At 73.7% G+C, this 57,031-nt stretch carries 50 protein-coding genes, 1 tRNA gene and 1 other RNA gene (2 of these 52 only partly in view); 21 read left to right on the top strand and 31 right to left on the bottom strand.

The window, feature by feature from the left end:
• The 4 genes from CCE02nite_RS07890 to CCE02nite_RS07875 form a co-directional block, all read right to left on the bottom strand.
• On the bottom strand, window positions 1-399 hold the 5' end (the start) of the coding sequence (locus CCE02nite_RS07890) for an ABC transporter ATP-binding protein (RefSeq protein WP_141389099.1). Its footprint begins 657 nt before the window's first position; 399 of the gene's 1,056 nt are visible here — the first part of the coding sequence; the start codon lies at window positions 397-399; its stop codon lies off the left edge, out of view.
• Between the two features lie 87 nt (window positions 400-486).
• Window positions 487-1,278 carry a hypothetical protein gene (locus tag CCE02nite_RS07885; RefSeq protein WP_141389098.1) on the bottom strand — a complete coding sequence of 264 codons (792 nt, stop codon included), beginning with the start codon at window positions 1,276-1,278 and terminating at the stop codon, window positions 487-489.
• Complete coding sequence (locus tag CCE02nite_RS07880) at window positions 1,275-2,273, bottom strand: ATP-binding cassette domain-containing protein (protein ID WP_255318710.1); 999 nt, start codon at window positions 2,271-2,273, stop codon at window positions 1,275-1,277. The genes CCE02nite_RS07885 and CCE02nite_RS07880 overlap by 4 nt, the downstream gene beginning before the upstream one ends.
• A 5-nt stretch (window positions 2,274-2,278) precedes the next feature.
• Window positions 2,279-2,698 (bottom strand): GntR family transcriptional regulator, encoded by a 420-nt coding sequence (locus CCE02nite_RS07875; protein WP_141389097.1) that lies wholly within the window; start codon window positions 2,696-2,698, stop codon window positions 2,279-2,281.
• A 202-nt stretch (window positions 2,699-2,900) separates the two neighbouring features.
• On the opposite strand from CCE02nite_RS07875, the gene CCE02nite_RS07870 reads away from it, so the two are divergent.
• From CCE02nite_RS07870 to CCE02nite_RS07860, 3 genes are all read left to right on the top strand, one after another.
• On the top strand, window positions 2,901-3,578 hold the full coding sequence (locus CCE02nite_RS07870; protein WP_141389096.1) for a hypothetical protein: 678 nt from the start codon (window positions 2,901-2,903) through the stop codon (window positions 3,576-3,578).
• A 126-nt stretch (window positions 3,579-3,704) separates the two neighbouring features.
• Entirely contained in the window at window positions 3,705-4,112 is a 408-nt protein-coding gene (locus CCE02nite_RS07865) for a VOC family protein (RefSeq protein WP_141389095.1), read from the top strand.
• Between the two features lie 217 nt (window positions 4,113-4,329).
• Entirely contained in the window at window positions 4,330-5,529 is a 1,200-nt protein-coding gene (locus tag CCE02nite_RS07860; RefSeq protein ID WP_174774900.1) for a Fic family protein, read from the top strand.
• A gap of 143 nt (window positions 5,530-5,672) precedes the next feature.
• Here the strand turns inward: CCE02nite_RS07860 and CCE02nite_RS07855 are convergent, their stop codons facing one another.
• The 4 genes from CCE02nite_RS07855 to CCE02nite_RS07840 form a co-directional block, all read right to left on the bottom strand.
• On the bottom strand, window positions 5,673-6,791 hold the full coding sequence (locus CCE02nite_RS07855; RefSeq protein ID WP_141389093.1) for an aspartate-semialdehyde dehydrogenase: 1,119 nt from the start codon (window positions 6,789-6,791) through the stop codon (window positions 5,673-5,675).
• Between the two features lie 14 nt (window positions 6,792-6,805).
• On the bottom strand, window positions 6,806-8,125 hold the full coding sequence (locus CCE02nite_RS07850; protein ID WP_141389092.1) for an aspartate kinase: 1,320 nt from the start codon (window positions 8,123-8,125) through the stop codon (window positions 6,806-6,808).
• Window positions 8,126-8,258: 133 nt separating this feature from the next.
• Entirely contained in the window at window positions 8,259-9,146 is an 888-nt protein-coding gene (locus tag CCE02nite_RS07845) for a formate/nitrite transporter family protein (RefSeq protein ID WP_141389091.1), read from the bottom strand.
• A gap of 99 nt (window positions 9,147-9,245) precedes the next feature.
• Window positions 9,246-9,962 (bottom strand): TetR/AcrR family transcriptional regulator, encoded by a 717-nt coding sequence (locus tag CCE02nite_RS07840; protein WP_141389090.1) that lies wholly within the window; start codon window positions 9,960-9,962, stop codon window positions 9,246-9,248.
• 259 nt (window positions 9,963-10,221) lie between these two features.
• Between CCE02nite_RS07840 and CCE02nite_RS07835 the strand changes: the two genes are divergently transcribed.
• From CCE02nite_RS07835 to CCE02nite_RS07810, 6 genes are all read left to right on the top strand, one after another.
• Window positions 10,222-12,747 carry a beta-glucosidase family protein gene (locus CCE02nite_RS07835; protein WP_218027058.1) on the top strand — a complete coding sequence of 842 codons (2,526 nt, stop codon included), beginning with the start codon at window positions 10,222-10,224 and terminating at the stop codon, window positions 12,745-12,747.
• Window positions 12,748-12,865: 118 nt separating this feature from the next.
• Window positions 12,866-14,536, top strand: coding sequence for an ABC transporter substrate-binding protein (locus tag CCE02nite_RS07830; RefSeq protein ID WP_141389089.1), 1,671 nt, complete (start codon window positions 12,866-12,868; stop codon window positions 14,534-14,536).
• A 77-nt stretch (window positions 14,537-14,613) separates the two neighbouring features.
• Window positions 14,614-15,516, top strand: a complete 903-nt coding sequence (locus CCE02nite_RS07825; RefSeq protein ID WP_141389088.1) for an ABC transporter ATP-binding protein — start codon at window positions 14,614-14,616, stop codon at window positions 15,514-15,516.
• Window positions 15,516-16,319, top strand: a complete 804-nt coding sequence (locus tag CCE02nite_RS07820; protein ID WP_141389087.1) for an ABC transporter ATP-binding protein — start codon at window positions 15,516-15,518, stop codon at window positions 16,317-16,319. Before CCE02nite_RS07825 ends, CCE02nite_RS07820 begins: the two co-directional genes overlap by 1 nt.
• A 5-nt stretch (window positions 16,320-16,324) precedes the next feature.
• On the top strand, window positions 16,325-17,308 hold the full coding sequence (locus tag CCE02nite_RS07815; RefSeq protein WP_141389086.1) for an ABC transporter permease: 984 nt from the start codon (window positions 16,325-16,327) through the stop codon (window positions 17,306-17,308).
• 3 nt (window positions 17,309-17,311) lie between these two features.
• Window positions 17,312-18,484 carry an ABC transporter permease gene (locus CCE02nite_RS07810; protein ID WP_255318709.1) on the top strand — a complete coding sequence of 391 codons (1,173 nt, stop codon included), beginning with the start codon at window positions 17,312-17,314 and terminating at the stop codon, window positions 18,482-18,484.
• Between the two features lie 138 nt (window positions 18,485-18,622).
• Here CCE02nite_RS07810 and CCE02nite_RS07805 read toward each other — a convergent pair whose 3' ends face one another.
• The 5 genes from CCE02nite_RS07805 to CCE02nite_RS07785 all read right to left on the bottom strand — a co-directional run bounded on the left by CCE02nite_RS07805 (window position 18,623) and on the right by CCE02nite_RS07785 (window position 22,632).
• Window positions 18,623-19,387, bottom strand: a complete 765-nt coding sequence (locus CCE02nite_RS07805) for an ABC transporter permease (RefSeq protein ID WP_141389085.1) — start codon at window positions 19,385-19,387, stop codon at window positions 18,623-18,625.
• A complete protein-coding gene (locus CCE02nite_RS07800; protein WP_141389084.1) occupies window positions 19,384-20,214 on the bottom strand; it encodes an ABC transporter ATP-binding protein in 831 nt (276 codons plus the stop codon). Before CCE02nite_RS07800 ends, CCE02nite_RS07805 begins: the two co-directional genes overlap by 4 nt.
• A gap of 29 nt (window positions 20,215-20,243) precedes the next feature.
• The gene (locus CCE02nite_RS07795) at window positions 20,244-21,086 is read right to left on the bottom strand and encodes a DUF4097 family beta strand repeat-containing protein (protein WP_141389083.1); all 843 of its coding nucleotides are present in this window, start codon (window positions 21,084-21,086) and stop codon (window positions 20,244-20,246) included.
• 75 nt (window positions 21,087-21,161) lie between these two features.
• Complete coding sequence (locus CCE02nite_RS07790) at window positions 21,162-21,713, bottom strand: histidine kinase (protein WP_141389082.1); 552 nt, start codon at window positions 21,711-21,713, stop codon at window positions 21,162-21,164.
• 103 nt (window positions 21,714-21,816) lie between these two features.
• On the bottom strand, window positions 21,817-22,632 hold the full coding sequence (locus CCE02nite_RS07785; RefSeq protein WP_231581763.1) for a TSUP family transporter: 816 nt from the start codon (window positions 22,630-22,632) through the stop codon (window positions 21,817-21,819).
• A gap of 128 nt (window positions 22,633-22,760) precedes the next feature.
• On the opposite strand from CCE02nite_RS07785, the gene CCE02nite_RS07780 reads away from it, so the two are divergent.
• Together CCE02nite_RS07780 and CCE02nite_RS07775 are read left to right on the top strand one after the other, a co-directional pair.
• Window positions 22,761-23,621, top strand: a complete 861-nt coding sequence (locus tag CCE02nite_RS07780) for a diiron oxygenase (RefSeq protein WP_141389081.1) — start codon at window positions 22,761-22,763, stop codon at window positions 23,619-23,621.
• On the top strand, window positions 23,621-24,145 hold the full coding sequence (locus CCE02nite_RS07775; protein WP_141389080.1) for an SRPBCC family protein: 525 nt from the start codon (window positions 23,621-23,623) through the stop codon (window positions 24,143-24,145). Before CCE02nite_RS07780 ends, CCE02nite_RS07775 begins: the two co-directional genes overlap by 1 nt.
• Before the next feature lie 29 nt (window positions 24,146-24,174).
• On the opposite strand, the gene CCE02nite_RS07770 is transcribed toward CCE02nite_RS07775, so the two are convergent.
• The 7 genes from CCE02nite_RS07770 to ffs form a co-directional block, all read right to left on the bottom strand.
• A complete protein-coding gene (locus CCE02nite_RS07770; protein ID WP_141389079.1) occupies window positions 24,175-24,744 on the bottom strand; it encodes a DUF5063 domain-containing protein in 570 nt (189 codons plus the stop codon).
• A gap of 15 nt (window positions 24,745-24,759) precedes the next feature.
• Window positions 24,760-25,359, bottom strand: coding sequence for a recombination mediator RecR (recR, locus tag CCE02nite_RS07765; RefSeq protein WP_024841680.1), 600 nt, complete (start codon window positions 25,357-25,359; stop codon window positions 24,760-24,762).
• 80 nt (window positions 25,360-25,439) lie between these two features.
• On the bottom strand, window positions 25,440-28,328 hold the full coding sequence (locus CCE02nite_RS07760) for a DNA polymerase III subunit gamma and tau (RefSeq protein ID WP_141389078.1): 2,889 nt from the start codon (window positions 28,326-28,328) through the stop codon (window positions 25,440-25,442).
• 45 nt (window positions 28,329-28,373) lie between these two features.
• Window positions 28,374-29,036, bottom strand: coding sequence for a methionine ABC transporter permease (locus CCE02nite_RS07755; protein ID WP_141389077.1), 663 nt, complete (start codon window positions 29,034-29,036; stop codon window positions 28,374-28,376).
• Window positions 29,033-30,244 carry a methionine ABC transporter ATP-binding protein gene (locus CCE02nite_RS07750; RefSeq protein WP_170227252.1) on the bottom strand — a complete coding sequence of 404 codons (1,212 nt, stop codon included), beginning with the start codon at window positions 30,242-30,244 and terminating at the stop codon, window positions 29,033-29,035. The genes CCE02nite_RS07755 and CCE02nite_RS07750 overlap by 4 nt, the downstream gene beginning before the upstream one ends.
• A gap of 182 nt (window positions 30,245-30,426) precedes the next feature.
• Entirely contained in the window at window positions 30,427-31,329 is a 903-nt protein-coding gene (locus CCE02nite_RS07745; protein ID WP_141389076.1) for a MetQ/NlpA family ABC transporter substrate-binding protein, read from the bottom strand.
• Window positions 31,330-31,835: 506 nt separating this feature from the next.
• Window positions 31,836-31,932, bottom strand: an RNA gene (ffs, locus tag CCE02nite_RS07740) — signal recognition particle sRNA small type.
• 132 nt (window positions 31,933-32,064) lie between these two features.
• Here ffs and CCE02nite_RS07735 point away from each other — a divergent pair.
• Window positions 32,065-32,150, top strand: a tRNA-Ser gene (locus tag CCE02nite_RS07735).
• Between the two features lie 267 nt (window positions 32,151-32,417).
• Here the strand turns inward: CCE02nite_RS07735 and CCE02nite_RS07730 are convergent.
• Complete coding sequence (locus CCE02nite_RS07730; protein WP_170227251.1) at window positions 32,418-34,025, bottom strand: glycoside hydrolase family 6 protein; 1,608 nt, start codon at window positions 34,023-34,025, stop codon at window positions 32,418-32,420.
• Between the two features lie 167 nt (window positions 34,026-34,192).
• Here CCE02nite_RS07730 and CCE02nite_RS07725 point away from each other — a divergent pair, with 167 nt between their 5' ends.
• The 4 genes from CCE02nite_RS07725 to CCE02nite_RS07710 all read left to right on the top strand — a co-directional run bounded on the left by CCE02nite_RS07725 (window position 34,193) and on the right by CCE02nite_RS07710 (window position 38,403).
• Complete coding sequence (locus CCE02nite_RS07725) at window positions 34,193-34,888, top strand: TetR/AcrR family transcriptional regulator (RefSeq protein ID WP_141389075.1); 696 nt, start codon at window positions 34,193-34,195, stop codon at window positions 34,886-34,888.
• Window positions 34,885-35,820, top strand: a complete 936-nt coding sequence (locus tag CCE02nite_RS07720) for an ABC transporter ATP-binding protein (RefSeq protein ID WP_141389074.1) — start codon at window positions 34,885-34,887, stop codon at window positions 35,818-35,820. Before CCE02nite_RS07725 ends, CCE02nite_RS07720 begins: the two co-directional genes overlap by 4 nt.
• A complete protein-coding gene (locus tag CCE02nite_RS07715; protein ID WP_218027057.1) occupies window positions 35,817-37,496 on the top strand; it encodes an ABC transporter permease in 1,680 nt (559 codons plus the stop codon). Before CCE02nite_RS07720 ends, CCE02nite_RS07715 begins: the two co-directional genes overlap by 4 nt.
• A gap of 64 nt (window positions 37,497-37,560) precedes the next feature.
• The gene (locus CCE02nite_RS07710) at window positions 37,561-38,403 is read left to right on the top strand and encodes a TetR/AcrR family transcriptional regulator (protein WP_141389073.1); all 843 of its coding nucleotides are present in this window, start codon (window positions 37,561-37,563) and stop codon (window positions 38,401-38,403) included.
• Here the strand turns inward: CCE02nite_RS07710 and CCE02nite_RS07705 are convergent.
• From CCE02nite_RS07705 to CCE02nite_RS07680, 6 genes are read right to left on the bottom strand one after another with little or no spacing between them, the layout of a single operon-like run.
• A complete protein-coding gene (locus tag CCE02nite_RS07705; protein ID WP_170227257.1) occupies window positions 38,385-39,071 on the bottom strand; it encodes a response regulator in 687 nt (228 codons plus the stop codon). The genes CCE02nite_RS07710 and CCE02nite_RS07705 overlap by 19 nt on opposite strands.
• Window positions 39,072-39,079: 8 nt before the next feature.
• Window positions 39,080-41,680, bottom strand: a complete 2,601-nt coding sequence (locus CCE02nite_RS07700) for a DUF4118 domain-containing protein (protein WP_141389071.1) — start codon at window positions 41,678-41,680, stop codon at window positions 39,080-39,082.
• A 24-nt stretch (window positions 41,681-41,704) separates the two neighbouring features.
• Complete coding sequence (gene kdpC, locus CCE02nite_RS07695; protein ID WP_141389070.1) at window positions 41,705-42,412, bottom strand: potassium-transporting ATPase subunit KdpC; 708 nt, start codon at window positions 42,410-42,412, stop codon at window positions 41,705-41,707.
• A 23-nt stretch (window positions 42,413-42,435) separates the two neighbouring features.
• Entirely contained in the window at window positions 42,436-44,637 is a 2,202-nt protein-coding gene (gene kdpB, locus CCE02nite_RS07690) for a potassium-transporting ATPase subunit KdpB (protein ID WP_141389069.1), read from the bottom strand.
• Entirely contained in the window at window positions 44,634-46,316 is a 1,683-nt protein-coding gene (kdpA, locus tag CCE02nite_RS07685; protein ID WP_141389149.1) for a potassium-transporting ATPase subunit KdpA, read from the bottom strand. The genes kdpB and kdpA overlap by 4 nt, the downstream gene beginning before the upstream one ends.
• Before the next feature lie 5 nt (window positions 46,317-46,321).
• On the bottom strand, window positions 46,322-46,411 hold the full coding sequence (locus tag CCE02nite_RS07680) for a potassium-transporting ATPase subunit F (protein ID WP_141389068.1): 90 nt from the start codon (window positions 46,409-46,411) through the stop codon (window positions 46,322-46,324).
• A 407-nt stretch (window positions 46,412-46,818) separates the two neighbouring features.
• On the opposite strand from CCE02nite_RS07680, the gene CCE02nite_RS07675 reads away from it, so the two are divergent.
• The 4 genes from CCE02nite_RS07675 (at window position 46,819) to CCE02nite_RS07660 (ending at window position 49,654) form a co-directional block, all read left to right on the top strand.
• Window positions 46,819-47,115, top strand: coding sequence for a type II toxin-antitoxin system VapB family antitoxin (locus CCE02nite_RS07675; RefSeq protein ID WP_024841670.1), 297 nt, complete (start codon window positions 46,819-46,821; stop codon window positions 47,113-47,115).
• A 25-nt stretch (window positions 47,116-47,140) separates the two neighbouring features.
• Window positions 47,141-47,791 (top strand): LytR C-terminal domain-containing protein, encoded by a 651-nt coding sequence (locus tag CCE02nite_RS07670; protein WP_255318708.1) that lies wholly within the window; start codon window positions 47,141-47,143, stop codon window positions 47,789-47,791.
• 53 nt (window positions 47,792-47,844) lie between these two features.
• On the top strand, window positions 47,845-48,453 hold the full coding sequence (locus CCE02nite_RS07665) for a GNAT family N-acetyltransferase (RefSeq protein ID WP_141389067.1): 609 nt from the start codon (window positions 47,845-47,847) through the stop codon (window positions 48,451-48,453).
• A 241-nt stretch (window positions 48,454-48,694) separates the two neighbouring features.
• Entirely contained in the window at window positions 48,695-49,654 is a 960-nt protein-coding gene (locus CCE02nite_RS07660; protein ID WP_141389066.1) for a type IV toxin-antitoxin system AbiEi family antitoxin domain-containing protein, read from the top strand.
• Window positions 49,655-49,823: 169 nt separating this feature from the next.
• Here the strand turns inward: CCE02nite_RS07660 and CCE02nite_RS07655 are convergent, their stop codons facing one another.
• From CCE02nite_RS07655 to CCE02nite_RS07640, 4 genes are all read right to left on the bottom strand, one after another.
• Window positions 49,824-51,158, bottom strand: a complete 1,335-nt coding sequence (locus tag CCE02nite_RS07655; RefSeq protein ID WP_141389065.1) for a uracil-xanthine permease family protein — start codon at window positions 51,156-51,158, stop codon at window positions 49,824-49,826.
• 124 nt (window positions 51,159-51,282) lie between these two features.
• Window positions 51,283-53,379, bottom strand: coding sequence for a glycosyl hydrolase (locus CCE02nite_RS07650; RefSeq protein ID WP_141389064.1), 2,097 nt, complete (start codon window positions 53,377-53,379; stop codon window positions 51,283-51,285).
• An 83-nt stretch (window positions 53,380-53,462) separates the two neighbouring features.
• Entirely contained in the window at window positions 53,463-54,194 is a 732-nt protein-coding gene (locus CCE02nite_RS07645) for an efflux RND transporter periplasmic adaptor subunit (protein WP_141389063.1), read from the bottom strand.
• Window positions 54,191-56,014, bottom strand: coding sequence for a glycosyltransferase (locus CCE02nite_RS07640; RefSeq protein WP_141389062.1), 1,824 nt, complete (start codon window positions 56,012-56,014; stop codon window positions 54,191-54,193). Before CCE02nite_RS07640 ends, CCE02nite_RS07645 begins: the two co-directional genes overlap by 4 nt.
• A gap of 677 nt (window positions 56,015-56,691) precedes the next feature.
• Between CCE02nite_RS07640 and CCE02nite_RS07635 the strand changes: the two genes are divergently transcribed.
• Window positions 56,692-57,031 carry the 5' portion of an RNA polymerase sigma factor gene (locus CCE02nite_RS07635; protein ID WP_141389061.1) on the top strand. The gene runs 305 nt beyond the window's last position, so only the first 340 of its 645 coding nucleotides appear in the window; it begins with the start codon at window positions 56,692-56,694; the stop codon falls past the right edge of the window.

The following is a 57,031-nucleotide window of genomic DNA, read 5'->3' as shown; positions in this document are numbered from 1 at the left end:
GAAGAGCCGCAACGCCTCCTCGACCGTGATCTTCTCGTGGAGCGCGGCCTCCTGGAGCTGGACGCCGACGGCGTCGCGCACCGCGGCCGGGTCGGCCTGCGGGTCGACCCCCAGCACACGGATCACGCCGCCGTCCGCCTCGCGCAGGCCGGCGAGGCACTCGACCGTCGTGGTCTTGCCCGCACCGTTCGGGCCGAGGACGCCGAAGATCTCGCCCGGCGCGACGGTGAGGCTCACGTCCTCGACGGCGACCTTGCGGGCGTCGGAGCCACGGGGCCCCGGGTAGGTCTTGCGCAGGTTCCGGACCTCGACGACCGGCGCGGTCTGGGCCTGCGCGACGGCGGTCGGGGCGGGCGACGCGGAGGTCGCGGCGCCGGTGGGCGGTGGAGCGGTGCTCATGGTGGCCTCCTGGAGGGTGTGCGCCACCCACGGACGGCGCGGCGCGCCGCCCGGGAGGGCTTCGGTGTGGGAGGTGCTGCGGGCCGGTCAGGCGCTCGCGCTGGCGGCGAACTCGACCGGTTGGATCGCGACGCCCCGCAGGACGAGGCGGAGGAGCAGGGCGGCGAGCACGACCCCGACGACCCCGCCGAGGACGGCGAGCGCGACGGGGGTGCCGTCGAGACCGACGACGCGCGCGAGCGCGTGGCCGAAGAAGCCGGACCGCAGGAAGATCTCGCTGACCACCACGGGCACGAGCGACGCGAGCACGAGGAGCACCCCGCGCAGGAACCCGAACCCGTAGAAGCCGGCGGCGACGACCATCCCGGCGAGGTAGTACACGACGCAGAAGAGCCCCTCGACGAGCAGCACGAGGCCGACCTGCGAGCCGTCGCCGTAGAGCTGCCCGAGCTGGGGCTCGGCCGGCCACCCTGCGCGGCGGAACAGCGCCCACTCGCCCCACTTCACGAGCGCCGTCGCGACGCCGAACGTCATGCCCGACACGGCCGCCCCGATCCACAGCCCGTGCGTGTAGGAGCGGCGCGTGCCGCCCGACGCGACGTGCACGGCGATCGTCATGAGGGGCAGGATGATGCCCATCACGAAGAGGAAGAACTTCGCCGAGCCCGCGACGCCGCCCACGGCCTCGATGTTCACCTCGTCGTTGCGCATCATGATCCAGAGGATCAGCGCTCCGACGGCGAGCGCGATGGCCCAGAACCAGACCCCGACGTACCAGGTCCCGACGATGAAGTACCAGGCGACGGCGTTGACGCCGCGCCGGTGGGCGGCGGACTCGAGGGCGCGGCGCTCGGCGGGGCGCGCGGTCGCGGCGGTCATCGCGCCTCCTGCGTCTCGGCCTCGGAACCCGCGCGCCCGTTGCGCGTCAGGTGGACGAACAGGTCTTGCACGGGCACGGCGCCGACCTCGAGCCCGGCCTCCACCGCGGCAGCACGCTCGTCGTCCGCGAACGTGCCGAAGAGCGTCACCTGCGCCGTGCCGCCGAGCCGTTGTCGCGCGAGCACCTCGCGACCGGTCGCGTGCCGCTCGACCACCTCGGCCGGGCCGGTGAGGCTCACGCCCCGGGCCCGGACGTCGTCGGCGTTCTCGGCGAGCAGGACGCGCCCGCGGTCGATGATCACGACGTCCTCGAAGAGCCGCTCCACCTCGGTGATGAGGTGGCTCGACAGCAGGATCGTGCGCGGGTGCTCGGCGTAGTCGGCGACGAGCGCGTCGTAGAACGCGTAGCGGCTCGGCGCGTCCATGCCGAGGTAGACCTCGTCGAAGATCGTCAGCGGCGCGCGCGACGCGAGCCCGATCACCGCGCCGAGCGCCGACCGCTTGCCGCGCGACATCTCGGTCGGCTTCTTGCGGACGTCCACCTCGAGCTCGTCGAGCAGGCGTGCGGCGAGGTCGGCGTCCCAGTGCGGGCGCAGGTCGGCGTAGTACTCGAGCGTGTCGCGCGCCTTGTCCGTCTCCCACACGTCGCCGCTCTCGCGGACGAGCTGCGTGTGCATGGTCGCCCACACGTTCTCGAACGGGTCCTCGAGCTCGCCTTCCGGGCCGACACGCACCGTCCCGGCCGTGGGCCGGCGGAACGCCGCGAGCAGGGCCGCGAGCGTCGTCTTCCCCGCGCCGTTGCGGCCGAGGAGGCCGGTGATGACGCCGGGGCGGACGGTGAGCGTCGCACCGTCCAGCGCGGGGACGTCGTCGCTGCGCGGGTAGCGCACGACGACGTCGCGCACCTCGACGGCGAAGGGCTCCGGGGCTGGGGTCGACGTCCGGGCGGACGGCTTCTGGTCGGCGGTGGTGCGGCGGGCGGGCCGGGCGGTCACGGGTCTCACCTCGGGGTGGGGTCGGTGGTCGGGCCGGTGCTGGGCGCGCCGCCGGTGACGGGACCGGCGGGGCGCGACCGGCCGAGGACGTGGTCCACGATCTCGGCCGTCGGGATGTCGAGGAGGTCGGCCTGCGCGAGCGCGGGCGCGAGGACCTCGTCGAAGAAGCGGGCGCGGTGGTCGGCGAGGAGCTGCTCGCGCGCCCCCGGGGCGACGAACATGCCGAGCCCGCGGCGCTTGTAGAGGACGCCCTCGTCGACCAGGCCGGCGAACGCCTTGGCGGCCGTCGCCGGGTTGATGCGGAACGTCGTCGCGAACTGCGTCGTCGACATGACCTGCTCCTCCTCCGCGAGCTCGCCCGCGAGCACCTGTGCCCGGATCATCTGCGCGATCTGGAGGTAGATGGGCTCCGGTCCGTCGAACATGGGCCCCATCCTCTCCCGCCTCGCGCGTTCTGCGGTTCATTACTCAACTAATGAACCATAGATGCATCCGATCCCGCAACCCCTTCGCGCGAGGGAGAACCCTGGTACGCCGAGGTAGAGCCCTGGTCTCGTGAGGTAGAGGCCTGGTCGTGTGAGGAGGCACCCTGGGGAGTGACCACGGCTCTACCTCGCGGGAGGCGGTGTGGACGCAGCATGCGAGCTCGCGGGCGGGACGCCGTGGGCCGAGCCGCTGAGCACCTGGACGAGCCTCGCGTTCGTCGTCGCGGGCGCGGCCGTCGTGGTGGCGGCGCTGCGCCCCCGCCGAGGGCGGTCGTCGGGCACGCCCCGGCCCGACGCCGTAGCGACCACGCGCCTGCGCGTCGCCTTCGGGATCCTGGTCGCCCTGATCGGGGCGGGGTCCGTGGTCCAGCACGGGCCGTCGCCCACGTGGGACCCCGTCGCACACGACCCGCCGCTGCTCGGCGCGCTCGCGCTCGTCGCGGCCGACGCCGTCGCGGACCTCGCGGGCCGTCGGCTGCGGACCTGGTGGTGGCTCGCCCCGACGCTGCTCGGGGTGGTGCTCGCCGCCGTGGCGCCCCCGTGGTCGACCACGGCCCAGGTGGTCGCGGCCGTCGTGGCCGTGGGCGCGAGCGCCCTGCGGGCGTGGCGTCGCCCCGCCGTCCGACGCCGCACCGTCACCGCGCTCGTGCTGCTCGCCGTGGGCGGCGGGGTCGGGACGCTCAGCCGCCCCGGGTGGCCGCTGTGCGACGCGGGCGGTCCGCTCGGCGTCACGCTGCAGGGGCACGCCGTCTGGCACGTGCTCGCCGCGGCCGCGCTGTGGCTGCTCGCCCCGACGCTCGGGAGCCGCGCCGCACCCTGACCGCCGACCGTTCACCCGCCCTGAGCGGTATCCCTCGCGGCCCGTCGGTGGGACCCTGGAAGGATCCGGCGTCCGCGGCGGGTCACGCCCTCCGGCCGCCGGCGGTCACGAAGGAGTGAGACGACGATGGTCACCATTCGGCGCGGGTTCTCCAGCTTCTCGGCGGACGACCTCGACGCGGCGCGCGATTTCTACGGAGGCACCCTCGGGCTCCCCGTCACCGCACTCGACGACGGGGGCGGTCTGGTGCTCCACCTGGGCGGCGGCTCGGACGTGTTCGTCTACCCGAAGGAGGACCATCGGCCGGCCGCCTTCACGGTCATGCACCTCACCGTCGACGACGTGGACCAGGTCGTCGACGAGCTCACCGCGAAGGGCGTGACGTTCGAGCGCTACGAAGGGTTCGACCAGGACGAGAAGGGCATCGTGCGCGGGTTCATGGAGGGCGGCGACGGGGCCTGGTTCACCGACCCCGCCGGCAACATCGTCGGCCTCGCCGACGGCGAGAACATGGCGCGCCTGGTCGGGGGCTGAGCCCGGGCCGATCAGCACGACGCCGCCGCGGGAGGGCCCCGGCGGCGTCTGCACGACATGGCGCAGTACGGGACGGACGCAGGCTTGTCGACCTCGACGTCCAGCGCCAGCGCCAGCGCCAGCGCCAGCGCCAGGCTGGCGTCGAAGGCTCTCTTGCGTGATCCACAGGAACACAAACTCCCGCGCTATGTCACTCATCGCGCTCTAGAGTGACATGGTGGACCTCACCATGTTCTCGAACAGCTCACCGGGGGAACTTGTCACGATCCGCGGGAGTGACCCTGTGCTGGGTTCGTGGGAGCACAAGGCGTTCATCCCTGAACCGCTGTCGATGACCATGCCGGATCTCGCGCCCCCGACGTACCTGGCCGTCGCGGATGCCCGCGCCGCTCTGGCTGCGCTCGACAGCACTGGTCGCCAGCTCCCTGAGCCGACGCTGCTCCGCCTGCCGACACTTCGCCGTGAGGCGCAGAGCACCTCCGCGTTGGAGGGAACCTACGCCCCTCTCGCCGAGGTGTTCACCGCGGACGACGACGATCCCCCTTCCGCCGAGCTCGTCGAGATCCTCAACTACGTCCGCATGGCGAACGCTGGGTTTGCTCGCATCGCCGACGGCTGGCCGGTGTCCGTCACCATGCTCAGCGAGCTACAGGGAATCCTGATGGCGGGCACGCCGCTCGAGTCGCAGTCCGGCCGGATCCGCGACGGGCAGGTCGTCATCGGGCGGCGCGAGGACGCCGCCTCGGTCCGATTCCCGGTCGAAGCCGCGCGGTTCGTCCCCGCACCCGGTGGACACCAGCTCGAAGCCGGTGTGCGTGACCTCGTGGACTGGATGCGCATCGATCACCGTGGGCAGATCGATCCAGTGGTGGCGGCTGGCATGTCGCACTACCAGTTCGAGACTCTCCACCCGTTCCGGGACGGTAACGGACGCGTCGGTCGCTTCCTGATCGTCCTCCATCTCCAGAGCACCGGCGTCCTCGTGGAACCCACCCTCACCGTCTCCCCCTGGTTCGAGGCGCGTCGCGGTCAGTACTACGACCGCCTGCTCGGGGTGAGCGCTCGCGACGACTGGGACTCCTATCTCCGGTTCTTCGCCGAAGGATTGCGGCAGGCGGCGGATACGACACGGCACGAGATGGTCGCGCTCGTCGCTGTGCAGACGGAACTGAAGGACGTCATCCGTGCGTCGCCCCTGCGCGCCGACTCCGCACACGCGCTCGTGGATCTCGCAGTGGCCAACCCGACGTTCACGGTGCGCAAGGTCGAGGCCGAGCTCGGCATCTCGTACGGCCGGGCGAACAAGCTTGTCGGCCAGCTGGTCGAGCTGGGGATCCTCGACGTCGTCGATCCCGACGCCTACAAGCGCCGATTCTTCGCTCCCCGCGTGCTCCAGGTGCTGAGCCGCCCCACGTAGATGCCACCGGTCGCGCCGAGACGGTGCGATGCCCGACGATTTTCACCCGGGCGTCGGGCACGAAGGCGAACGAGGTAGAGCCCTGGTCGAGGACCAGGGCTCTACCTCGCGGTACCAGGGCTCTACCTCGCGGTACCGGGGCTCTACTTCGCGAGGGCCGGGGTGAACGCCCCGCGGACGGCGTCGAGGTCCTGCGCGACGAGCTCGGCGAGCTGCACGGCGTTCAGCGCGGCGCCCTTGCGGAGGTTGTCGTTCGACACGAACAGCACGAGGCCGCGTCCGCCGGGGACGGACTGGTCGGTGCGGACGCGACCGACGAACGACGGATCCTTGCCGGCCGCCTCGAGCGGGTTCGGGACGTCCGCGAGCGCGACGCCCGGTGCGGCCGCGAGGAGCTCGCGCGCCCGGTCGGGCGTGATCGCGGCGCCGAACTCGGCGTGGATCGCGAGCGAGTGACCGGTGAACACCGGCACGCGCACGCAGGTCCCGGCGACCGCGAGCTCCGGCAGGCCGAGGATCTTGCGCGACTCGTTGCGGAGCTTCTTCTCCTCGTCCGTCTCCTCGAGCCCGTCGTCGACGATCGACCCGGCGAGCGGGACGACGTTGAACGCGACGTTGCGCGGGAAGACCGCAGGCTCGGGGAGGGCGACGGCGCCGCCGTCGTGCACGAGCCCGACGAGCCCGGCCCCCGTGCCCTCCGCGGCAGCGCCCGCGACGGCCTGGGCGCGCAGCTCCTCCGCGCCGGCGAGACCCGCGCCGGACACGGCCTGGTACGTCGCGACGATCAGGCGCTCCAGCCCGGCCGCGTCCGCGAGCGGCTTGAGCACGGGCATCGCGGCCATGGTCGTGCAGTTCGGGTTGGCGATGATGCCCTTGCGCGCCTCGCGCAGCGCGGTGGGGTTGACCTCGGACACGACGAGCGGGACGTCGGGGTCCATGCGCCACGCGGACGAGTTGTCGATGACGACGGCGCCCGCCTCGGCGAAGCGCTCCGCCTGCGCCTTCGAGGTCGCGCCGCCCGCGGAGAACAGGGCGATGTCGATCCCACGCAGGTCGTCGGTCGAGGTCGCGGCGACGTCCTCCACGACGACGTCGGTCCCGCGCCACGGGAGCGTCGACCCCGCGGAGCGCGCGGAGGCGAAGTAGCGGATGCTCGCGACGGGGAGGTCGCGCTCGTCGAGGAGGCGGCGCATCACGGCGCCCACCTGGCCGGTCGCGCCGACGACGGCGACGGTGAGGCCCTGACGGTTCTCGGTGCTCATGGTTCCTCGTCCTCTCAGCGGCCGGTGCCGGCGTAGACGACGGCCTCGCCGTCGGCGGCGTCGAGCTCGAAGGCGGTGTGCACGGCGCGCACCGCGTCGTCGAGCGAGTCCTCGCGGGTCACGACGGAGATGCGGATCTCCGAGGTGGAGATCATCTCGATGTTGATGCCCGCGTCGCGCAGGGCACCGAAGAGCTTGGCGGAGACGCCCGGGTGCGACTTCATGCCCGCGCCGACGAGCGAGAGCTTGCCGATCTGGTCGTCGAACTGCAGCGAGTCGAACCCGATCTCGCCCTGGAGCGCGGACAGCGCCGACATCGCGGCCGGGCCGTCGCCCTCGGGCAGCGAGAACGAGATGTCGGTCAGGCCCGTCCGGGCGGCCGAGACGTTCTGCACGATCATGTCGATGTTCACGCCCGAGCCCGCGACGACCTCGAAGATGCGCGCGGCCGTCCCAGGCACGTCGGGCACCCCGACGACGGTGATCTTGGCCTCGCTGCGGTCGTGCGCGACGCCGGAGATGATCGGGTCTTCCATGACGGTCTCCTCGGGAAGGTCTGCAGAGCTGGGGGCGGCGTCGGCGGGGCGGGCCGCGGAGTAGGCGTTCGCGCTGACGAACGTGCCCTCCTTGCCGCTGAACGACGAGCGGACGTGGATCGGCACGCCGTACCGGCGGCCGTACTCGACGCAGCGCAGCGCGAGGACCTTGGCCCCGCTCGCCGCCATCTCGAGCATCTCCTCGTACGTGATGCGGTCGATCTTGCGCGCGCTCGGCACGATGCGGGGGTCGGCCGTGAAGATGCCGTCCACGTCGGTGTAGATCTCGCACACGTCGGCGTCGAGGCCCGCCGCGAGCGCGACGGCCGTCGTGTCCGACCCGCCGCGGCCGAGCGTCGTCACGTCGTTCGTCGACTGCGTGACGCCCTGGAAGCCCGCGACGATCGCGACCTGGCCCCGCTCGATCGTCTCCCGGATGCGGTGCGGGACGACGTCGACGATGCGCGCCTTGCCGTGCACGGCGTCGGTGATGACGCCGGCCTGCTGGCCCGTGAACGACTTCGCCTTGACGCCCAGGCTGTTGATCGCCATCGCGAGCAGCGACATCGAGATGCGCTCGCCCGCGGTGAGGAGGATGTCCATCTCGCGCTGCGGCGGGAGGGGGGTGACCTGCTGCGCGAGGTCGATGAGCTCGTCCGTCGTGTCGCCCATCGCCGAGACCACGACGACGACGTCGTGACCGGCCCGCTTGGTCTGCGCGATGCGCTTGGCCACGCGCTTGATGCTCTCGGCGTCCGATACCGACGAACCGCCGTACTTCTGCACGACAAGTGCCACGTGCTGCTCCATCTGTCGCCGGCCTCCGTCTCTCTCAACGGCCCGCCGGGTGCTTGTGGGTCGATCGATGATACGCACGCGTCCCGCGGTCCGGCCAAGCCCGTCCCGCCATGCGGTCCCGGCCGGCGCGGCGTCAGCCCGCGCGGTGGCTCCGGTCGAGGTGCGCGGTCGCCCGCCGGATCGCCGGCACGGGAAGCACGACCGGCCTCGAGGTCGCGTCCGTCGAGGGCGCCCCCCGCCCGGCGTCTTGCGCCGGGCCCGCGACGACGACGTAGGCGAGGCCGACGACGAGGGCGCCGCCGACGAGGTTGCCGAGGCCGACCCAGGTGAGGTTGCGGGCGAAGTCGGCCCACGTCGTCGGGCCCAGGTCGCCGAGGAGGCCGAGCGAGAAGGTCGTCATGTTGGCGACCACGTGCTCGAAGCCGGAGGCGATGAACGCGAGGATCGCCCAGAACAGGACGATCGCCTTGCCCGCCTCGGAGCGCAGGCGACCGCACGCCCAGATCGCGGCGCACACGAGGAGGTTGCACAGGACGCCGCGGAAGAAGAGCTCGCCGCCGGTCTCGTGCGCCTTCGCGCGCAGCATCGAGGCGACCATCTCCCCCGCTGCCGCGTTGGAGTGCAGCACCCCGGCCCTGGTGACGGCGAACGCGAAGAGCATCGAGCCGGCGAGGTTGCCGACGAGGCACAGGCCGAGGGTGAGGACGGCGTCGCGCACCCGGACGGCGCGCGTCGCGACGCCCTGGGCGAGGATCATCATGGCCGAGGTCGCGAGCTCGGCCCCGGCGAACACGACGAGGGTCAACGCCGCGGCGAACACGCCCCCGGCGACCAGCCGCTCCCCCGGCGACCCGGCCGCGAGGAAGGGCCCGGCCGTCGCGACCATGAGCACGACCCCGACGCCGATGTACGCGCCGGCGAGCATCGCGGCGACGAGGTAGCGCGCCGGGCGTCTCGCCGAGGCGACCTTCTTCCGGGCCGCCTCCGACTGGGTGGACAACGCCTGGGCGAGGGTCTGCACGACCTCGATCCTCGCCGCCGCCGGACGCCCTGGACAGGGCCCGTGGTCGTGACCACGCGGGACCGAAGGTCCGCGGGCGACGGAGCGCCGCGCCCCGGGTCAGGCCCCCACGGGCTGCCGGGCCGCCTCGGCGGTCACGACGGCGTCGAGCGCCACGGGCTGCTCGCCGTCACCCGTGCCGTCGAGGCCGAGCGGGGAGGGGCGAGGGTCGAGCACGGCGGCGACGATCGCCTCGATCGCGAACTGGCTCGCCTCGCCGAGGTCCACCTGCGTGGGGTCGAGGAGCCACTGGACCTGGAGCCCGTCCATGACGGCGAGGATCGACGCCGACGCGTGCCGGACGCTCGCGGGGACGGCGACGCCCCGCTCCGCGCACAGCGCCTCGAACGCCTCGACGGCCTCGCTCCGCAGCGTGCGGTACCGGCCCTCGAAGAAGGCGCGCGCGGGGTGGTCGTCGGTCACGGACTCCGCGGAGAGCACGGCGTACGCCTGCACGATCCCGGCGCGCTGCGCGTTGAGGAACGCCGTGCGGACCAGGTGGCGGAACATGTCGATCCCGCCGGGGATGTGCTGCCCGTCGAGGCCGGCGACGTCGCTCTCGTCGCGGTAGCGCAGCACCTCGAGGAGGAGGTGGTCCTTGGACCCGAAGTGGTGCAGGATCCCGGCGTGGGTCATGTCGACCTGCTCCGCGATCTCCGCCAGGGGGCCGTTGTGGTAGCCCTTGCTCCCGAAGGTCGCCATGGCGGCCTTGAGGATCTCCTCGCGGCGCCGGAGGGTCTCCTCCCGCACGCGGGGGCGCCGCCTGATCGTGGTCATCGCCTCGTCACTTCCTCGGTCGTGGTGCCCGGTGCGCCACCGTCGGCGCCGACGCCGGCTCTCGGGCACCGAGCACGTCCTCGGTTCCCCGCCGTCCGGGGGTGATCCTACGCACGCGGAACGCCCTGCGAGCCACCTTCTTCGTCAAGATCACGGTCAGATATCGATCTGACCTGCGCAAATGCAGATTCTTGCCAACTTACTGACTGCACGGTAAGTTCTCCGCTCGACAGCCGACTCGACGACGAGGAGCACGTACGTGACATCGCAGTCCCTCGCGGGAGAGCGCGACCCCGCGGAGCTCGACGCCCTGCGCACCCGTGCGCGGAGGCTGCCGCTGCGCGAGAAGGTCCGCCTCCTCACCGGCCGGTCCATGTGGCGCCTGCACGCCCTGGACGAGCTCGGGCTGCGCCCCGTCGTCATGTCCGACGGGCCCGTCGGGGTCCGTGGCACGAGCGAGGTCGAGGGCGAGACCTCGATCCTCTTCCCCTCCCCCAGCGCGATCGGCGCGACGTGGGACCGAGCCGCCGCGCACGAGACCGGCCAGGCGTTCGCCCGCGAGGCGCGCACGCACGGCGTCGACGTCGTCCTCGCCCCCCAGGTCAACATCCAGCGCACGCCCGTCGGTGGCCGGCACTTCGAGTGCTACTCCGAGGACCCGTACCTCACGGCCCAGATCGGCACGGGCGTCGTGCGCGGCCTCCAGGACCAGGGCGTCGCGGCGTGCGTCAAGCACTACGTCGCCAACGACTCCGAGACCCAGCGCACGTCGTACGTCTCGCACGTCGACCCCCGCGTGCTGCGCGAGGTCTACCTCGCCCCGTTCGAGGACGCGGTCGCGGCGGGCGCGTGGTCCGTCATGGCGGCGTACAACCAGGTGGACGACGGCGTGGAGTCGGGCCCCATGACCGGGCACCGGCACCTGCTCACCGACGTCCTCAAGGACGAGCTCGGGTTCGACGGCGCCGTGGTCTCGGACTGGGTCGCGACGCACACGACCGAGCTCTCCGCGAACGGCGGCCTCGACGTCGTCATGCCCGGCCCGGGCGGCCCGTGGGAGGACGCCCTCGTCCGCGCGGTCGAGGACGGCCGTGTGCCCGAGCGCGAGATCGACGACAAGGTGGCGCGCATCCTCCTGCTCGCGCGCCGCGTCGGCGCGCTCGACGAGCCCGCCCGCCCCGTCACGCACGACGGCGACCTGCGCGCCCTGGTGCGCCGCACCGCCGCCGCCGGCACCGTCGTCCTGCGCTCGGACGCCGAGAACCCCGTCTGGGACCGGCCCGCGCCGCGGTCGATCGCGCTCCTCGGCCCCAACGCCGTGCGCCCGCACGTGCTCGGCGGCGGCAGCTCGACCGTCAACCCCGCGCACGTCGTCACCCCGGCCGAGGGCCTGGCCGCGCGCTGGCCCGACGCCACGCTCACGGTGGCCCGCGGCGGTGACGCGCGCCGGTTCGCCCCCCGCCTCGACGTGGAGGGACGCAGCGCCGACGGCGCCGGGGTCGCGGTGACGTGGCTCGACGCCGAGGGCGCGATGCTCCGCACGTCCGTCCTGCCCCGCTGGGACGGGTTCCTGCGCGACCTGCCCGCCGAGGTCGACACCGTCGTGCTCGACGTCGACGTCCTCCTCGACGAGCCCGGCGACCACGTGCTCGAGGTCGGCACGGTCCCGGGCCACACGATCGAGATCGACGGCGTCGTCGTCGCGAAGGACGACCGTCGCTCCGGCGTCGAGGTCATCCTCGACTCGTCGATCAACAACCCGGCGGGCGTCCCCGCGACCGTGCACGTCGACGCGCCGCGACGCGTGCGGGTCAGTGCCGCGCTCCTCGTCACGCGCGCCCAGGGCTACGGCAACCTCGTCCGCGCGGAGCTGCGGCACCGCGTCCCCGCGCCGAGCGCCGAGCAGGAGATCGCCGACGCGGTCGAGGCCGCCCGCGCGGCCGACCTGACCGTCGTCGTCGTCGGGACGAACGAGGAGGTCGAGTCCGAGGGCTGGGACCGCACGTCGCTCGCGCTGCCCGGCCGCCAGGACGAGCTCGTCGAGCGCGTCCTCGACGTCGACCCGGACGCCGTCGTCGTCGTCAACGCCGGCGCCCCCGTGCTGCTCCCCTGGCTCGAGCGCGCGCGCACGGTGCTGTGGGTCTGGTTCCCCGGCCAGGAGGCCGGGCACTCGATCGCGGACGTGCTCGCGGGCGACGTCGAGGCGGCCGGCCGCCTCCCCTGGACCCTCCCGGCCACCGAGGCCGACGTCCCCGTCCCGCACGCGGTGCCCGACCAGGGCGTCGTCGAGTACGCCGACGGCGTCCACGTCGGCTACCGCGCGTGGGAGCGCTCTGGCGCCGTCCCCGCCGCACCCTTCGGGCACGGGCTGGGCTGGACGACGTGGTCGTACGACACGCCCGGCGAGCCGGACAACCTGCCCACCCGCACGCCCGACGGCGACGTGACCCTCACGGTCCGCGTCACCAACACCGGGTCCCGCGACGGCCGCGAGGTCGTCCAGGTCTACGTCGAACCCCCGGTCGCGCCCGCGTCGGCCCCGGTCGCCGAGCGCGACCGCCCGGTCCGTTGGCTCGGCGGGTTCGCCGTCGTCGACGTCGCCGCGGGGGCCACCGCCGACGTCACCGTGACCGTCCCCCGCCGTCAGCTCGAGGTGTGGGACACCGACAGCGGACGCTGGCACCTCCCGGCCGGTACCTACCGGCTCCGGGTGGGGCGTTCCGTCCACGACCTCCGCCTGGACACCGCGGTCCGGGTGCAGGGCAGCACCACCGAACAGGAGTAGCCCGGACCGCGGTCCGCGGGGGGCGACCCAGCGCCCCACGCCACCTTCCGTTTCACCCGTACGCTCCACCGCCCCGGCACCGCGCCGGGGACGATGTTCCCTCGAAGGAGAGAGACTCATGAGGTTGAAGGCCTCCGCGATCGCCCTCGGCATCGCGACAGCACTCGTGCTGACCGGCTGCTCGTCGACGGGCGGCAACGACGACGACAGCACGACCGCCTCCGGCGAGGGCGCCGCCCTCACCATCGCCAAGCCGGACGGGGCGATCGCGACCGAGTCGAACAACCCCTGGATCGGCGACTCGTCCGCGCTCAAGCTCGGCTACGTCAACGCGATCTACGAGCCCGTGGGCATCGTCAACGTCGTCGACCCGTCGGACGAGGTCCGCCCGTGGCTCGCGTCCGAGATCACCTGGTCGGAGGACTACACGTCGGTGACGCTCACGACCCGCGAGGGCGTGACGTGGAGCGACGGCCAGGACCTCACGGCCGACGACATCGCGTACTCGTACCAGATCCTCGTCGACACGCCCGAGCTCAACACCGCGGCGCTCGACATCAAGGACGTCGCCGTGGACGGGGACAAGGTCACCGTCACGTTCGGCACGCCGATGTTCGCCAAGCAGGACAAGGTGCTGCACCGGTTCGTCGTCCCGAAGCACGTGTGGGAGGGCGTCGCCGACCCCACGACGGAGACCAACCCCGAGCCGGTCGGCACGGGCCCGTACACGCTGACGAGCTTCAGCACGGAGAGCGTCCAGCTCGACGCGCGCGACGACTACTGGGGCGGAGAGCTCGCCGTCCCGACGCTGTACTACGTCTCCTACAACGACAACAGCGCCCTGACGACCGCGCTCGCCAACGGTGACGCGGACTGGGCGCAGGCGTTCCTGCCGAACGTGCAGTCGGCGTTCGTCGACAAGGACCCGGAGCACAACGTGTACTGGGCCCCCGCCGGTCTCGGCATCGACGCGATGTTCGTCAACACGACCAAGAAGCCGTTCGACGACGTCGCGTTCCGCCAGGCCGTCAACATGGTCATCGACCGCGAGCAGCACCAGCAGATCGCCCGCGAGAGCGGCGTCCCGCTGCTCACGTCCGTCACGGGCCTGCCGACCCCGGCCGGCGACCCGTTCATCTCGGACGAGTTCGCGGGCGAGGAGTACGAGGTCGACGTCGACGGTGCCAAGAAGGTCCTCACCGACGCCGGGTACACGTTCGAGGGCGACGCCCTGGTCGACCCCGACGGCGAGCCCGTCACCTTCCAGCTCAGCGTCCCGCAGGGCTGGAACGACTACGTCACCGGCATCAGCCTCATCGCGGAGTCGGTCAAGGCGATCGGCGTCGAGGCCACGGTCGACACGCCCGACTCGGACTCGTGGTGGGCCGCCAAGGGCACCGGCGACTTCGACGCGATCCTGCACTGGACCGAGACCGGCGCGACGCCGTACGACATCTACAGCGACACGATGGACGCCCGCTGGCTCAAGCCGGTCGGTGAGGCCGCGGACTACAACTTCGGCCGCTTCGACAGCCCGGAGGCCACGGCCGCCCTCGACGCGTACCTCGCGGCGACGACGGACGAGGACCGCGCGGCGGCCGTCGCCGAGGCGCAGAAGATCTTCGTGGAGCAGGTCCCGGTCATGCCGATCGGCACGCGCCCGTTCATCACGGAGTTCAACACGCGCAACTACGTGGGCTGGCCCAGCGACGACGACCCGTACATCAACGCGGACCCGACGCAGCCGACCGCGGTGCTGATCCTCACCCAGCTCAAGCCGGCCGAGTGAGGTCACCGGGGCTCGCGCGGCGCGCGCTGCGCGAGCCCCGGTGCGGCCCGGCCCCAGCACAGAAAAAGGGAAGACCCGTGAACACCGAACCCCTGCTGACCGTCTCGCACTTCAGCGTGGTCTACGACGTCGACCCGCCCGTCGAGGCCGTCAGCGACGTCTCCCTCACGCTGCACCGCGGGGAGATCCTCGGCCTCGCCGGCGAGTCCGGCTGCGGCAAGACGTCGCTGGCGTACGGCATCCAGCGGCTGCTCAAGCCGCCGGCCGTCATCCCCTCGGGATCGGCGATCTTCCACGACGAGTCGGGCGAGGACGTCGACCTCAACGCGCTGGACGACGACGCGATGCGCCGGTTCCGGTGGGACAAGGCGTCGATGGTGTTCCAGGGGGCGATGAACGCGCTCAACCCGGTCGCCACCGTCGGCAAGCAGCTCGGCGACGTGTTCGAGACGCACCGTCCCCGGATGAGCAAGGCCGAGCGGACCGAGGAGAGCGCCCAGCTCCTCGACCTCGTCGGCGTCGGACGCGACCGGCTGCGCTCGTACCCGCACGAGCTCTCCGGCGGCATGCGCCAGCGCGTCATGATCGCGATGGCCCTGGCGCTCAAGCCCCAGCTCATGATCATGGACGAGCCGACGACGGCGCTCGACGTCCTCGTGCAGCGCGAGATCCTCCAGCAGATCTCCGACCTGCGGAAGCAGTTCGGCTTCTCGGTCATCTTCATCACGCACGACCTCCCGCTGCTCCTCGAGATCTCCGACCGGATCGCGGTCATGCGGCAGGGCCGGATCGTCGAGCTCGACACCGCGGCGAACATCTACCACCACGCCCGGCACGAGTACACCCGCACGCTCCTCGGCTCGTTCCCGAGCCTCACCGGGGAGCGGGGCGGGTTCGTGCGGGGCCGGTCGGAGCCCGCGGCCACGGCCGCGAGCACGGGCACGGGCACGGGCACGACCAGCGCAGGAGGCCAGGCCTGATGACCACCCTCGAGTTCTCGCACGTCAGCAAGAAGTACAAGGTCCGGGGCTCCGGCGACCTGCTCGCGCTCGACGACGTCAGCTTCACGCTCACCTCGGGGCGCACCGTCGCGCTCGTCGGGCAGAGCGGCAGCGGCAAGTCGACGATCGCGAAGATCCTCACGCAGCTCGAGCGCGCCACGTCCGGCGAGATCCTGCTCGACGGCGCCCCCATCCCCCGCCGGGGACGGGCTCTGCGCACCTACCGGCAGCAGATCCGCATGGTCTTCCAGGACCCGTTCGCGTCGCTCAACCCGTACCACACGATCCGCCACCACCTCGAGCGCCCGCTGCGCCTCGACCACGTGGTCCCGAAGGACGAGGTCGACGCCGAGGTGCACCGCCTCCTCGACCGCGTCCACCTGGACGGCGGGGTCGTGGACCGGCGCCCGCACGAGCTGTCCGGCGGCCAGCGCCAGCGCGTCGCGATCGCGCGCGCCCTCGCGTCGCGACCGTCGCTGCTCATCGCGGACGAGCCGGTCTCGATGCTCGACGTGTCGATCCGCCTCGGCGTCCTCAACCTCCTCGCCGAGCTCCAGCGCGAGGCGAACCTCGGGGTCCTCTACATCACGCACGACCTGGCGACCGCGCGCCACTTCAGCGACGAGATCATGGTCCTGCACCACGGCAAGGTCGTGGAGCACGGCCCGGCCGACGACGTGATCCTCGAGCCCCAGCATCCCTACACCCGCGCGCTACGCGATGCCTCGCCCAACCCGGAGGTCCACTTCTCCGGCACCGGCCCCGCATCGTCGAGGAGCTGATCCCGTTGCGATTCTTCGCCCGCCGCACCGCCTTCTACCTGTTCACCGCCTGGGCGGCGATCACGATCAACTTCTTCCTGCCCCGGATGATGAAGGGCGACCCGGTCTCCGCGTACCTCGCGAAGAACCAGGGGAAGATCAGCCCCGAGGCGGCCGAGTCGCTGCGCACCCTCTTCGGGCTCGACGACGGCCGGTCGCTCTTCCAGCAGTACGTCGACTACTGGGGCCTCATGCTCAGCGGCGACCTCGGTCGCTCGTTCTCCAAGGGGCTCGCCCCCGTGGGCGACGTGATCGCGGCCGCCCTGCCGTGGACGCTCGGGCTCGTCGGCATCGCGACGATCCTCAGCTTCTTCCTCGGCAGCGGCCTCGGCGCGATCATCGGCTGGCGCCGCGGGAGCAAGGCCGACGCGATCGTGCCCATCTCGACGTTCTTCTCGACCGTCCCGTACTTCTGGATGGGCCTCATCGCCATCGCGGTCTTCTCGAGCATGCTCGGCTGGTTCCCGGCGTCCCACGCGTACAGCAAGGGCGCGTCGCCCGAGTGGTCGTGGGAGTTCGCCTGGGACGTGATCCAGCACGGCACGCTGCCCGCCCTGACCATCGTCGTCGCGTCGCTGGGCGGCTGGGTGCTCGGGATGCGGAACATGATGATCACCGTCCTCGACGAGGACTACGTGACGGTGGCCCAGGCCAAGGGCCTCCCGCCCCGCAAGGTGCTCACGCGCTACGCGTCGCGCAACGCGGTGCTGCCGCAGCTCTCGAGCTTCGCCCTGTCCCTCGGCTTCATCGTGGGCGGCACGCTCGTCATGGAGCTCGTCTTCTCCTACCCCGGGGTGGGCAAGCTGCTGCTCGACGCCACCAACGCGAAGGACTACCCGCTGATGCAGGGACTCTTCCTCGTCATCACGCTCTCGGTCCTCGTCGCGAACATCCTGGCGGACGTCGCCTACGCCGCCCTCGACCCGCGCACGCGTCAGACGGAGGCCTGAGCCATGACGTCCACCACCACGACCGCGACGACCGAGGCCGCGGCGCCCACGACCCCGACCACCGCCCCGGGCGGCTCCTCCGGACGCGGCCTCGCGCGCCGCGCCGGGGCGTCGTTCGCGATGTTCCGCAACGCCAAGTCGCTCACGGGTCTGATCATCCTCGCCGTGTTCACGCTCGTCGCGATCTTCGGCGACCTCCTCGCGCCCTACGGCCCGCTCGAGAAGGACTTCACCGCGCTCAAGCAGCCGCCGTCCGCGCAGCACCTGCTCGGCACGACGCACATGGGCGAGGACGTCCTCAGCCAGATCGTCTACGGCACGCGGGGCGTGCTGGTCGTCGGCTTCGTCTCCGGCATCATCGCGACGCTCGTCGCGGTGATCGTCGGGGTGACCGCCGGATACATCGCGGGGTGGCGCAGCGAGTCGCTGTCGGCGCTGACGAACGTCTTCCTCGTCCTGCCGGGCCTGCCGCTCATGATCATCGTCGCGTCGCAGCAGGAGAACCCGAGCCTCCTGCTCGTCTCCACGGTGCTCGCGATCACGGGCTGGGCCTGGGGCGCGCGCGTCCTGCGGGCGCAGACCCTCTCGCTCCGGAACCGGGACTTCATCCAGGCGGCACGGGCGAACGGCGAGCCGATCCACCGCATCATCGCCGTCGAGATGCTGCCGAACCTCACCGCGATCATCGCGTCGAGCTTCGTCGGCACCGTGACCGCCGCGGTCCTCGGCCTGACGACCCTCGCCTTCATCGGGGTCATCCCCATCACGAACCTCAACTGGGGCACGATCCTCTTCTGGGCCCAGCAGAACGGCGCGTTCCCGGACTACTGGTGGTGGTACGTCCCCGCCGGCCTGTGCATCGCGCTGCTCGGCATGGCCCTGTCGCTCATCAACTTCGGGATCGACGAGTACGTGAACCCCCGCCTGCGGTCGGCCGGCGAGCGGGCGCGCGCCCTGCGCAAGAAGGGCTACAAGGTGTCGAGCGGCATCACGACCGTCGCCGACCGCCCCGACCTGCTCGAGGGCAGCGTCACCCCGCCCCCGCCCGACTCCCCGCACGTCGACGTCCCGGGTGCACCGGTGCACGGCGACGACATCGGCGCGGTGACGGAGGCCGACCAGGCGACCGGCGGCCCGGACGTGATCCCGGCCGGCCGGCCGGAGCGCTCCGCCTAGCGGGTCGCCGCACGGACAGGTGAGGGACCGCACGGCGGCCCCTCACCGGCAGACGGTCCCGGCACGGGACGCCGTCCCGCGCCACGCCCCTGGCTCGGACGGCACCTCCACCGTGCCGGGACCGTTCGCGCTCCCCGGTCAGCGCATCTTGCGACGGTAGATCGCGACGGCCCACGCGTACGCGACGGCGAGGATCCCGAGGAGCCACGCGAGCGCGACCCAGATGTCGGAGCCGACGGGCTGCCCGCCGAACAGCGCGCGCAGCGTGTCGACGATCGCGGTGACCGGCTGGTTCTCGGCGAACCAGGCGACCGGCGTCGGCATGCTGTCCGTCGGCACGAACGCGGAGCTGATGAACGGCAGGAAGATCAGCGGGTAGCTGAACGCCGAGGCGCCGTCGACCGTCTTGGCCGAGAGGCCGGCGACCACCGCGAGCCACGTCAGGGCGAGCGTGAACAGCACGAGGATCCCCAGCACGGCGAGCCAGGCGCCTACCGACGCGTCGGTGCGGAACCCCATGAGGAGCGCGACGCCGACGACGATCGTCACCGAGACGACGTTCGCGACGAGCGACGTGAGCACGTGCGCCCACAGGACGCTGGACCGCGCGACGGGCATCGACTGGAACCGCTCGAAGATGCCGCCCTGGAGGTCGAGGAACAGCCGGTACGACGTGTACGCGACGCCCGACGCGACGGTGATGAGCAGGATGCCGGGCAGCATGTAGTCGATGTACGACCCGGCGGCTCCGGTGTCGATCGCACCGCCGAGGACGTAGACGAACAGCAGCATGAGCGCGATCGGGGTGACCGCGGTCGTGATGATCGTGTCCGGGCTGCGCAGGATGTGGCGCAGCGAGCGGCCGGTCAGGACACGGGTGTCGGCCAGGGCGTGCGTGGTCATCGGAGCTCCTCTCCGGCGGGCTGGGTGCCCTCGGCGGTCGTCGGGGTCGTGGGGTCCTCGCCGGTGTCGCCGACGAGGGTGAGGAACACGTCCTCCAGGGACGGCTGCTTCTCGACGTACTCGACCTGCGCGGGCGGCAGGAGCGCCTTGAGCTCGGCCAGGGTGCCGTTCTGGATGATGGTGCCCCGGTGCAGGATCGCGATCCGGTCCGCGAGCTGCTCGGCCTCGTCGAGGTACTGCGTCGTGAGCAGGACGGTCGTGCCGCCCTCGGCGAGCCGGCGCACCGTCGCCCAGACCTCGATGCGGGCCTGCGGGTCCAGGCCGGTCGTGGGCTCGTCGAGGAAGATGACCGGCGGGTCGCCGATCAGGCTCATCGCGATGTCGAGGCGACGGCGCATGCCGCCGGAGTACGTCCCCGCCCGGCGCGAGCCCGCGTCGGTCAGCGAGAAGCGGGCGAGCAGGTCGTCCGCGACCTGGCCGGGGTTCTTCAGGTGGCGCAGGCGTGCGACGAGCACGAGGTTCTCCCGGCCCGTGAGGACCTCGTCCACGGCGGCGAACTGCCCGGTCAGGGAGATCGACTCCCGGACCTGCCCGGGCTGGTCGACGATGTCGTGGCCGTGCACGCTCGCGGTCCCGGCGTCCGGCGCGAGCAGCGTCGACAGGATCCGCACGAGCGTCGTCTTGCCCGCCCCGTTGGACCCCAGCAGCGCGAAGATGCTGCCAGCGGTCACGTCCAGGTCGACCCCGCGCAGCACGCGCAGGTCGCCGAACGACTTCTCGATGCCTCGTACCCGCACGGCAGGCACGACGGACTGGTCGACAGACATGTTCAGGTCTCCGTCTCTCTGAGGTGGGGTCAGGGCCGGCGGACGACGACGTCGCCGTAGCCGGTGCTGGCGTGGATCTCCGCGGTGGACTCGTCCTCGACGGGACCCTCCGTGGGCGTGAGGTGGTTGCGGACGCTGCCGTGCTCCGAGCTCGCGTTGAGGAAGGCCGCCGTGCCCTCGGGCACGCCCACCTCGATCGAGCCGTAGGAGGTGGTGAGGGTGGCGCTGCCGGACTCCAGGCTGTCGACCCGGATGCCGGCGTGCGCGGACCGGGCGGTGAGCGTCCCGGTGACGAGTCCCACGGCGATGTCGGCGTGCGCGCCGTGCACCTCGAGGGTGCCCGTGACGGCGCCGACCGTCGTCGTGCCGTTGGTCGCCTTGACCGTGCCGCCGCCGGCGACCTCGTCGATGCGGACCGACCCGGCGCTGACCCGGACGTTCACGGAGCCGCTCACGCGCCGTGCCGCGACCGAGCCGGCGGACGCCTTGACGTCGAGGCGGTCGACGTCCTCCAGCCGCGCGTCGCCGGCAGAGAGCGTCATGTCCACGGTGCCGAGGGAGCCCTCGGTGTACAGCGAGCCGGTCTTGCCGCTCAGGTCGGAGCCGGTGGGCAGCTCGACCGTGATGTCGGCGGTGCCCGAGGCGAACGGGAGCACGAACTGCTTCCACGAGCCGGGGTAGGTGATGGTCACCGTGCTGCCGTCGCTGTCGACGCGGATCTCCTCCGCGGCGCGCACGCTGCCGGACTTCGAAGGGTCCGTCGGCAGGACCGTCACGACGACGTCGTCACGGTCGCCGGCGACGACGTGCAGGTTGGCGAAGGGCACGTCCACGACGACCGGGACGGGCTGGGACGCGGGGAAAGTGGGCATGACGGAGCTCCAACGGTGGTGTCGGTGTGGTGTCAGCGGGTGGTGGGAGGGGCGGAGCGAGCGGACCGGGAGCGGTCAGCGCACCCAGCCGGTGACGCGGGCCGAGCCGCGCGGCTGCGGACGGCCCTGGGCGGCCGGGCGTCCGGTGGACTGCTCGAGCGCCGCGGCGACCGCGCGCACGAGCCAGGTGTTGACGGAGACGCCGTCGCGAGCGGCGGCGGTCTCGGCCTGCGTCTTGAGGTGGTCGGGCAGGCGCAGGGTGGTGCGGGTCGTGGCGCCGGACTCGACGTCGGCCGACCCGGCCGCGAGCGACGCGGGGGGCGTCGCCGACGCCGGAGCGGCGCCGTACGCCGCTTCACCGGGGGCCGCGGGCGGGGCCGCCGTGGCCGGGGCGGCGACGACGAACTCCGGGGCGCCGCCCCGCAGCCGCACGTCGACCGACCCGGGCGCGAGCTCCGCGGAGATCTCGCCCGCCGCGTCCGAGAGCGCGTCGAGCAGGACGAGCCGCACGGCCGCGTCGAGCGGCGCGGTCAGCCGCTCGGCGAGGCGACGGCCGTCGTCCCCGGCGGCGTCCGCGGCGGCGGCGAGGCGGTTCTGGAGGTCGTCGACATACGGGGTGAGGTCCATGACGCCATCATGGCACCACTTGTGGTGTCACTACAACCCCTGGCGACAACATTCTTGACACCACGTGACACCAGGCCGTGATCGCGGGTCGCGGAGGGCGCGGTCAGGCGGTCAGGTCGGCGACGACGTCGTACCCGAGCTTGAGGATGAGCGCCCCGACCACGACGACGAACACGACCCGGACGAACGCGCTGCCCTTGGCGACCGCCATGCGCGCGCCGACGTAGGCGCCGAGCAGGTTCGCCGCGCCCATGAGCAGGCCAAGACCCCAGAGCACCGCGCCGTACGGGACGAAGAAGATCAGCGCCCCCGCGTTCGTCGCGAAGTTCGCGATCTTCGCCAGCGCCGACGCGGGCAGGAACGCGTACCCGAGGATGCTCACGAGGGCGATGACGAAGAACGTGCCCGTGCCCGGGCCGAGGAGGCCGTCGTACGTGCCGATGACGAGGCCGATCCCCGCCGCGGCCCAGCGGTGCCCGTTGCCCTCCCAGCGCAGGTTCGTCGTGTGCCCCAGCTTCGGCTTCGCGATCGTGTAGGCCGCGACGCCGACGAGCACCACGAGGATGATCGGCTTGAACAGCTCGGCCGGGATGCGCGACGCGAGGGCGGCGCCGCCGATCGCGCCGACCAGCGCCGCGAGCGCCATCGGGCCGGCCGTCCGCAGGTCAGGTCCGACGCGGCGGTAGTACGTCGCGGCGCTCACCGACGTGCCCATGATGCTCGCGAGCTTGTTCGTCGCGAGCGCCTGGACCGGGCTGATGCCGGGCACGAGGAGCAGCGCGGGGAGCTGGACCAGACCGCCGCCGCCGACGACGGCGTCGATCCACCCCGCCGTCAGGGCGGCGAGGACGAGCAGGAGGACGGTCAGGCCGTCGATCTCGAGCCCGCCGGAGACCGGGAGGGAGAAGGCGGGCAGCACTCCCTAGTGGTACCACAGCGCCCCGGTCGCGACGGTCCTGCGTCCCGGCTGTGCGTATCCGGTGGAACGTTCAGGAGGTTCCGCGCAGGTCGTCCCTCGGGCCCCGGCACGGGTCTACGTTTCCGGCCATGACGAGCGACGACGCACGTACCGCCACCGCCCCGGCCACCGGAGAGGGCTCGCCCCCGGCGTTCACCGTCTGGGTCGACCACTACGTCTCGAACCGCGCCACCCAGCTCGCGACGGAGGCCACGATCGACTGGGACGCCCCGTGCACGCTCCCGCCGGACGTCCGGTCCGCGTTCGTCCGGTCCTTCCAGCGCTTCGAGCTCGGCGAGGACGGCGACGGCGCCCGGCTGCTCGCCAAGGCGCGGCGTGCGGGGGACCCGGTGTACGTGGACGCTCTCGAGCGCCTCGTCGTCGAGGAGCAGCGCCACTCGGCGCTGTTCCGGCGCGGGCTCGAGCACCTCGGGGCACCGACGCTCGACGCCCACTGGTCGGATGCGGCGTTCACCGCGCTCCGACGCCTGCTCGGCCTGCGGACCGAGATCGCGCTGTTCCTCGTCGCCGAGTCCGTCGCGATGGGCTACTTCACGGCCCTGGCGAGCGCGGCGCCCGACCCGGTGCTCCGCGGCGTCGGCCGGCGGATCGCCTCCGACGAGGTCCACCACCTCCGCTTCCAGATCGACCGCCTCCGGCAGGGGTTCGCCGGCACCCCGCGACCGGTGCGCACCGTCGTCGGTGCCGCGTGGGGCGTCGTGGCGCTGGGCGCGGCGACCGTCCTCGTCGTGGACCATGCGGCGGCGCTGCGCGCGTGCGGCCTGCGGCCCGCCCGGGCGTGGGTCGACGCCGTCCGACGGTTCCGGGCGAGCGCGCGGCTCGTCCTGGGGGACGGCGAGCCGACGATGCTCGGCCCGGCGTCGGCGGACGACGTCGCGAGGAGCGCACCGGCCTTCCCCGGGGACGCGGACCTGCCTACGCTGCTGTGATGTCCGAGACGACCGAGAGCCCGGGGGTCGAGGCGACCGGTTCCGTCGTGCGCGAGGACGACGGCCGGTGGATCGTGCTGCGCCGGACCTTCGCCGCACCCGTCGCGGCCGTCTGGGCGAGCCTCACCGAGCCGGCGGGCCTCGAGCCCTGGATCGGCACGTGGGACGGGGACCCGACCACGGGGAGCGTCCGCTTCGTCATGACCGCCGAGGGCGCGACGGACGGCGACGAGTGCCGGGTCCTGCGCTGCGACCCACCGCGCCGGCTCGTGGTCGAGACCGCCGTCGGCGAGACGTCGTGGCACCTGGAGATCGACCTGGCCGACGACGGCGGCACCACCGCCCTCGTGTTCCGCCAGGCGCTGGGCCCGGACGAGGACGCCGGGTCGATCGGACCGGGCTGGGAGTACTACCTCGACCGCCTGGCCGCCGCCCGCGCCGGGCGCGACCCCGCGACCGTGGTGTGGGACAGCTACTACCCCGCGCTCGCGGCGCACTACGGCTCGACCACCGCACCTGCCTGATCGCGGCGCACGGTCCCGCGGGGCGCGCCTCAGGACTGGAGGGCGTCGTACTCCGCCTCGGCCGCGACGTCGTCCTCGACGTCGAGGCGCAGGTGCGCGAGCGCGAGCTGGAGCACGCGCAGCGCGCTCGCGGCGCGCTCCCCCCAGAGCGAGACGTAGGAGAACTGCCACCACCACAGGCCCTCGAGCTCGCGGCCGCCGTCGTAGTGCTGAAGGCCCTTCGCGAGGCACTCGGCGACGCACGCGAGATCACCCGAGAGGGACGCGGCCCCGACCTCGGCGCCCACGAGCGGGTCCGTGATCTCGGCGTAGTCGTCGAACCCGTCGAAGAGCTGGGAGAGAGCGGTCCGCAGCGGGTCCACGTCGGTGTCGCGGCCGGCGTCGGGCTCGAAGCGCTCGACCGGGACGACGTCGCCCATCGCCCCGAGCCGCGCGCCGGCGGCGAGCGCGTCGGACAGCGCGAGCAGCAGCAGGGGCAGCACGGCCCCGGGCGCGGCCCCCGACGCGACCTGGGTCGCCGTCGTGAGGAACGCGCGCGCCTGCGCGGCCACGCCCTCGGCGATCTCCCGCAGGTCGGGGTCGTTCTCGATCTCCCCCATGCTCGTCACCTCTCGTCAGCCGCCGACGAGACGTCGGCCCTCGAACGCCCGGCCGAGCGTCACCTCGTCCGCGTACTCCAAGTCTCCCCCGACCGGCAGGCCGGACGCGAGGCGGGTCACGCGCAGGCCCATGGGCCCGAGCATGCGCGCGAGGTACGTGGCCGTGGCCTCGCCCTCGACGTTGGGGTCGGTCGCGAGGATCACCTCGGTGACCTGCCCGTCGGCGAGCCGGGCCATGAGCTCGGCGATCCGCAGGTCGCCGGGCCCGACGTTCTCGATCGGGTTGATGGCGCCGCCGAGCACGTGGTACCGCCCCCGGAACTCGCGCGTGCGCTCGATCGCGACGACGTCCTTGGGCTCCTCGACGACGCAGATCACCTCGGGCGACCGGCGCGGGTCCGCGCAGATGCGGCACTGCTCGGACTCCGCGACGTTGCCGCACGTCTCGCAGAAGCGCACGCGGGCCTTCACCTCGGTGAGCGCGTCGGCGAGCCGACGCACGTCCGCGGCGTCCGCGGCGAGCAGGTGGAACGCGATGCGCTGCGCACTCTTGGGCCCGACGCCGGGGAGTCGGCCGAGCTCGTCGATCAGGTCCTGGACAGCGCCTTCGTACACGCCCCCAGCCTACGGGGCGCGGCCCACACGCCGGGCCCGGCCCGCCGTCGGCAGCCCTTGTCACGCGCCGCTCGCGACGATCAGACCTGGTCCTGGATCTCCTCGATGATCTTGCCGTCGAGCAGGCTCACGACGAGCGCCGTCCCGACGAGGCCCGTCGAGACGATGTCGGGGTCGTCCGCGGACGGGAGGTCGTCCATCGGGTCGACCGCGGACGACGCGTCCCGTCGGGCGGGTGCCTCGGCTGGTCGGGAGACGCGGGCCGTCGTGGCCGCCGCGATCGCCGCGCGCGCCGCGGAGACCCCGCGCAACGGTGCTCCCGGCGCGTCCGTCGGCGCGACGGGAGCGCCCGCACGGGCAGAAGGCTCCTGGCGTGGCGGGGTCGCGGGCGTGGCCGGGCCGGGGTGCGCGGACGTGACCGGTGCCGGGGAGACCGGTGCCGACGCTGCGGACGTCGTGCGCCCGGGTGCGCTCTCGAGGACGGGCTCCGGCTCGGGGCCGTCGTCGAGGTCGGCCGGCGGCTCGGCGGGCGCCCCCGCGAGCCACGCCTCGTCCGCCGCGTCGATGCGAGGCGCGGGTGCCGACGCTGATGCCGAGGCTCCGGCGAGCCAGGCCTCGTCCGCGTCGTCGACGACCGGCACGGCGCCGTCGTCGCCCGCGGTGGCCACGGCCGCGACGGGTCGCTCCTGCAACGCGACGGCGCCGCGCGGTGCCGCCGCTCCCGCCGCGAGCGCGGTCGGAGCCGTGCCCGCGCCCGACGCCACGACACGACCCGGTGCGCTGACCGACGTAAGGGGGACGTCCTGGCCGCTCTCCCCCGGGCCCGGCTCGGGACGCGATCCGCCCGGGTCGGGTGCCACGGGGGCCGGGGCGGCGGACCCCGGTGCCGGGTCGGCGGGCCCCTGGGCCGGGCCCCGACCGCCGCCGCCCGCACCGCCCTCGTCGAGGCGCGGCTCGACCCGCACCTGGAGCCCGAGCGTCTGGTAGACGACGTCCTGGACGGCGCTCGTGTGCCGCGAGGACGAGAAGGTCCGTGCGAGTCCGGGCGACGGGAACGCAAGGTAGAGGACGTCGGGGCCGAGCTCCGCCACCTGCGCGTTCGCGCTGACGAGGGACCACGTCACGGGGTTGGCGCGCAGGTTCTCGAGGACCTCCGGCCAGCGCCGCCGCAGCTCCTCGGTCGTGAGGGCCGGGCTCGCGTCGCCGGACGGAGCGCTCGCCACCGGCTCCGCGCGAGGTACCTCGGCTCGCGCGGGAGGTGCCGCGGCCTCGTGCGCCGGCGACACCGCGCCGTCCTGCGGGGTCGGGCCGGCCTGCGTGACAGGATCGGTCGGCTCGGCCTGCTCGACCGTGGCGGTCACGGGAGAGGGCGGCACGGGCGCGGCGGGCGCCGCGGAGTCCTCGCGCGCGGGCCCCGTGACGCTCGACGGGACAGCGCCCTCGCCCGGAGCGGACGAGGTCCCCTGGTCGGGTGCCGACGACGCGCCGGACGCCGGCGCCGAGGCCGGCTCGTCCGCGACGGTCCCTGTCGGAGCAGCCACGGCGGGGCTGGGCTCGGCCGCCTCGGCGGAGGGCCGCGCGTCCGTCGGTGCGGCGGCACCCGGCGGCTGTGCGGCGGGGGCAGGCGGGGTGGACCGGTTGGGCCGCAGCGCGGCGCGCACGGCGGCAGCACCGGTGAGCCCGGACGCCGGTGAGGTCGTGGCCGGGGCCCGCCCCGCGCCGTCGGGCACCGGGGCACCCGGGGCGGGCGACGCCTCGGACCCCGGCGCGACGGCTGCCGGTGCGAGGGCGACCGCGCCCAGCCCCCCGCGCTCGAGCCGGTCGAGGCGCGCCGCGAATCCGGCCGCGCCGTCGTCGGCGCCGGGCAGGAGCAGGCGTGCCATGAGGAGCTCGAGGTGCAGCCGTGGCGAGGTGGCGCCCGTCATCTCCGTCAGGGCCGCGTTGACGAGGTCGGCCGCGCGCGAGAGCTCGGCCACGCCGAGGTTCTGCGCCTGTGCGCGCATGCGCGCGAGCTGGTCGGCGGGCTGGTCGCGCAGCACGGCCTGCGCCTCCTCGCCGGAGACGGCGATGACGATGAGGTCGCGCAGTCGCTCGAGCACGTCCTCGACGAAGCGCCGGGGCTCGTGCCCCGTCGCGATGACGTGGTCCACGACGCGGAAGATGCTCGCGCCGTCGCGCGCGGCGAGGGCGTCCACGACGTCGTCGAGCAGGGTCGCGTGCGTGAAGCCGAGCAGCGCGACCGAGCGCTCGTAGCCGACCGCGCCGCCCTCCGCGCCCGCGATGAGCTGGTCCATGACCGAGAGCGAGTCGCGGACCGAACCGCCGCCCGCGCGGGTGACGAGCGGCAGCACGCCCGACCCCACCGAGACCGCCTCGGCGGCGCACAGCTGCTCGAGGTACGGGCCGAGCACGTCCGGGGGGACGAGGCGGAACGGGTAGTGGTGCGTGCGCGAGCGGATGGTCCCGATGACCTTGTCCGGCTCCGTCGTCGCGAAGACGAACTTCACGTGCTCCGGCGGCTCCTCGACGATCTTGAGCAGCGCGTTGAACCCCGCGGGCGAGACCATGTGGGCCTCGTCGATGATGAAGATCTTGAAGCGGTCGCGCGTGGGGGCGAACGTCGCGCGCTCGCGCAGGTCGCGCGCGTCGTCGACGCCGCCGTGCGACGCCGCGTCGATCTCGACGACGTCGAGGCTGCCCGGGCCGCCGCGCGCGAGGTCGACGCACGACGGGCACTCGCCGCAGGGCGTGTCGATCGGCGTCTCGGGGGTGTTGCGCTCGCAGTTGAGCGTGCGCGCGAGGATGCGCGCGCTCGTCGTCTTGCCGCACCCGCGCGGGCCGGAGAACAGGTAGGCGTGGTTCACCCGACCGCTGCGCAGCGCCTGCATGAGCGGCGCGGTCACGTGGTCCTGACCGATCACCTCGGCGAAGGTCTCGGGCCGGTAGCGGCGGTACAGGGCGGTGCTCACCCCCGTCACTCTAGACGTCGTGACCCACACGCACGAGGTCGGTCCTCAGCGGTGCAGCGCCTTGCGCGCGAGCCAGTTGCCGAGGAGCTGCGCGACCTGCACGATCCCGATGATGACGAGCACCGTCACGACCACGACGCCCCAGTTGTAGCGCTGGTAGCCGTAGACGATCGCGAAGTTTCCGAGACCGCCGCCGCCGATGATGCCGGCGATCGCCGACATGTCGAGGACCGCGATGAAGAGGAACGTGTAGCCGAGGATGAGCGGCGCGAGCGCCTCGGGGACGAGGACGGTCGTGATGATGCGCCACGACGACGCGCCCATGGCCCGCGCCGCCTCGATGACGCCCGGGTCGATGCCGACGAGGTTCTGCTCGACGATGCGGCTCGTGCCGAACGCCGTCATGACGGACAGCGGGAAGATGAACGCCTCGGTGCCCAGCGTCGTCCCGACCACCTGGAGCGTCACCGGCCCCAGCAGCGTCACGAAGATGATGAACGGGATGGGCCGGACGATGTTGACGAGCACGTTGAGCACGCCGAACACCCAGCGGTTCTCCAGCAGGTTGCCCCGCCGTGTCACGTAGAGCGCGATGCCGAGCGCGAGGCCCGCGAGCCCGCCCGTGAGCAGCGCGACCGACACCATCTGGAGGGTCTGGCCGAAGGACTCGACGAGGATCGGCCACAGCCGCGACCAGTCGCCGTTCATCGCTGGCCTCCGAGGTTGCCGTGGCGGAAGAGGGTCTCGCGCGCGGTCCCGTACGGGTCGCCCGGGTCGCCGCCGGCGTCGTCGGGCGCGTCCGCGCCGCCCGGGTCGGCGTCGAGGCGCGCGACCCGCGGGTCGTCGAGCGGCTGGGCCGCGGTCCCCAGGTCCACGACGTCGGCGCGCTCGGCGAGCGCGACGAGGAACGGCGCGATGCGGTCCTCGGGCGCGTCGAGCTCGACGGTCAGCGACCCGAACGGGCGCTCCCCCACCTCGGAGATGCCGCCGTAGACGACGGACCCGTCGACGTCGTGCTCCCGCAGCAGGCGGAACAGGTCCGACCCGGTGTGCGCGCCCTCCCGCACGCCGACCGTGACGAGCCGACCGGGGTGCCGCTCGCGCAGCCGGGCGAGGGTGTCGCGCGACGGGCGGTCGTGCAGCGCCGTCCCGACGAACCGCTGCGCGGCGTCCGCGCCGGGCGCGGAGAAGACGTCGTACACGTCGCCCGTCTCCACGACCTTGCCGTGCTCCATCACGGCGACGCGGTGGCACGTCGAGCGCACGACCTCCATCTCGTGCGTGATGACGACGATCGTGATGCCGAGCTCGGCGTTGACGCGCCGCAGGAGCGCGAGCACCTCGCGCGTCGTCTCGGGGTCGAGCGCGGACGTCGCCTCGTCGGCCAGGAGGATCGTGGGCTGCGCGGCGAGCGCGCGGGCGATGCCGACGCGCTGCTTCTGCCCGCCCGAGAGCTGGCGCGGGTACGCCTTCGCCTTGTCCGCGAGGCCGACGAACGCGAGGAGCTCCGCGACACGCGCGGCGCGCTTCTCGCGCGGCCAGCCCGCCACCTTGAGCGGGTAGGCGACGTTCCCCGCGACCGTCCGCGACGACAGCAGGTTGAACTGCTGGAAGACCATGCCGATGCGCGAGCGCACCTCGCGCACGCGGCGCTCGGGCAGCCCGGTGATCACCTGGCCGTCGACGACGACCTCGCCGCTCGTCACGGTCTCGAGCGCGTTGACGAGCCGCACGAGCGTCGACTTGCCGGCGCCGGAGTAGCCGATGACGCCGAAGATCTCGCCGCGACGGATGCTCAGCGAGACGTCGTCGACGGCGTGCACGGCACCGTCGCCCTCGCCGAACGTCTTGCTCACGTGGCGCAGCTCGATCGCGGGCTGCTCGTCATCGCCCTCGCCGCGGGGGACGTCGGTCACGTCGGGTTCCTCTCGTCGGAGGCCGGGCCTCCGGGCCGGGGCCGGCTGGGTCGCCTGGGATCACCAGGTGTGTCGTCAGGCCGCCTGTCGGGGTGTGCCGCTCGCCTGCCATCGTCCTCCCCCGGGCACGACGGCGCGCGAGGGCGGACGCGACGCGCGCGCCCGCCCTCGCGGGGACGGGATCAGGAGCTGCGGATGTCGTCCTCGATGCCGGCGAGGATCTCCTGGAGCTCGGCGGGCGAGTTCTCCTTGATGACGGCGGTGCCGCCCGACGCCTTCTTCTCGGCCTCGACGACCTCCGGCGAGTGGGAGATCTCGGCGAGCTTGAGCAGCGTCTCGTCGTCGGAGTCCTCGGCCCGCGCGACCCACACGTTGATGTAGGGCTTGGCGGCGTCGGAGTCGGGGTCGTCCTGGAAGAGCGCGTCCTCGGGCTCGAGGCCCGCGTCCTCGACGAAGTCGTTGTTGATGATCGACGCGTCGACGGACTGGAGCTGGATCGGGGTCTGCGCGGCGTCGACCGGCGTGACCGTCACCGTGGAGCTGGGCAGCACGTCGGCCTCGGTGGAGATGGAGCTCCCGCCGTCCTTGAGCTCGACCAGGCCGGCCTCCTGGAGCACGAGGAGCGCGCGGGCGAGGTTGGTCGGGTCGTTCGGCACGGCGACCTGGCCGCCGTCGGGGATCTCCTCGAGCGACGTGTGCTTGGACGAGTACAGGCCGAGCGGGTAGACGGCGGTCGCGCCGATCGGCTGGAGGTCGTCACCCGCGTCCACGTTGTAGCCCGCGAGGAACTGGAGGTGCTGGAACTGGTTCACGTCGAGCTCGCCCTGGGACAGGGCCGGGTTCGCCTGCGTGTAGTCCTGGAGGTCGACGAGCTCGATCTCGATGCCCTCGGCCTCGGCCTGCTCCTGGAACACGGCCCACTTGTCGTCGGACGCGCCGACGACGCCGACGCGGATCGGGTCCGCCGCGTCACCGCTCGCGGCACCGCCCGCGGTGTCGTCGCCGCCGCAGGCGGTGAGGGTGAGGGCCGCCGTCGCGGCGATCGCGGTCCAGGTCAGACGCTTGCGGGTGGTCGAGAAAGACATGGGGGTTCCTTCCGGTGACGGCGGCGTCGGTCACGGGTGGCGACCGGCGGGCCGGGGCGCAGGGACGGCCCTGCGAGGGGTGGGGTTCGGGGTGCTTCCGGCGGGCCATCAGCCACGCGGCGAGCGGGGGCGGCGTCGTCAGGACGACGCGGCAGGTGCGGCGCAGGTCTCCCTGCGGGTCACGACGGCGTCAGCAGCCGCACATTCGCCCGGTGCGCACGCCGCGACAGCACGACGTGCCGGCGCAGGACGCTGCGCGCGGGGTCGTGGTGGCGACGTGGTTCCGGGTCATGCCGACATCATGAGCACGGCGACACCGCGCGCGCCAATCCCCGAGCCGGATCGTCCATCATGTGGACGCAAAACTGGTCGCATGTCGGGAACTCGGGCGGGTGAACCGGGGCATACCGGGCACCAAGTGCCTTGGGGTCGCCCGTCTCGCTCGCGATGGGAGAGATCTGCGCCACACCCGCCGGCCCTGCGACGGCCGGCGTCCGCCTGGAGACGTGAAGGACCCCCCGCACACCCACCAGAGCTCACCTACCCTTGCTGCCTTCCGGCCCTGGGGGAGTTCGGCGAGATGATGCCGCACGAGGGGTCTGCGCCCACCCTAGCCCAGGTCGGCGCCCCACCCGAAACCCGGTCGGGTGCGAGGCGATTCGGCCCGGGCGCCGCGGTCCGGTATCCTCGTTGCGCTGCCGTCGGTGCGCCCCGTGCGCGTCGGCCGTCGCACCAGGAGGATTCGCCTAGTGGCCTATGGCGCACGCTTGGAAAGCGTGTTGGGTTAACAGCCCTCGGGGGTTCGAATCCCCCATCCTCCGCAGACCGAAGGGCCCGCCGCACCCGCGGCGGGCCCTTCGTCGTCGCCCGGTGCACCACCTCGGCGCGACGGCACCGAAAAGGCCCGTCGCACGAGTGCGACGGGCCTCTCGACGTCCCGACGGTCCGACGCGCCGGGACGTGGCGCCGGCGGTGCCGCCGACGGCTACCCCCAGCCTACGGGTGTCTGGCCCGGAACGGCAGGGGTCTCTCGCCCCGAGTGGCCGTGATCTGCGCGACCGGGGCCGCCCGGGCCCCCTGGCGAGAGATCAGAGGACGTGGCACGGGCGCCCCCCGAGGGTCACGAGCTGCGGGTCGGCACCCGGCGTGCCCGACGCGACGAAGCCGAACGTCGCGGTCGCGCCTGGCCGTACGGTCGCGTTCCACGACAGGCTGTGCGCGGTGACCGCGTCACCGTCGCGGCCGGCTCGCGCGCCCCACACGTCGGTGAGCCGCTGGTCCCCGTCGGGGGTCCAGCGCAGCTCCCACCCGTCCAGCGGCGCCGTGCCGGTGTTGCGGAGCTCGACCTGGGCGATGAAGCCGCTGCCCTTCTTGCCCTGCCACGTCCCGTGGACGGTGTACGCGACCTCGCAGGTCGGGCGCTCGACGGCCGGCACGGCGAGCGCGAGGAGCTCGGCGGCCTGCTCGACGAACCACTGCCCCGCGGCGGGGTCCTCGATACCGCGGGCGGGGTCGAGCGGGCCGCCGGTGCCCCGGTAGCACTTGCCGTCGGACTCCCCCGGCACCTTGATCCACAGGTAGGCGTCCACGAACGGGTCGCCGGTGTCCGTCGTCGGCCGCTCGCCGAGGCCGCGGTCGGGCGGGTTGCACCACACCTCCGGGTCGGGGAACGCGCCGGGCGGAGCGGTCCACGGGCCCTGGCCGTTGCGGCTCGTGTCGATGACGACGTGCTTCTGCGCCACCGGGTCGCGCACGACGCCCGTGTCGGCGTACGCCTGCTCGTACGCGGCGTCGGTGAGGCCCCAGGTGGAGAAGTCGTCGGGGTTCGCCGGGTAGTACTGGCTCGCGCACCACGCGGGCTCCCACCAGCTGTTGACCGACAGGTTGACGCAGTCGCTGATCCACGTGCCGTACTTCACGAGGCGCTCGGTCTCGACGTAGTTCGACGCGTTGACGAACACGCCGTCCGCACGCTCGACGCCCGCCTTGATCAGGCGGTCGGTGATGTCACCGACCCCGAGCCACCCGCTGTGCGTCCCGTCGAGGTACACGGACGTGGCCGGGAGCGCCGTGAGCGCGTCGACGGCGTGGTTGAGCTGGACGAACCGGTCCGCCGCGGCGGTCTCCGGGTCGAGCTCGGCGGGGCGGCACCACTCGGGGTTCCCGTTGATGTCGGTGTACCAGGGGATGATGCCGAGCCCGTCCGGCTCGAGGATCACGATCGCGGGGTCGTCGCCGATCCCCGCGGCGACGGCGTCCACCCACGCCGTGTAGGCGGCCGTGTCCGCGGCGCCGCCTGCGGAGTACTGCGCGCAGTCGCGGAACGGCAGGTTGTAGACGACGACGGTGGGCACCGCGCCGTCCGTCGCGGCCGCCTGCACGACGGACGCGACGTCGTCGCGCACCTCGTCGGGCGTGCCGCCGGTGAACCACGAGGCCGACGGGAACGACCCGAGGAGCTGGGCGTCCGCGCGGGCCTGTCCCGTGAGCGAGGCGGCGGCCTGGAGGGTCGTGGAGAAGGGATCCACGTAGAGGCGGGTCTCCGGCCCGACGACGTCGTCCGCCGCGGGGGCGGCCGTCGCCGGGGGCGCGGCGGAGGTGGGGACGGGTGCGGCGCCGGCGCTCCCGCCGACGACGAGCAGCGGGGTCGCGAGCGCGAGCCCGGCTGCGGCGGACAGGACGGCACGACGTCTCATGCGGATCTCCTTCGATCGACACGGGGTGCGGGACGACGGATGGAAGCGCTCCCATCCCGCCGTGACCTCCACTCAACCGGCCCCGGCCACCGGCGTCAAGGGGTGCGCCGCGGCAGAGCGCTCCCCGGGGGTGGACAGGCGTTGAACAAGTGTTTAGTCTGTTGAACGTGCGTTCAGGCAAGCCCTCCGCGACCGCCCGCCCCGCGCCGTCGGCCACCGACGACCTCACGACCCGCGCGCGCATCCGCGACGCCGCGATCTCGCGCTTCGCGCGCGACGGGTTCGGCGCCCCGCTGCGCACCATCGCCGCCGACGCCGGGGTGAGCGCGGCGCTCGTCGTGCACCACTTCGGCTCCAAGGACGGGCTGCGCCGCGCGTGCGACGACCACGTGTTCGACGCCGTGCGCGCCGCCAAGACGGACGCGATCTCGCCCCAGGACCCGGCCGCCGGCCCGATGGCGCTGTTCACCCAGCTCGCCGGGATCGAGGACTACGCGCCCGTGTTCGAGTACACGCTGCGCAGCCTCCAGGCGGGCGGGGACCTCGCGCGGTCGTTCGTCGAGCACCTCACGCAGGTCACGCTCGAGTACATGGAGTCCGGCGTCGCCGCCGGCGTGATCCGCCCCAGTCGCGACGAGGCCGCCCGCGCGCGCTACCTCGTCTCGCTCTCGCTCGGCTCGCTCCTGGTCGACGGCGCGCTGCGCGAGCGGAGCGAGCCGCGCGACCCCGAGGCGGACCTCCGCGAGTACGTCGAGCGCGTGATGCTCCCCGCGCTCGAGGTCTTCACCGAAGGACTCTTCGTCGAGCCCACGCTGCTCGACGCCTACGTGCAGCACACCACCCACCAGGAGGAGACGCGATGACGAGCACGACCCCCGCCGTCGAGGTGCACGACCTGCGCAAGGCCTTCGGCCACGTGCAGGCGCTCGACGGTCTCGACCTCACCGTCCGCGCCGGCGAGGTCGCCGGGTTCCTCGGACCGAACGGCGCGGGCAAGTCGACCACCATCCGCGTGCTGCTCGGGCTGCTGCGGCCCGACTCCGGCAGCGCCCGGCTGCTCGGCGGCGACCCCTGGCACGACGCGGTCGACCTGCACCGGCGTCTCGCCTACGTGCCCGGCGACGTCAACCTGTGGCCCAACCTCACCGGCGGCGAGGCGATCGACCTGCTCACCCGTCTGCGTGGGAGCGTCGACCCGCAGCGCAAGAAGCTGCTGCTCGACCGCTTCGAGCTCGACCCGTCGAAGAAGGCCCGCACCTACTCCAAGGGGAACCGGCAGAAGGTGGCGCTCGTCGCGGCGTTCGCGTCCGACGTCGAGCTGCTCGTCCTCGACGAGCCGACGTCGGGCCTCGACCCCCTCATGGAGTCGGTGTTCACGCAGTGCGTGCGCGAGGTGACGGCCGAGGGCCGGTCCGTCCTGCTCTCGAGCCACATCCTGGCCGAGGTCGAGAAGCTGTGCGACACCGTGACGATCATCCGGGCGGGCCGCACGGTCCAGTCGGGGACGCTCGCCGAGCTGCGGCACCTCACGCGCTCGTCCGTCACCGCCGTGACCGAGCGCGACCCCTCGGCGCTCGACACGCTCGACGGCGTGCACGACCTCGTCGTCGAGCCCGGGAGCGACGGGACGCGCGCGCGGTTCGACGTCGACAACGACCACGTCGAGGCCGTCCTGCGCGCGCTCACCGACCTGGGCCTGCGCTCCGTCGCGGTCAACCCTCCCTCGCTCGAGGAGCTGTTCCTGCGCCACTACGGCGACGAGCTCGCCGTGCTCGACGGGGCGGGCGCGCTGTGAGCGCCCCCGGGACCGCCCGCACGGCGGCGCCACCGCGCGGGCCGCGCGCCGGCGCCGTCGCGCCCGAGCCGCACCGGCGCGGGCGCGCGGCGACGGGCTGGACGACGCTGCTGCGCTTCGTCCTGCGCCGCGACCGCGTCCGCATCCCCGTGTGGACGGCGTCGATCGCGCTCCTCTTCGGCTACGCCGCCGTCGCGCTCGACACGCTCTACCCCACCGCGGCCGACCGCCAGGCGCGTGCCGCGCTCGTGTCCAGCCCCGCGGGCATCATGCTGTCCGGGCCCCAGTACGGGATCGAGGACTACACGCTCGGCGCGATGATCGCGAACGAGATGGCGCTCACCGTCATGGTCGCCGTCGCGATCATGAGCATCTCGCTCGTCGTGCGGCACACGCGCGCCGAGGAGGAGACGGGCCGGGCCGAGCTCGTGCGAGCCGGCGTCGTCGGGCGCCACGCCCCCGCGACGGCGGCGTTCGTCGCGGCGCTCGTCGCGAACGCGGCCATAGCGCTCGCGACCGGAGCCGTCCTCGTCGCGACCGGCCTCGACGCCGTCGACGCGTTCGCGCTCGGCGCCGCGGTGGGCGTCACGGGCCTCGTGTTCGCCGCCGTCGCGGTCGTGACGAGCCAGGTCACCGAGCACGCGCGCGCCGCGAGCGGCCTCGCGCTCGCCGTGCTCGGCGTCGCGTTCCTGCTGCGCGCCGTCGGCGACGTCCAGGAGGAGCACGGGAGCTGGGTCTCGTGGCTCTCCCCCATCGGCTGGGCGCAGCAGATCCGGGCCTTCGTCGACCTGCGCTGGTGGCCCCTCGGCCTGTCGGTCGCGCTCGTCGTGCTGCTCCTCGCGCTGGGCGCGGCGCTCGCCGCACGTCGCGACCTCGGCGCGGGCCTCGTGCCGCCGCGCGCGGGCCGGCCCGACGCCGCCGGGTGGCTCGCGAGCCCGCTCGCCCTCGCGTGGCGCCAGCAGCGCGCGTCCGTGCTCGCGTGGGGCGTCGGAGTCGGCGTCACCGCGCTCGCGTGCGGGACGTTCGTCGAGTCGGTGGGCGACATGGTCGCGGACAACCCCGAGATCGCGCAGATGCTCGGCGACGCCTCCGACCTCGTGGGCGGGTTCGTCGCGGTCATGGCCCTCTTCCTCGGGCTCGGCGCGGGCGGCTTCGCGGTCGCGTCGGCGCAGCGCGCCCGCGGCGAGGAGACGGCGGGTCGGCTCGAGCCCGTGCTCGCGACCGGGGTCGGGCGCGTGCGCTGGCTCGGGGCCCAGCTCGTCGTGACACTGCTCGGGACGTCGGTGCTGCTCGCCGTGAGCGCGGTCGGGCTGTGGCTCGGCGCGCTGAGCGTCGGGGAGGACACCTTCGGGTTCGGGGGCTACCTCGCCGCGTCGTTCGCCTACCTCCCGGCGATCGCGGTCGTCACAGGCGTCGCCGTCGCCGCGTTCGGCTGGCGGCCGGGCCTCGCGGCGCTCGCCTGGGCGCTCCTCGCCTACTCGTTCGTCGTGACGATGTTCGGCGCCCTGCTCGACCTCCCGTCCGGGGCCAGCGGCGTGTCGCCGTTCTGGCACGTCCCCCAGCTCCCGGGGGCCGACGTCGAGCCGTGGCCGTTCGTCTGGCTCACGCTCCTCGCCGTCGCGCTCGTCGCGCTGGGTCTGGCGGGCTTCCGCCGCCGCGACGTCCCGCGTCCCTGACGCGAGACCGTCGCGGCCTCCGGCTAGGCTCGATCCACTGTGCCCGACCACGGAGGTGACGGTCATGTCCACGCCCGACCGGAGCGACGCGACGCGCTCGGCCAGGGCCACCCTGCACGAGTGGGTCGCCGCGATCCCCACGCAGGAGCCGAGCCGGGGGCCGGACGGCGCCCCGGGCGTCCCCGACCCGCGCACGTGGGTCGCGGCGCTCGCGCTCGAGGGGACGTGGCTCGGTCTCTACCAGGACGCGTACGACCTCACCGAGGCCGAGTGGGACGACCTGATCGGTGACCTCTCCCGGTACGCCGACGTGCGGTCGCCCGCGAGCGCCGTCGTCTTCCGCGACGTGGACCTCGACGAGGACCCGTTCCGCGACGACGAGCGCCCGCTCGTGGACGCCGTCCTGCGGGTCGCGCTCGAGGAGGGGGTCGAGAACGTCACGCTCGCCGCGGTCGCCCGCCGCTGCGAGCGCAGCGAGTCGACGCTGCGCTCGATGTTCGGCGACGCGGAGACGCTCGTCGACGACGTCGCGCTCGAGGTCCTCCAGTCCGGGTTCGACGACCTGTCGCCGCTGCGCCTCGACCCGTCGCGCGCGGCGGTCGCGGCGTCGGTCGCGGCGCTCGACGACTCGCGCAAGGCCGCGGCGCTCCTGCGCCTGTACGCGCTGGGCGGCGTCGCGCGCGACGACGTCCCCGAGGGGCAGCACGCGGTGCACGCGCTCGTGCTGCGCGCGTGGCGCGAGGAGGGCGCGCCGTCGTCGCTCGTGCTCGCCGCGCTCGCGTGCGACGGCTGGCGCGCGGGCGAGCTCCAGCGCGCGCTGCTGTTCCCGCCCGCGCTGCCGGGCGCCGTCGTGCGCGAGCTTGCGCGCCTCGTGGACGATGCGACAGGTCACTCCTCGAACCGGTAGCCGATGCCGGGGCTCGTGATGAGGTGGCGCGGCGCCGCGGGGTCGTCCTCGAGCTTGCGGCGGAGCTGCGCGAGGTAGACCCGGAGGTAGTGGGTGTCGCGCGTGGCGGTCGGCCCCCACACCTCGCGCAGCAGGTGCTCGCGCTCGACGACGCGGCCGCGCTGCGCGACGAGGATCTCGAGGAGGGCCCACTCGGTGGGGCTGAGCCGCACCTCGACGCCGCGGCGCAGGAGGCGGCGGCGGGCGAGGTCGATGTGCAGGTCGCCCGCCTCGACGACGGCGGACCCGTCCCGGGCGGTGCCCGCCGACCGTCGCACGGCCGCGCGCAGCCGCGCCATGAGCTCGGGCATCGCGAAGGGCTTGGTGACGTAGTCGTCGGCGCCGGCGTCGAGCGCGTCCACCTTGTCGTCGCCGAGGTGACGGGCGGAGAGCACGACGATCGGCACGGTGCTCCACCCGCGCACGGCCCGGATGACGTCGAACCCGCTGAGGTCGGGCAGGCCGAGGTCGAGCAGGATGACGTCCGGGGTGCCGGTCGCGACGAGGTCGATGCCGGCCCCGCCCGACGTGGCGGTGCTGACCTTCCAGCCGTGGGTGCGCAGCGTGATGGCGATCGCGCGCAGCAGGCCGGGATCGTCGTCGACGACGAGCACGTGGTGGGTCGCCATATCGTCGCTCACGCGCGCTCCTCCTGCTCGGTGCGTGCCCCCGGCTCGCGCGGCGGCGCGACGGGGACGGTCAGGACCATGGTGAGGCCTCCGCCCGGCGTGTCCTCGGGGACGAGGGTCGCGCCGACGGCGCGGGAGAAGCCGCGCGCGACGGCGAGCCCGAGCCCGACGCCGTGCCCGCCGGCGTCGCCCAGCCGCTGGAAGGACTCGAACATCCGCTCCTTGGCGTCGTCGGGCACCCCCGGCCCGAGGTCGACGACCCGCACCTCGACGATCCCGCCCGAGGCGGAGGCCCGGACGCGGACGGGCTCGTCCGGGGGCGCGAACCGCACGGCGTTCGCGACGACGTTCGCGACGACGCGCTCGAGGAGGCCGGGGTCCGTGCGCACGAGGGGCAGGTCCTCGGGCACGTCGAGCGCGACGCGCGGGCCGTGCGGCTCGACGGCGACCGGCACGATCTCCTCGAGCGACACGTCCCGCAGGACCGGGGCGACGGACCCCGTCTGGAGACGCGAGAGGTCGAGCAGGTTGTCGATGAGCTGCTCGAGCCGCTCGGTCTCGGAGGCCGCGGTCTCGACGAGCGCGGTCCGGTCCTGCGGCTCCAGGACGGCCTCCGGCGAGCGCAGCCCGTCGACGGCGGCGCGGATCGCCGCGAGCGGCGTGCGCAGGTCGTGCGAGACCGCGGCGAGCAGGGCCGTGCGGGTGGCGTCCGCCTCGGCCAGGACCGCGGCGCGGGCCGCCTCCTCGCGCAGCCGGCGGTACTCCAGCACGATGCCTGCCTGGGCCCCGAACGCCTCGAGCACCTGACGGTCGCCCGCGGGCAGGGGGCGGCCGTCGAGCACGAGCCGGAGGTCGTCGCCGACGCTCACCACGGTCCGGGTCTCGTCACCGCCCCCCGGCGCGCGGCGAGGTCGGGCACGTGTCGGGGCCACCGTGTCGGCGGCGCGGTCCGAGACCGCGATGGTCGTCCACGCCTGTGCCCGCCCGTCCGTGCGCGCCCGCTCCTCGAGCGCGACGCGGCGGAGCTGGAAGGTCTGGGCGAGGCGCGCGACGACGGCCTCGGCCGTGTCCTCCCCGGACAGCACGGACCGGGAGAGGGCGGCGAGCGTCGACGCCTCGGCCCGCGCACGGTAGGCCTGCACGGTGCGCCGCGCGGAGAGGTCGACGACCGACGCGACGGCGGCCGCGACGAGCACGAACACGAGCAGCGCGAGCAGGTTCTCCGGGTCGGCGACGGTGAGCAGGCCGGTGGGCGGCGTGAAGAACCAGTTGAGGCACAGGAAGGACACGACGGCGCAGGCCAGCGCGGGCCACATCCCCCCGACGAGCGCGACGCCGACCGACAGCGCGAGGAAGAGCATGACCTGCGTCGACAGCCCGACGGCCTCCCGGCCGGCGTCGAGCAGGGCGGTGAGACCCGCCGGGCCGGCGACGGCGAGCACGAACCCCGCGACGCGCCGCCGGGCGGACAACGGGCTCCAGCCGCGCCGCGCGACCCGCCCCGACCGCGCGCGCTCGTGGGTGACGAGATGCACGTCGAGCGAGCCCGAGAGCCGGGCGATCTCTGCGCTCGTCGAGCCGAGGAACGCCTCGCGCCACCGCGAGCGCCGCGAGACGCCGACGACCACCATCGTCGCGTTGGCGCCGTGCGCGAAGTCGACGACGGCTGACGCGACGTCCTCCCCGACGACGGTGTGGAAGGTGCCGCCGAGCGACTCGACGAGCGCGCGGTCGGCCGCGATCGCCGCGGGCGAGGCGGTGGGCAGGCCGTCGGTCGCGAGGACGTGCACCGCGAGCAGCTCCGACCCCGCGGCCCGCTCGGCGATGCGGGCGCCGCGACGCAGCAGCGTCGCGCTCTCGGGCCCGCCCGTCACCGCGACGACGACGCGCTCGCGGGCAGGCCACGTCCCGGAGATCGCGTGGTCGGCGCGGTAGCGCGTGAGGGCGTCGTCGACCCGGTCGGCGAGCCACAGGAGCGCGAGCTCGCGGAGCGCCGTGAGGTTGCCCTCGCGGAAGTAGGCGGAGAGGGACGCGTCGATCTGCTCGGCGCGGTAGACGTTGCCGTGGGCGAGCCGTCGTCGTAGCGCCTGGGGCGAGAGGTCGACGAGCTGGATCTGGTCGGCTTCGCGCACCACGTGGTCGGGGACGGTCTCGCGCTGGCGGACGCCCGTGATCGCCTCGACGTCCTCGGTGAGCGACTCCAGGTGCTGCACGTTCACCGTGGTCACCACGTCGATCCCGGCCGCCAGCAGGTCGTGCACGTCCTGCCACCGCTTGGCGTGGCGCGAGCCGGGCGCGTTCGTGTGCGCCAGCTCGTCGACGAGCGCGACGTCGGGGTCGCGCGCGACGACGGCGTCGACGTCGAGCTCGGTGAGCTCGACGCCCCGGTGCCCGACGGCGCGGCGCGGCACGACCTCGAGGTCGCCGATCTTCGCCGCCGTGGCCGGGCGCCCGTGCGACTCGACGAGGCCCACCACGACGTCCGTCCCGCGGGACCGGCGGCGCAGCGCCTCGTCGAGCATCGCGAACGTCTTGCCGACGCCCGGCGCGGCGCCGAGGTAGACCGTCAGCCTCCCCCGGCGCCGCCCGTCAGGCGTGTCGGCACTCATGTGCGCAGTCCATCACGCCGCACGTCAGGGCGCGTCCGAGCCGGCGGGCGCGAGGTTCTCGAGCCCGAGGTTGAGCGCGAGCACGTTCACGCGCGGGTCGCCCAGCACGCCGGCCACGCGCCCGGCCGCGGCGTCGTCGACCAGCGCGCGCACCTCCGCGGGGTCGAGCCCGCGCGCCGCGGCGACACGCTCGACCTGCTGGTCGGCGTACGCGGGCGAGACGTGCGGGTCGAGGCCCGAGGCCGACGCCGTCACTGCGTCCGGCGGGACGGTCGCCGGGTCGACGCCGTCCTCCGCGGCGACGGCCGCCCGGCGCGCCTCGATCGCGGCGACGAGCTCGGGGTTGTTCGGACCGAGGTTCGACCCCCCGGACGCGAGCGTGTCGTAGCCGTCGCCGGCCGCGGACGGGCGGCCGTGGAACCACTCGGGCGCCGTCCCCGGCTCGCCGAACGCCTGTCCGACGAGGGCCGACCCGACGACCGGGGCACCGTCGGCCCCCGCGTCGTCGGGCGACGAAGCCCGGGTGCCGTCCGCGCGGACGAGCGAGCCGTTCGCCTGCCAGCCGAAGGCGGCCTGACCGACCCCCGTCACGGCCAAGGGGTAGAGCCCGCCGAGCAGGACGGTCATCAGGAGCAGGACGCGCAGCCCTGCCCACGACTGGCGGACGAAGGAGACGGCGCCGCCGGCGGTCGACGGACGGGAGCCGGACGGGACCTGCGAGGAGCTGGGCACGGGAGTTCCTTTCGGCACCAGGCTCAGAAGCCCGGGAGGAGGGAGACGAGGAGGTCGACGAGCTTGATCCCGACGAACGGCGCCACGAGGCCGCCGAGCCCGTAGACCAGCAGGTTGCGCCGGAGCAGGGCCGACGCGGACGCCGGGCGGTACCGCACCCCGCGCAGCGCCAACGGGACGAGGGCCACGATGATCAGCGCGTTGAAGATCACCGCGGAGAGGATCGCGGACTGCGGGCTGGACAGGCGCATGACGTTGAGCACCTCGAGCGCGGGGAACGCGCCGAGGAACATCGCAGGCAGGATCGCGAAGTACTTGGCGACGTCGTTCGCGACGGAGAACGTGGTCAGCGCGCCGCGCGTGATGAGGAGCTGCTTGCCGATCTCGACGATCTCCAGGAGCTTCGTGGGGTTCGAGTCGAGGTCGACCATGTTCCCCGCCTCCTTCGCGGCGGTCGTGCCCGTGTTCATCGCGACGCCGACGTCGGACTGCGCGAGCGCGGGCGCGTCGTTGGTCCCGTCGCCTGCCATCGCGACGAGGCGCCCGCCCTCCTGCTCGCGCCGGATGAGCGCGAGCTTGTCCTCGGGGGTGGCCTCGGCGAGCACGTCGTCCACGCCCGCCTCGGCCCCGATGGCCCGCGCGGTGATCGCGTTGTCGCCCGTGACCATGACGCTCCGGATGCCCATCGCCCGGAGCTGGTCGAACCGCTCGCGCAGCCCGTCCTTGACGACGTCCTTGAGCCGGACGACGCCGAGCACGCGCGCCGGGCCGTCGCCCACCTGCTCGGCGACCACCAGCGGCGTGCCGCCCTGCCCGCTGACCGTCTCCACGTGGGCCGCGAGCTCGTCCGTCTGCGGCCCCGTCACGCTCCCGCCCGTGGAGTGCACCCAGCGCTGCACCGCGGAGCCCGCGCCCTTGCGCACGCGCCGCACCCCGCCGTCGGGCACCGGCAGGTCCACGCCGGACATCCGCGTCTGGGCCGTGAAGGGGATGAACTCCGCGCCCACGGTCTCGCGCGCCAGGTCGCTCGCGAGGCGCCCGTCCAGCGACGTCACGAGGTCGACGATGCTCCGCCCCTCCGGCGTCTCGTCGGACAGCGAGGCCAGGCGCGCCGCGTCGGCGAGCTCGGCCGCGCTCACGTGGCCCACCGGCAGCACCTCGGTCGCGAACCGGTTGCCGTGCGTGATGGTCCCGGTCTTGTCGAGCAGCAGCACGTCCACGTCGCCCGCCGCCTCGACCGCGCGGCCCGACATCGCGAGCACGTTGCGCCGGACCAGGCGGTCCATGCCCGCGATGCCGATCGCCGACAGCAGCGCGCCGATCGTCGTCGGGATGAGGCACACGAGGAGCGCGACGAGCACCACGAGCGACTGCCGCGCCCCCGAGTACACGGCGAACGGCTGGAGCGTCGCGACGGCGAGGACGAACACGATCGTCAGCGACGTGAGCAGCACGTTGAGCGCGATCTCGTTGGGCGTGCGCTGGCGCTCGCTGCCCTCGACGAGCGCGATCATCCGGTCGACGAACGTCTGGCCGGCCGGGGCGGTGACCCGCACGACGATGCGGTCGGACAGGACGACCGTCCCGCCCGTCACCGCCGAGCGGTCGCCGCCCGACTCGCGGATGACCGGGGCGGACTCGCCCGTGATCGCCGACTCGTCGACCGACGCGACGCCCTCGATCACGTCACCGTCGCCCGGGATGGTCTCCCCCGCGACGACCACGACGACGTCGCCCACCCGCAGGCTCGACGAGGGCACGTCGACCGTCGGCAGCAGGTGCAGGCGCGACCCGGCGGCCAGGGTGTCGGACGGCGCGTCCACGCGGCGCGCCGTCGTGCTGCGCTGCGTCGCGCGCAGGCTCGACGCCTGCGCCTTGCCCCGCGACTCCGCGACCGACTCGGCGAGCGTCGCGAACAGGACCGTCGCCCACAGCCACACCGCGACGAGGATCGAGAACAGGTCCGGCTCCAGGGCGGCGAGCACCGTCGTCGCGGCCGCGCCGAGCTCCACGACGAACAGCACCGGCGACCGGAACAGCACGCGCGGGTCGAGCTTGCGCAGCGCGGCCGGCAGCGCCGTGCCCACCTGCGCGAGAGACAACGCCCGCGGGGCACGACGCCCGCCGCCGGGGTGGTCGTCGTGGTGCGATCCGCCGTCGTGCGCACCCGCGGGGGACGCCGGGGTGCCGGGCAGCTGGGGGACGGAAGCGAGCGGCGTGCTCATGACAGGGACTCCACGACAGGACCGAGGGACAGGACGGGGACGAAGGTGAGGCCGACGACGACGAGCGCGACCGTGCCGAGCAGGCCGACGAACAGCGGCTGGTGGGTCGGCAGGGTGCCGGCGGACGGCGGGACGGACCGCTGGGAGGCGAGGCGCCCCGCCAGGGCGAGGACCAGCGCGATGGGGACGAAGCGGCCGACGAGCATCGCGAGACCGAGCAGCGTGTTGTAGTACGGCGTCCCGGCCGACAGCCCCGCGAACGCGGAACCGTTGTTGTTCCCGGCCGACGCGAACGCGTACAGCACCTCGGTCAGCCCGTGCGGGCCGCCCTCCTGCTGGCCGGCGAGGCCGTCGGGCAGGACCACGGACAGCGCCGTGCCGACGAGCACGACCGCCGGGGTCGTCAGGACGTACAGCGCGACGAGCGTGATCTCCTGGCGCCCGATCTTCTTGCCCAGGTACTCAGGCGTGCGGCCCACCATGAGGCCCGCGACGAACACCGCGACGACCGCGAGCACGAGCATCCCGTACAGCCCCGCACCCACGCCGCCCGGCGCGATCTCGCCGAGGAGCATGGTGAAGAGCACGACTCCCCCGCCGGGCGCGGTGAGCGAGTCGTGCATCGCGTTGACCGCACCGGTCGAGGTGCCGGTCGTCGCGGTCGCGAACAGGGCGCTCGCGGCGAGGCCGAACCGGGTCTCCTTGCCCTCCAGCGCGGCGCCCGCGGCCTGGGGCGCGGCACCCGGCCCGGCGAGCTCCGCCCAGGTGGTCAGGGCGAGCGCGACGGCGAACAACCCGGCCATCGCGCCGAGGACGGCCCAGCCCTGGCGGCGGTCGCCGACCATGAGGCCGAACGTGCGCGGGAGGGTGAACGGGATCAGCAGGATGAGGAAGATCTCGAAGATGTTGGTGAACGGGTTCGGGTTCTCCAGGGGGTGCGCCGAGTTCGCGTTGAAGAACCCGCCGCCGTTGGTGCCGAGCTCCTTGATGGCCTCCTGGGAGGCGACCGGGCCGCCGAGGACGTGCTGCGTGCCGCCCGCGAGCGTCTCGACCGCGGTGTGCGGGCTCAGGTTCTGGATCACGCCGTTCGCCACGAGCACGACCGCCGCGACGAACGCGACCGGCAGCAGGATCCGGACCACGGACCGGGTGAGGTCCGTCCAGAAGTTGCCGATCCGCGCGTCGGTCCCCGATCGGGCGAACCCGCGCACGAGCGCGATCGCGACCGACATCCCGACGGCGGCCGAGACGAAGTTCTGCACCGCCAGCCCGGCCATCTGGAGAAGGTGGCCCGCGGCCGCCTCACCCGAGTACCACTGCCAGTTCGTGTTCGTCACGAACGAGACCGCCGTGTTCCAGGCGCCCGCCGGGTCCAGCCCCGTGAACCCGAGGTTCATCGGCAGGTGGTCCTGGAGGCGGCCCAGGGCGTAGAGCAGCAGGACCGAGGCGAGCGAGAAGCCCAGCAGTGAGAAGAGGTAGGTGCTCCACCGCTGCTCCGCGTCGGGGTCCACGCGCGCCAGCCGGTAGCCTGCGCGCTCGACGCGCAGGTGACGCGGCGAGGTGTACACGCGCGCCATGTACGCGCCGAGCGGCGCGTGCACCGCCGCGAGCGCCGCGACGAGGAGGGCGACCTGCCCGACGGCCGCCCACACGACCGCGGCGTCGACCGTCGTCGGCACGGCGCTCACCGGGCCCGGTCGCTGCGGAGCAGCGCGACGAAGAGGTAGCCCAGCACGGCGACGACGGCGCCGAGCGCGATCCAGTCGAGGACCATCACCGGGTGCCTCCCGAGGAGCCGTGACGACGCGCGACGAGCGCGACCGCCGCGAAGAACGCGACGGTGAGGAGGAGGAAGGCCAGGTCGGCCATGGTGAGAACGCCTTCTCGACGAGGGTCGGCGAGCGCCCGCAGCGGGCGTGGTGCCGGCGCCCGGAACCCGGGCGCACTGCCGTTCTACGCCCGGCCGAAGGTCCCCGGACGGGGCTCTGACGGAACCTTGACGCCCTCTGCCGGAACCTTGACGGGGCGCACCCCCGACCGGCCGTGCCCGGCCGGCACGGGGTAGCACCCCCGCTGACGCGGAGGACCCGGGTGCTCCTCGTGGGGAGATCGTGACGACTGCGTGACCGGCACCGCGCCGACCCGGGCGAGAGGCGGGGTCCGGCATCTAGGATGTGCCGCATGATCTTCAAGGCCGTCGGCGACGGGCGCCCCTACCCGGACCACGGCCGGGTGACCGCGCGGGACTGGGCCGAGGTGCCCCCGCGTCAGGTGCGCCTCGACGAGCTCGTCACGACCAAGCGCACGCTCGACCTCGACGCGCTCCTCGCCGAGGACTCCACGTTCTTCGGCGACCTCTTCGCGCACGTCGTCGAGTACGAGGGGGTCCTCTACCTCGAGGACGGACTGCACCGCGCGGTGCGCGCCGCGCTCCAGCAGCGCGCGATCCTGCACGCCCGCGTCCTGACCGTGCGATGAGCGCGGGGTCCGGTAGGTTTCTGGCGTGACCACCCGCCCCGACACCGCACGCGCCGAGCGTCGCCGACGCATGCACGAGCGCCAGGCGGTCGTGTTCGGGCTCCTCATCGCCGCGCTCGCCGTCGTCGGGCTCGGCGCGCTGGCCGTCTACACGGGCGCGATCGACGCGCCGTTCGACCGGCCGTTGTCGTCCCCGGAGGCCGTCGACGACCTCGCGGGCGTCCAGGTCCCCTGCCTCCCCGAGGGCACGCTCCCGGTGGCGGCGGCCGACGTCCAGGTCAACGTCTACAACGCGTCCGGCAAGGACGCCCCCCTCGGGCGGCTGAACCAGGACCTGCTCACGTCCCGGGGCTTCACGGTGCTCACCACCGGCAACGCGCCGGACCTGGACGGCGACGGGAAGTCGGACGTCGTGGCGCAGACGCAGATCCACTTCGGGGTCACGGGGCTCGCGCAGGCGTACACGCTCGCGGCGCACTACGACAACCCGGGCCTCGTGCTCGACACGCGCGAGGCCCCGACCGTCGACCTCTACGTGGGCACCGACTTCGAGGACGTCGTGGACCCCGAGCTCGTCGGCCTGTCCAGCGACGTCCCGCTCGAGAGCCGCGCCGGGTGCGTCGCGATCGAGGAGATCACCCCCCAGCCGCTGCCCGTGCCGCCCGCGGAGGGCTGAGCACGACCCTCGCCCGGCGCCCCGCCGAGCCTCACGACCGCCGAACGGTACCCATGAGCACCCTGCCCCTCCGGCCTGCCCGGACCACCGACCCCGACGAGGTCGACCGTCTCTACGAGATCTGCCTGCGGACCGGCGCGTCCGGCGCGGACGCGACGGCGCTGTACACCGACCCGCGGCTGCTCGGCGAGGTCTACCTCGGGGCGTACCTCGCCCTCGAGCCGTCGCTCGCGTTCGTCGTCGAGTCCGACGGCGTGGCCGCGGGCTACGTGCTGGGGGCACGCGACACCGCCGCGTTCGAGGCGCGGTCCGAGCGGGAGTGGTGGCCGCCGCTGCGCGAGCGGTACCCGCTGGGCAGCTTCCCGGAGGGCTCCCGCGACGAGGCGCTCGTCCGCCAGATCCACCGCCCGCACCTCACCGACCCCTCGGTGCTCCTCGACTACCCCGCGCACCTCCACGTCGACCTGCTGCCCGCCGCGCAGGGCGGCGGCAACGGCCGCCGGCTGATGGCCGCCCTGTTCGACGCCCTGCGCGCCGCCGGGGTCCAGGGCGTCCACCTCGGTGTCGCGGAGGACAACGTCTCCGCGATCGGCTTCTACGAGCACCTCGGCTTCGCCCGCCTCGACGTCGACGAGGGCCTGGTCCTGGGCCTCCCTCTCTGACCCGGCCCTGCCCCCTTCCGCGGCACCGTCCCCGCCGAACCCTGGGTTGCGGGCTACGTTCGCCGCCGAGTACCCGACAACCCCGGGCTCGCCGAGCGTCCCGCGGCCCGTCTCAGCAGGGGGTCCCTTCTGGCGTGGCGCAGGCATCCTGCGCGTCCACAGGAGCGCATCCGCAGTGGCCCGTCCACAGGACGCCGGTGGTCCGATGCGTGCGGGGCTCGTTCGGCAGTGTGATCTCGACATGCCAGCACGCACTCTGGTCCCGGACGAGGCCCTCCGCATCGCGTCCCGTCAGGAGAGCCTCATCACGACGGGACAGTGCCGAGACGCCGGCGTGAGCCCCGACGTGCTGCGTCGTCTCCTGCGCACCGGAAGCTGGTCGCACGTCACGCGGGGCGTCCACGACACCGAGCCCGCGCCGGTCGCGTCCAGGCCGACGGATCACCGCCGACGGCGTGCTGCGTGGGCCGCGCTGCTCGCGTTCGGGCCCGAGGCGATCGCGGTCGGGTCGTGCGCGCTCGCGCTGCTCGGAGTCGCAGGGCTGCCCGCACGCGTCGTGCCCCAGGCCACGTTGCCCGGTGCCCGGTCTCTCGAGTCGCGAGACGGCATCCGGCTGCGCATGTTCGACGACGGCATGACCGTCATGCGGGTCGGCGGCCGGTACGTGGCGGCACCGGAGTGGGCGCTGGCCCAGGCCGTGCCCGAGCTCGACCGCCCGTGGGCGGTGTCCGTCATGGACTCGGCGTTGCACCTCGGTCTGCTCTCGTCCGACGGGCTCGCCCGCGCGCACGACCATGCCCGCGGACGGCGACGCGTCGCCCGGACCCACTCGTGGTGGGAGCTCGCGGACGGTCGGTCCGAGTCGCCGCTCGAGACCTGGGTGCGGCTCGACTGCGTCGACGGCGGCGTCCCGCCGGACATGCTCCAGGTCCCCTTGGTGGGGTCGAGCGGACGGGAACGGCGCGGCGACCTCGGCTGGCGCCTCGACGACGGCCGCTGGGTCGTCGCCGAGGCCGACGGCGCGGAGTTCCACGACACCCCGAGCGCCGCGTTCGCCGACCGGGAACGTCACAACGACCTCGTGACCGCCGACGTCGCGGCGCTGCTCCGACTCACGTCGTCCGACGCACGCGTGCCCGGGCGCTCGGCGACCACCGTGCGACGGGCACTCCTCGCGGCAGGCCGTCGTCGCACCGCGTGACGAGGACGGCGCCTGTCGCGCACTCCGCAACAACCAGCCCCGACCTCGGTTTCGAGGTCACCGTCGACCCGCGAACCCGGGGTTGCGCGTCACGGTGACGTCTCCATGACGCGCAACCCCGGGCTCGGCAACGTGAGTCGCCGAACCCGGGGTTCCACAGGCGGTGGAGTCAGCGGGCGTCCTTGACCGCGTCGTGGACGATCGGCTCGTCGCCGCCGGGGGCGGACGCCGGGCTGGCGGGCTCCTGGGTGGTGCCGCGCCACCGCGCGACGGTCCGCATGAGGTGGTAGATCACGAGCGCCGCGCCGGTGCCGAGCGCGATGCCCTCGAACGTGAGGTCGCCGACCGCCCAGGTGAAGTTGGCGATGCCGACGACGAGCGGCACGGCGGCGGTCGTGAGGTTGACCGGGTCGGAGAAGTCGACCTTGTTCTGCACCCAGATGCGCGCGCCGAGGATCCCGATCATGCCGTAGAGCATCGTCGCCGCGCCGCCCAGGACGCCGGCGGGGATGGTCGCGATGAGCGCGCCGAACTTCGGCGAGAGCGAGAGCACCAGCGCGGTCGCTGCCGCGACCCAGTACGCCGCGGTCGAGTAGACGCGCGTCGCGGCCATGACGCCGATGTTCTCGGCGTACGTCGTGGTGCCCGACCCGCCGCCGACGCCGGCGAGCGTGGTCGCGAGGCCGTCCGCGAAGAGCGCGCGGCCGGTGAGGTCGTCGAGGTTCTTGCCGGTCATCGCCGCGACCGACTTCACGTGGCCGACGTTCTCCGCGATGAGCACGAGCACGACGGGCACGAACAGGCCGAGCACGGCGACGTCGAACGTGGGCGTGACGAACTCGGGGAGCCCGATCCAGTCGGCCTTGCGCACCGCGTCGAACGACACCTCGCCCTGGAGCACGGCCACGACGTAGCCGACGACCACGCCCACGAGGATCGAGAGGCGGCCGATGATGCCCTTGAACAGGACGCTCACGAGGATGATCGCGGTCAGCGTGACGACGGCCGTGACCGGCGCCTTCTGGAAGTTCCCCCAGGCTGCCGGGGCGAGGTTGAGGCCGATGAGCGCGACGATCGTGCCCGTGACGATCGGCGGCATGACGATGTCGATCCACCGCGCGCCGGCGACGTGCACGAGCAGGCCGACCGCAGCCAGCACGAGACCGGTGACGAGGATGCCGCCGACGGCCACGGACTGGCCCTGCGACGCCGTCGCGGCGCCGATCGGGGCGATGAACGCGAAGCTCGACCCGAGGTAGCTGGGAAGCCGGTTGCGCGTGATGAGCAGGAACCCGACGGTGCCGATCGCGGAGAAGAACAGCGTCGTCGCCGGCGAGAACCCGGTGAGCAGCGGCACGAGGAACGTCGCGCCGAACATGGCGACGACGTGCTGCATGCCGATCCCGATGGTCCGCGGCCAGGTCAGCCGCTCGTCCGGGTCGACGACGTCCCCCGGCGCCACCGTCTTCCCGTTCCCGTGCAACCGCCACCCGATGGCGCTCATGTCTCTCCCGTCCGTGAAGTTCGTGTGAAGACCCCCGGAGCAGGGTAGTGCCCGCCGAACCCGGGCTCGTCGCACGCCAGGTCGCCGGGCCCGGCGACAGCCACGGGTTCGGCGGTCGGCAGTGCTACGCCGTCGCGTGCACCAGGAGCCACGCGAGGAGGTAGCTGCGGGTGTTGCCGTCGTCGACGCGTTCCACCGGAAGGGTGCGGGCGACGTCCAGGGCGGCCGCGGCGTCGTCCGGGCCGGCGAGCGCCGCGTACAGGAGGAGCTGGTCGCCGAACATCACGTCCCACGACGCCGGGTCGTCGCGCGGGCCCGCGAGCGCCTCGTCGAGGTTGGCCCGGATGCGCTCGGGGTCGCCCGCGAGGTACCCGGCGACGGGCTGCATCGGCAGCACGAGGATGCCGAGCATCGCGCTCGGCTCGGCGCTGAACCACGTGGCCCAGTCGCGCTTGCCGCCCCACACGAGCGACGTCACGGTGTGCCCGAAGCCCTCGATCGCCGGGTCGTCGCGGTCGAAGTCGGTCCAGTACGCGCGCGCCGACGCCGCCTCGGCGGACAGCAGCCAGCGCGCCTGCGTCTCGAGCGGTGTGTCCCCCGACGCCTGCGCCCACAGCGCCAGCCCGTTCCACGCCGACACCGCCTCGGACGCGGACTCCTGGTTGTTCCCGTCCGCGAAGGGCGCGTACCCCGACGCCCAGGAGTGACCCGTGTACGCGTCGAACACGCGCAGCGCCGGGAAGTCCCCGTCGCCCGCACCGGCCGCGACGTCCGCCGCGAGCAGGTCGAGAACGGGCGCGAGGTCGGCCGCGAGCGCCGGGTCGTCGGCGGCCACGACGCCCGCGGCGTAGAGGAGGTACCCGTAGTGGAAGTGGTGGTCGTTGAGCTCGTCCGACCCGAACGACGGCGTCCTCCCGACGACGCTGCGCACCTCCGGGTCGTAGACGAAGCAGCGCGCGTCGCGCTCCGCGCAGCCCGCGGGATCGGCCCACTCGCGGAGCGCGGCGGCGAGGTCGGCGCGCAGCGGGGCCGCGACGTCGTCGAGCCCGAGCTGCTCGGCGAGCGCGAGCAGGTTCGCGTCGCGCGCGAGCGCCTTGCCCCCGAAGTACGTGTCCGACGGCACCTCGAGGGACCCCGCCTCGCGCGCGGACGCGTCGGCCCGCACCTGCTCGGCGAGCTCGGTCGTCTCGTCCTCGCCCAGCCCGGTCACGTCGAGCGTCCCGGCGGGTTCGACGGCGGGGCTCGTCCACGCGAGCGTGCTCGCCGTGCACACGTCGACCGTGCCGCGCACGGTCGCGTAGGTGCCGAGGCCACACGTCGCGCCGTCGCTCTCGCGCTGGTGCGGCAGCCGCACGACGACGGTCCCCGGCCCGGGCGCTTCGCCGTCGGTCTCGTACGTGATCGCCGTGGTGACGGCGTCGTCCGCCACGCCGTAGGCGAGCGTCGTGCCCGTCACGGGGTGCGCGGCCGCCTCGGCGAGCGTCGCGACCGCGCCGTCCGGGGCGTCGTCGGGGACGGGGAACCAGGCGACGGAGTCTCCCGCCGCCAGGTCGAGCGACCGGCCGCCTCCCGACAGCGTGTCGTCCGCCCCGACGAGCACGTAGTCGCGCCCGCCGGTCTCGGTGCTCACGAGCCCGTCCGTCGCGGCGAAGGCGACGGTGAGCGCCGCCGTCTGGTCCGTCGCCGCGGTGTACCGCAGCACGGGCGACCCCTCGACGAGGGTCACGGCCCCCAGGACGGAGCCTGCGCCGTCGAGCAGGTCGAGCGTGACGGACGCGGTGTCGTAGGCGGTGACCACGACCGACGACGCCCCGACGTCCACGCCGACCTGCGGCACGTACGGCCCGAGGATCGACTGCTCGGTGACCTGGACGTCGGGCAGGCCGAACGCGAAGCCGCCACCGGTCACGCCGAACGCGAGCGGCACGGGGAACACGGGCAGCGGCTCGTCGCCGAACACGAGCCCGGAGAACCACCGGTTCGTCGGCGGGACGAGCCCGTCGGCGAGCCGCGCGGCGGGCATCGGCGCGACCGACTCCTGCGGCAGGATCGACGGGTCGACGTCGGGCACGGTGCCGGTCAGGTCCGCGGCGGGGTGCCCGACGGCGGCGCTCTCTCCCGGCGCTCCCGTCGCCCCCGGCGACGCGTCCGTCCCGAACAGCCCGCACCCGGCGACGAGGAGCGCCGACGCCAGGAGCACGGCGGGGGCGGTGGCGCGCACCCCACCGCGGGATCGGCCCGGGCGCTCGAGGTCGACTCTGGGCAGGTCGACCTCGCGACGCACGGGTCGACCTCGGCGGGGCGTCACAGCCCCACCTTGCGGAGGAACTCGCCGAACGACTCGTCGACCCCGGCGAGCGGGCCGTCGTCGTGCAGCTCGATGCTCGCCGTGACCGGCGTGCCCGATGCGACGAGCCCGTGCTCGGCCCCCCGCACGAGCGCGTCGCTCGTGACCTCGACGGTCGCCTCCGCCTGGTTGGCGGTGTTCTGCACCGCGACCGACGCGACCTCGCCCGCGACCTCCGTCTGGTTCGGCAGGACGACCGTGACCTCCGCACCCTGGCGGACGCGCGCGAAGTCGCTCGGGTCGAGCGTCAGGCGGGCGTCGACGAACAGCGACCCCTCCCGCTCGAGCGACGCGACGACCTCGCCCGCCTGGACGAACCCGCCCTCGCGGGCCGCGACGTGGGTGACGACGGCGTCGTAGGGCGCGACGAGCGTGATCGTCCCGTCGGGCGCCACCTGGTACGCGGACGTGTCCGCGCTGACGAGCCCGAGCGCGATGTCGTGCTGGAGCGTCAGGCTGCTCACGGTGAACAACGGGTCGCCCGCGGCGACCTCGTCCCCCTCGGCGACCTCCGCCGCGGTGACGGTCCCCGCGTAGTCGCTGCCGACGTCGAGCACCTCCGCCCGGATGGTGGCCGTCGTGCTCGTCGCCTGCCCGAGGCGCCGGTTCATCACGAGCGTGAGCGCCGCGCACACGAGCACCACCACGAGCAGTCCGCCCACGAGACGGATCCGGTTCGACCAGGTCATGCGACACCTCCGGACGACGTGTTCCCGCCACGGCGCGCCCGCCGCCTCCCGGCGCGCGTCCCCACGCCGACCGTCACCTCGACGCCGAGCCGCTCCGACAACGCCTCGTCGACGACGGCCGCGGCCGTCCCTCCTCGCCGCCGGACGGAGCGCGCCGCGCGCCGGGCAGACCGCGACTCCCGGAGGGCCGTCACGACGAACGCCCCGAGGATCAGCGTGTTGGTGACGTTCCACGCGAGCGCGAGGCTCGGCATCGGGTCGCCCCGCTCCTTCCAGGCCCCGACCACCGACGTCACGAGCAGGAACGCGAAGAACAGCACCTGCGGGATCATGTAGTTGAACGGCGACGTGACCTTGCCCGTGCTCCCGGTCACGTGCCACGCCTGCTCCTTGCCGGTCAGCGCGTTCCACAGGGCCTTGGTGTAGATGGGGAACGACACGGACGCGAGCATGAGCACCTCCCACCGGAACGACCCGAGCGTGAAGAACGCGATGGCGATCTGGAGGACGTAGAACCCCGCGTAGTAGAGCAGCCACGTGCCCCACGAGATAGTGAGGTTCATGGGTGTGAGGTCGAGGTAGATCTGGAGCGGAGGCACGAGCAGCAGCACGAGCGGTGCGATGCCCGCGAGGTAGTGCGTCGCGGTGACGGTGTACTGGAGCCGCTGGTCGAGCGTGAGGGTGCGGCGCGGGCTGAGCGGGTTGTGCCGGAGCAGGATCTCGAACCCGCCGGTCGCCCAGCGCAGCTGCTGCTTGGTGTACGCCTCGACGGTCTCGGGGGTGTCGCCGACGGCGAGCGTCGTGGGGATGTAGATCGTGCGCCACCCGCGCTCGTGGAGCATGAGCGACGTCCACACGTCCTCGGACTTGGAGTCGGTGTGCATGCCGCCGATGTCGTCGATCGCGGCCCGGCGGAAGATGACGTTGGTGCCGACGCAGAACGCGGCGTTGAACCGGTTCCGGCCGGGCTGCACGAACCGGTAGAAGACGGCCTGCATGTACCCGGCGCCGCGCGAGATGAGGTTGTCGAGGTTGCCGTAGGTCTGCGGGGTCTGGACGAACGCGACGTCGTCCTTGACGAAGAACGGCACGGTCTCGACGAGGAGCTCGGGCCTGGCGACGAAGTCGGCGTCGAGGATGACGAAGAAGTCGCCCTTGGCGATGGCGAGCGCGTGGTTGACGTTGCCGGCCTTCGCGCCGTTGCTCGACAGGCGCCGCACGTAGCGCGCGCCGAGCTGGGCGGCGAGGTCGCGCACGTCGTCGGACCGGCCGTCGTCGAGCACCCACGTGCGGTGCGTGCCGCGGAGCGCGACGGCGGCGCGGACCGTGCGCGCGACGGTGTCGAGGTCCTCGCCGTAGGTCGTGATGAGGACGTCGACGGTGACCGGGCGGTCGTGGAGGTAGAGGTTCCAGCGCGTCGGGTCGTCCTCGGCGCCGTCGCGGATGATCTCGGGGACGTCGAACAGGCGGTCCTTCGCGTGGTGGAACGAGAACCCGCGCGGGTCGTACCCGCTCGACAGCACGGTCCACATCGCCAGCAGCGCCTGGGCGACGAGCACCGACTCGGCCGTGATGACCATGACGTACGGCAGGGCGTCGCCGCGGTTCGCGGGGTTGAGCAGGAACACCGCGTACGCGACGACGCCGAGCGTCGCGAGCAGCATGATCATGACGAGCGACGGCGAGCGCGCGGCGGAGTTCTCGTCGCGCGGCGGGCCGGTCGGACGGTCGGCGTCGGCCCGCGGGCCGAACGGGGCGGGCCGCACGTGCTGCGTGCGGCGCGGCGTGACGACCAGGCGGTCGAACTCGGAGACGGCCATCGCGTGTCCTCCGGCTCTCGACGGGATCCGGGGATCCCGGGGGGTCGCGGACGGGCAGACGGCGGACGGCGGCGAGCGGGGAGCCCGCCGGGTCCTCGGGGGCCCGGGTGCGGCGACGTCGTCGGCGTCGTGATGGCGTGCGTGGCACTGCTGGTCGAGCCCCCTGCCGGGCACCCTCGCGCGGAGGGACCCGGAGACGGATCGAGGTGGCCCGCTCGGAGCGGGCCACCTCGTCGTCTGCGCCGAAGGTAGCGGTGCACGGCGCCCGTGTCACGGGCCGCCTGAGAGGACCTCACCGCGGCGTCGGCGCGCGGCGGCCCGTGTGAACAGACCCGCACGGGGCGGACGCCGCATCGTCGTGACGGGCCCGGATCGTTGGCGCGCCGCCGCTCCCGTCCCGGCCCGACGCCGTCGCACCCCATCCGGTGAGCGCTCACCCGCGCGGCGGTCCGCACGACCCGGAAACGCGCCGTTCACGGGCGGAAACGGAGAATTCACGGCGCCGACGCGCCGGGCGCCCGCCTGGTGGACGCCCTGCGGGAGCCTGTCGGTCGTCCAGGGCCGCGCCGCTGCGAGCCGCGGGACGGCCACCACCGCCGCGCCCGGGGGGGTGTAACGCACCGGGGAGCCCCGGACATGGGACGGTCGTCTACGTCTCCCGGTCGAGAGGACCCCGGATGCCCGCCCCTGACCGCCCGCCCGAGCGGACCCCGTCGGCCCCACCGCCGGACGAGGACCGCACGGCTCGGTTCACCGCTCTGTTCGAGGCCACGCACCGCCCCCTGCTCGCCTACGCGGTGCGACGCGTGGCCGACCCGTCCGACGCTGCCGACGTCGTCGCCGAGGCGTTCCTCGTCGCCTGGCGACGGATCGACGACGTCCCCGCCGGCGACGACGCGCGACCGTGGATGTTCGGCGTCGCGCGCCGCGTGCTCGCGAACCTCCACCGGGGCGCGCGGCGTCGGCTCGCCCTCGCCGACCGGCTCCGCGCCGAGGTCGCGGAGGCCACCCCACCGC

The sequence above is a fragment of the Cellulosimicrobium cellulans genome (assembly GCF_006539945.1).
In the GTDB taxonomy this organism is placed as follows: Bacteria; Actinomycetota; Actinomycetes; order Actinomycetales; family Cellulomonadaceae; genus Cellulosimicrobium; species Cellulosimicrobium cellulans.
This window is presented reverse-complemented; position numbering and strand designations above follow the sequence as displayed.

Bases quoted from the DNA above. Each gene is read 5' to 3' on its own strand.
- CCE02nite_RS07885 (WP_141389098.1), bottom strand. From the start codon at position 1,278: ATGACCGCCGCGACCGCGCGCCCCGCCGAGCGCCGCGCCCTCGAGTCC.
- CCE02nite_RS07875 (WP_141389097.1), bottom strand. From the start codon at position 2,698: ATGTTCGACGGACCGGAGCCCATCTACCTCCAGATCGCGCAGATGATC.
- CCE02nite_RS07865 (WP_141389095.1), top strand. From the start codon at position 3,705: ATGGTCACCATTCGGCGCGGGTTCTCCAGCTTCTCGGCGGACGACCTC.
- CCE02nite_RS07855 (WP_141389093.1), bottom strand. From the start codon at position 6,791: ATGAGCACCGAGAACCGTCAGGGCCTCACCGTCGCCGTCGTCGGCGCG.
- CCE02nite_RS07840 (WP_141389090.1), bottom strand. From the start codon at position 9,962: ATGACCACGATCAGGCGGCGCCCCCGCGTGCGGGAGGAGACCCTCCGG.
- CCE02nite_RS07830 (WP_141389089.1), top strand. From the start codon at position 12,866: ATGAGGTTGAAGGCCTCCGCGATCGCCCTCGGCATCGCGACAGCACTC.
- CCE02nite_RS07820 (WP_141389087.1), top strand. From the start codon at position 15,516: ATGACCACCCTCGAGTTCTCGCACGTCAGCAAGAAGTACAAGGTCCGG.
- CCE02nite_RS07810 (WP_255318709.1), top strand. From the start codon at position 17,312: ATGACGTCCACCACCACGACCGCGACGACCGAGGCCGCGGCGCCCACG.
- CCE02nite_RS07805 (WP_141389085.1), bottom strand. From the start codon at position 19,387: ATGACCACGCACGCCCTGGCCGACACCCGTGTCCTGACCGGCCGCTCG.
- CCE02nite_RS07800 (WP_141389084.1), bottom strand. From the start codon at position 20,214: ATGTCTGTCGACCAGTCCGTCGTGCCTGCCGTGCGGGTACGAGGCATC.
- CCE02nite_RS07795 (WP_141389083.1), bottom strand. From the start codon at position 21,086: ATGCCCACTTTCCCCGCGTCCCAGCCCGTCCCGGTCGTCGTGGACGTG.
- CCE02nite_RS07790 (WP_141389082.1), bottom strand. From the start codon at position 21,713: ATGGACCTCACCCCGTATGTCGACGACCTCCAGAACCGCCTCGCCGCC.
- CCE02nite_RS07780 (WP_141389081.1), top strand. From the start codon at position 22,761: ATGACGAGCGACGACGCACGTACCGCCACCGCCCCGGCCACCGGAGAG.
- CCE02nite_RS07775 (WP_141389080.1), top strand. From the start codon at position 23,621: ATGTCCGAGACGACCGAGAGCCCGGGGGTCGAGGCGACCGGTTCCGTC.
- CCE02nite_RS07770 (WP_141389079.1), bottom strand. From the start codon at position 24,744: ATGGGGGAGATCGAGAACGACCCCGACCTGCGGGAGATCGCCGAGGGC.
- CCE02nite_RS07755 (WP_141389077.1), bottom strand. From the start codon at position 29,036: ATGAACGGCGACTGGTCGCGGCTGTGGCCGATCCTCGTCGAGTCCTTC.
- CCE02nite_RS07745 (WP_141389076.1), bottom strand. From the start codon at position 31,329: ATGTCTTTCTCGACCACCCGCAAGCGTCTGACCTGGACCGCGATCGCC.
- CCE02nite_RS07730 (WP_170227251.1), bottom strand. From the start codon at position 34,025: ATGAGACGTCGTGCCGTCCTGTCCGCCGCAGCCGGGCTCGCGCTCGCG.
- CCE02nite_RS07720 (WP_141389074.1), top strand. From the start codon at position 34,885: ATGACGAGCACGACCCCCGCCGTCGAGGTGCACGACCTGCGCAAGGCC.
- CCE02nite_RS07710 (WP_141389073.1), top strand. From the start codon at position 37,561: ATGTCCACGCCCGACCGGAGCGACGCGACGCGCTCGGCCAGGGCCACC.
- CCE02nite_RS07705 (WP_170227257.1), bottom strand. From the start codon at position 39,071: ATGGCGACCCACCACGTGCTCGTCGTCGACGACGATCCCGGCCTGCTG.
- CCE02nite_RS07700 (WP_141389071.1), bottom strand. From the start codon at position 41,680: ATGAGTGCCGACACGCCTGACGGGCGGCGCCGGGGGAGGCTGACGGTC.
- kdpB (WP_141389069.1), bottom strand. From the start codon at position 44,637: ATGAGCACGCCGCTCGCTTCCGTCCCCCAGCTGCCCGGCACCCCGGCG.
- CCE02nite_RS07680 (WP_141389068.1), bottom strand. From the start codon at position 46,411: ATGGTCCTCGACTGGATCGCGCTCGGCGCCGTCGTCGCCGTGCTGGGC.
- CCE02nite_RS07675 (WP_024841670.1), top strand. From the start codon at position 46,819: ATGATCTTCAAGGCCGTCGGCGACGGGCGCCCCTACCCGGACCACGGC.
- CCE02nite_RS07665 (WP_141389067.1), top strand. From the start codon at position 47,845: ATGAGCACCCTGCCCCTCCGGCCTGCCCGGACCACCGACCCCGACGAG.
- CCE02nite_RS07660 (WP_141389066.1), top strand. From the start codon at position 48,695: ATGCCAGCACGCACTCTGGTCCCGGACGAGGCCCTCCGCATCGCGTCC.
- CCE02nite_RS07655 (WP_141389065.1), bottom strand. From the start codon at position 51,158: ATGAGCGCCATCGGGTGGCGGTTGCACGGGAACGGGAAGACGGTGGCG.
- CCE02nite_RS07645 (WP_141389063.1), bottom strand. From the start codon at position 54,194: ATGACCTGGTCGAACCGGATCCGTCTCGTGGGCGGACTGCTCGTGGTG.
- CCE02nite_RS07640 (WP_141389062.1), bottom strand. From the start codon at position 56,014: ATGGCCGTCTCCGAGTTCGACCGCCTGGTCGTCACGCCGCGCCGCACG.